The sequence below is a fragment of the Streptomyces sp. NPDC016469 genome (genome assembly GCF_040632905.1).
Taxonomy (GTDB): Bacteria; Actinomycetota; Actinomycetes; order Streptomycetales; family Streptomycetaceae; genus Streptomyces.
The window spans coordinates 227,334-285,004 of the sequence record NZ_JBEYCQ010000002.1 but is presented as its reverse complement, the minus strand read 5'-3'; the positions used below and the strand labels follow the sequence as shown (position 1 = coordinate 285,004).

Below are 57,671 nucleotides of genomic sequence, written 5' to 3'. Positions count from 1 at the left end.
TCGGCCAAGCTCACCGCGGCGATATGCGGACGTTACGACATCCCGGTGGACCGGGAGCACGTCATCGGGCACGTCGAGGTGCCGGGCGCCGACCACACCGACCCGGGCCGCGGCTGGGACTGGGACCGCTACATGGAGCTGGTCCGGCGCGCGGCCACCTCCGGCGAGCGCGCTAACTGAGCCCCGCCGACCGCGCCCGCTCGACCGCCGGGCCGATCGCCCGGGCCACGTCCTCGACGTCCTGCTTGGTGGAGGTGTGGCCGAGCGAGAAGCGCAGGGTGCCCCGGGCCAGGTCCGGGTCGGTGCCCGTGGCGAGCAGGACGTGACTGGGCTGGGCGATCCCGGCGGTGCAGGCGGAGCCGGTGGAGCACTCGATGCCCTGGGCGTCCAGCAGCAGCAGGAGCGAGTCGCCCTCGCAGCCGGGGAAGGTGAAGTGCGCGTTGGCCGGCAGCCGGCCGCCCGGTGCCGGGTCGCCGCCCAGGAGGGCGTCGGGGACCTCCGCCAGGACGGCGGCGGCCAGCTCGTCGCGGAGCGCGCCGGTCTCCCGGGCGAAGTCCTCGCGCCGGCCGGCGGCGAGCCGTCCGGCGACGGCGAACGAGGCGATGCCCGGCACGTCCAGGGTGCCCGAGCGCACATGGCGCTCCTGTCCGCCGCCGTGCAGCACGGGCACCGGCGTGTACTCGCGGCCGAGCAGCAGCGCGCCGACACCGGTGGGCCCGCCGATCTTGTGCGCGCTGACGGTCATCGCGGCGAGCCCGGACGCGGCGAAGTCCACGTCGAGCTGGCCGAACGCCTGGACCGCGTCGGCGTGCATCGGGATCCCGTACTCGCGGGCCACCTCGGCCAGTTCGCGTACCGGCAGGATCGTGCCGATCTCGTTGTTGGCCCACATCACGGTGATCAGCGCGATGTCGTCGGGGTCCCGCAGGACCGCCTCGCGCAGCGCCTCGGGGTGGACGCGCCCGTACCGGTCGACGGGGAGGTATTCGACGGTCGCGCCCTCGTGGGCGGCCAGCCAGTCGACGGCGTCGAGGACGGCGTGGTGCTCGACGGGGCTGGCGAGGACCCGGGTGCGGCGGGGGTCGGCGTCGCGGCGGGCCCAGTACAGGCCCTTCACCGCGAGGTTGTCCGACTCGGTGCCGCCGGAGGTGAAGACCACCTCGCTGGGGCGTGCGCCGAGGGCGTCGGCGAGGGATTCCCGGGACTCCTCGACGGTACGGCGGGCCCGGCGCCCGGCGGCGTGGAGTGAGGACGCGTTGCCCGTGACGGCGAGCTGCGCGGTCATCGCCGCGATCGCCTCGGGAAGCATCGGCGTGGTCGCGGCGTGGTCGAGGTAAGCCATGGTGGGCTCGATTCTACGAGCCCCGGCCGGGGCGTACGGCGGGCGCATGGGGTCCCGGGGCCCGCGCACCGCGTGCGGCGGTGCCGGTCAGCCGCCGAAGCCCCAGGAGACGGTGCCGTTTCCGGTGACCAGGAAGGCGAGGACCACCAGGTCGGCGACGCCGAGCGCGAGGCCGAGGAAGGCGCGGCCGCGCCGTTCGGTGGAGCGGGCCAGGGCCACGAGCGCCATGACGATGGCGGCGGGGCCCAGCAGGAGGTTCATCACCAGCAGCCCGACGAGCCCCAGCACGAACGAGGCGACGGCGAGGCCGTCGGCGTCCCGGCGGAGGCGCGGGGCGGCTTGACCCGGCGCGCTCATCGGGACCCCCGCGCCCGCTCGCGCACGGCGAAGACCAGCAGCCAGCAGCCGATGAGGGCGCCGAGGACGAGCGACAGCGGAAGGGGGATCTGGGCCACCGCTCCCAGCACGATCCCCAGCAGGAGCAGGGCGGCGACGAGGACGATCATGTTCGGCCTTTCCGTGCGCGGACGGATGTACGGGCGGAGCACTCAGAGAACGACTGTTCACTGACTCATGAGTCTAAACCCGTGCACCCCTTCCCCGGTCCGGAGAACAGTTGTTTACTGAATGGCATGAGTCACACCGCCGGCATCCGAGGGAACGGCATCCGCGAGAGCCAGAAACTGAAGACACGCCAGGCGCTGCTCGACGCCGCCCTGGGGCTGCTGGCCGAGCAGAGCCTGAGCAGCCTCGGGCTGCGCGAGGTGACCAGGGCGGCCGGCATCACGCCCACGGCCTTCTACCGGCACTTCGAGAGCGTGCCCGCCCTCGGGGTGGCCCTGGTCGAACAGACCCTGGGCAGCCTGCACGGCATGATCGGCGCGATACTCGCCGGGACGGGTGACAGCGAGGTCCGGCTCGACCGCAGCGTGGAGCTGATACGGCGTCACGTACGGGAGCAGCCCGCGCACTTCCGCTTCATCGCACGGGAGCAGCAGGGCGGGGTCGGCCCGGTCCGCGAGGCCATCGCGGCACAGCTGCGGCTGTTCGCCGAGGAGGTGGCGGCGGCCCTCGCGGCGGAACCGGAGTCGAAGGGCTGGGCCGAGGAGGACCTGCTGATGCTGGGCGGTCTCTATGTGGACCACATGGTGATCACCGCGTCGGCCCTGCTGGACGCGGGCCCGGCGGACGACGAGCGGGTGGCCCGGACGGCGGGGCGCCGGCTGCGGCTCATCGCACTGGGCGCCCTGCACTGGCTCGACGAGCCGGCACAGGGCGCCTGAGGAAGGGCAGGGGTTACGTCAGCCGCGCGGGGCGCGGGCCAGCTGGCGGGACTGGGCGACCAGGCGGTCGGCGCTGTCCCAGACGTCCGCGTCCTCCTCCAGGAAGCCGCCCGCCAGGTTGCGGGTGGTGATGGAGACGCGGAGCGGGCCCGGGGCCGGGCGGCAGCGGACGTGCGTGGTGAGCTCGATGGTGGGCGTCCAGCCCTTGAGCCCCAGCTCGAACGAGGTCGGCGGCAGCGCGTCCACGGTGAGCAGCAGGGAGAGCGGGTCGGCGTCGCGGCCGTCGGCAAGACCGAACCAGCCGCGCATCTCGCCCTTGCCGGAGGGCTGCCCGACCGCCCAGCCGATGGTCGCCGGGTCCAGCTTGATGTCGAGCCGGTCGGTGATCGCCGAGCTGCCCGGGATCGGCGCCGGGCCGTCGCTGGGGCCGAGGCAGTGTTCGCGCGGCGGGATGGCCGGCGGCTTCGCGGAGGTGCGGATGTCGTCGCTGAGCGCGTCGAGGTCGCCGTAGGTGGCGAGGACGCGGATCCGCTCGACCTCGGTGCCGTCCTCGGCGTACTGGAAGAGCGAGGCCTGACCGGTGGAGAGGGTGCGGCCGGTGCGGACGGTCTGGGTCCGGATCACCGCCGGGCCGGGTACCGACGCGGTGAGGTAGTGCGCGGAGACGGAGAACGGGTCGGAATGCGGCAGGGCCTCGCCGAGCGCGCGGCCCAGCATCGCCAGCAGGTAGCCGCCGTTGACGGCCTGGATGATCGTCCAGCCCGCCGAGAGCTCCGCGTCGTAGACGCCCTCTTCGCGCAGGGTGACCGCGGTGTCCCGGTCGAACTCGCTGTCCCCGATGGTTGCCTGTGCCATGGGGGCACCGTACACCGATTGTATTACTGAGCGGTAGCTTTTTGGGTCCCGGAGTAGGTCACGCCTCCTCCGCCCGCGCCGAGCGCCGGTTGTAGGCGCGCGGGGCCCGCCAGTGGAAGCGGAGCGCGAGGAGCCGCAGGACGAACGCGGTGATCACGGCCGCGCCGCTGGTCAGGGCGTTGAGCGCGTCGAAGCGGATGCAGAGCACGATCATGGTGGCGCCCACCATGGCGGGCACCGCGTACAGGTCGCGGTCCCAGCGCAGCAGCGACGGCACCTCGTTGGCCAGGACGTCCCGCAGCACCCCGCCGCCGACCGCCGTGGCCAGGCCCAGCGCCGCCGACGAGGTGAGGCCGAGCCCGTAGTCGTACGCCTTCACCGTGCCGGTGACGCAGAACAGCCCGAGACCGGCGGCGTCGAAGACGTTCACGCCGACCTGGATGCGCTCCACGTGCGGGTGGAGGAAGAAGACCAGAGCGGCGGCGAGCAGCGGGGTGGTGAAGTACCCCAGATCCGTGAAGGCCGCGGGTGGCACCGCGCCGATGATCAGGTCACGGAACAGCCCTCCGCCCAGCGCGGTCACCTCGGCGAGCACCGCGATGCCGAAGACATCGAAGTTCTTGCGTACGGCGAGCAGGGCGCCCGAGATCGCGAAGACGAAGATCCCCACGATGTCGAGCGCGTGCTGGACGGAGGGCGTGAACAGTTCGTTGAGCACCGGGCAATTGTGCCCGTCCTACTCCTTCGTACCGTCCGGGGCGGGCTCGGAGGGCTCGGCGGCCTTGGCGGGCTCCTCAGGCGCCTCAGTCGCGGGCTCCTCCGGCGCCTCGGCCACGGACTCCTCCGGCGCCTCGGCCACGGACTCCTCCGGCGCCTCGGCCACGGACTCCTCCGGCGCCTCGGCCACGGGCTCCTCAGGCGCCTCGGCCGCGGGCTCCTCCGGCGCCTCGGCCGAAGGCTCCTCCGCGGGCGCCGACCGGACCGTGATGACGTCCGCGACGAGCGGGGCGTCGCCCGGCACCTGGTCCTCGCCGTTCTCCGGGTGGTGGCAGGCCACCTGGTGCCCGGTCTTCAGCTGGAGCAGCGGCGGCTCGGTCGTCCCGCAGACCTTCGTCGCCTTCCAGCACCGGGTGTGGAACCGGCAGCCGGTGGGCGGTGAGATCGGCGACGGCACATCGCCCTTGAGCAGGATGCGGTCGCTCTTGGCACCGCGCCGGCGCGGGTCCGGCACGGGCACCGCGGACATCAGCGCCTTGGTGTACGGGTGCATCGGCGCCTCGTACAGCGACTTGCGGTCCGCCAGCTCGACGATCTTGCCGAGGTACATGACCGCGATCCGGTCCGAGACATGGCGGATCACCGACAGGTCGTGCGCGATGATCAGGTACGTGAGCCCGAGCTCGTCCTGGAGGTCGTCCAGCAGGTTCACCACCTGCGCCTGGATCGACACGTCCAGCGCGGAGACCGGCTCGTCCGCGACGACCAGCTTGGGCTTGAGCGCGAGCGCCCGGGCGATCCCGATGCGCTGGCGCTGGCCGCCGGAGAACTCGTGCGGGTAGCGGTTGTAGTGCTCGGGGTTGAGCCCGACCAGCTCCAGCAGCCGCTGGACCTCCGCCTTCACGCCGCCCTCGGGCTTGACGCCCTGGAGCCGGAAGGGGGTGGAGACGATCCCGCCGACCGTGTGGCGCGGGTTCAGCGAGCCGTACGGGTCCTGGAAGATCATCTGGATGTCGCGCCGCATCGGCCGCAGCCGTCCGGCGGACAGGTGGGTGATGTCGCGGCCCTGGAACTCGACCTTGCCGCCGGTCGGTTCCAGCAGCCGGGTCACCAGCCGGCCCATGGTCGACTTGCCGCAGCCGGACTCGCCGACGACGCCCAGGGTCTCCCCGGGGCGCACGTCGAAGGTGAGCCCGTCGACCGCCTGGACCGCGCCGACCTTGCGCTTCAGCACGCCCTTGGTGATCGGGAAGTGCTTGACCAGGCCGTCCACCTTGAGGAGCGGTTCGGGGCCGGACCCGTCCGACCCGGCCGCGGCCGGCGCGGGAGTCTTCTTGTTCAGCTCAGTCACAGCTTCGGCGCAATCTCTTCGGTCCAGATCCGTTCGCGCTGCTCACGCGACATGTGACACGCGGAGTAGTGCCCGTCGCCGACCTGTCGCAGCTCCGGACGCTCGGTGCGGGTGATGTTGTCGGGCGGGACGTCGGCGTACGGGCAGCGCGGGTGGAAGGCGCAGCCCGACGGGACGTTGATGAGACTGGGCGGCGAGCCCTTGACGGGGATCAGCCGCTCGGTCTGCTCCCGGTCGATCCGCGGCATCGAGCCGAGCAGGCCCCAGGTGTACGGATGCTGGGGCTCGTAGAACACCTTCTCGGCGGAGCCGCGCTCGACGCACCGGCCCGCGTACATCACGAGGATCTCGTCCGCGATCTCGGCGACGACACCGAGGTCGTGGGTGATCATGATGACCGCGGAGCCGAACTCCTTCTGCAGATCGCGGATCAGGTCGAGGATCTGCGCCTGGACGGTGACGTCGAGGGCGGTCGTCGGCTCGTCGGCGATGAGCAGCTGCGGGTTGTTGACCAGGGCCATCGCGATCATCGCGCGCTGGCGCATGCCGCCGGAGAACTGGTGCGGGTAGTCCTCGAACCGGCGGTGCGGCTCGGGGATGCCGACCCGGTCGAGCATCTCGACGGCGCGCTTCCTGGCGGTCTTCTTGTCGACCTTGTGGTGGACCCGGTGGGCCTCCACGATCTGCGCGCCGATCGTGTAGTACGGGTGCAGGGCGGACAGCGGGTCCTGGAAGATCATGGCCATCTTCTGGCCGCGCAGCCTGCGTACGCGCTCGGCGCCCGCGCCGATCAGCTCCTCGCCCTCGAGCCAGATCTCGCCGCCGATCCGGGCCCGCTCCGAGGTGTGCAGGCCCATGATCCCCAGCGAGGTCACGGACTTGCCGGAGCCGGACTCGCCGACGATGCCGAGGGTCTGGCCGGCCTCCAGGTCGAAGCTGACGCCGTCCACGGACTTGACCAGGCCGTCGTCGGTGTCGAAGTGGACGCTGAGGTCGCGTACGGAGAGGAACGGGTGGCCGTCGCCCTCGCGCGGGGCCGGCACGGTCCCGGCTGTCCGGGAGTCCTTCTCGGTCGAGTCCTTCTTGGTCGCGCCGCTCATGAGAGCCTCACCCGGGGGTCGATCGCGGCGTACACGAGGTCCACCAGCAGGTTGCAGATGACGATGAAGAAGGCCGCGACCAGGGTCACGCCCATCACCTTGGGCAGGTCGGCGGTGGTCACGCCCTGGATCGCGAAGGCGCCGAGCCCCTGGAAGGAGAAGACGCGTTCGGTGATGACCGCGCCGCCGAGGAGCAGCGCGAAGTCCATGCCGAAGATCGTGACCAGCGGGGTGAGCGCGGACCGCAGCCCGTGCTTGACGACCACCTTGCGTTCCTGGAGACCCTTGGCGCGCGCGGTCCGGATGTAGTCCTCGCTCATGGTCTCCAGCATCCCGGCCCGGGTGAGCCGGGCGTAGAGCGCGGAGTACAGCAGGGCGAGCGTGCACCAGGGCAGGACCAGGCTGCCCGCCCAGGCGACCGGGTCCTCGGTGATGGGCACGTACTCCCCGTTGCCGAAGAGCGCCAGGACCACCAGGCCGGTGAAGAACATCGGGAGGGAGACGCCGGCGAGGGCGACGCCCATGGAGAGGCGGTCGAAGAGCGAGCCCCGCTTCAGCGCGGAGACGACGCCGATGGCGACACCGGAGACGACCCAGATGACGGCGGCACCGACGGCCAGCGAGAGCGTGACCGGGACCCGGTCCACGAGCTGCGGCCAGATCTCGGTGTGCGTCTTGAACGAGTAGCCGAAGCACGGGGCGTTGCACGTGACGGGGTCGGGGCCGAACTGGTACTGGGCGCCGACCACGATGCCCTTGATGAAGTGCCAGTACTGGAGGTACAGGGGCTGGTCCAGCCCCAGGTTCTTCTTGACCGCGGCGATGACGTCGGGGTCGGGGCTCTTCCCCACGTACTGGGCGGCCATGGAGTCGAGGGTCTGCCCGCCGAGGCGGGGCACCAGGAAGAAGATCGCGAACGTGACTGCGCTGACCACCAGCAGCAGCAACACCGCGGCGAATACGCGTCGGATGATGTACGCAGCCACAGCCGTGCGGCGCCGGGCGGGTGGGGCGGGATACCCCGCCGCCCGGCGCCTTCACCTGCCTTTCAGGGGATGCTTTTGATGAACAGGCGCTACTTGGTGGACGTCATGAGCACGTAGTCGTACATGCCGAGGTACGCGTCGGTGACGGTGACGTTCGCCGCGGAGTCCGGGCGGTAGAGCAGGTTCTTGCGGTAGAAGAGGGGAACGACCGAGGCGTTCTCCATGACCTTCTGGTCGACCTCGCCCCACGTGGCGTTGCGCTCCGTGGTGTCGACGGTCCCGATGCCCTTGACGAGGAGGTCGTTGATCCCCTTGTCGTTCAGCTCCATCAGGTTGGTGCCGCCGGAGGGCTTGATGGCCGAACCGTTGACGATCTGGTCGAGGAAGCCGAAGCCGGTCGGCCAGTCGGCGCCCCAGGCCATCATCATCATGCCCGCGTTGTTCTTGTGGACCCAGGCCGGGACGCCCGCGAAGTCGGTGAAGTACTTGTCCGCCGGGAACTGCTTGATCTCGGCGGTGACCCCGATCGCCTTCAGGCTGTTCTGGAGCTGCGTGGCGGCGGTGACCTCGTCAGGACGGTCGGAGCGGGCCGTCAGCGTGGTCTTGAAGCCGTCCTTGTGACCGCACTTGGCCAGGTGCTCCTTGGCCTTGGCCACGTCGCCCTTGCTGCCCTCGGTCGGGTACAGGTCGAACTTCTTGTAGCCGGCGACGGTCGGGGGGATGACCGTGCTGGCCGGGTCGCCCTTGACCGGACCGCCGATCGAGTCGACCATGCTCTTCTTGTCGACGGCGTACTGGACGGCCTTGCGGCACTCGACGTTGTCGAACGGCTTCACGTTGACGTTCAGCGCGAGGTACTGCAGGGCGCCGGCGTACGGGTTGTCCGTCTTCGCCTTCTCCGCCGCCTTGACCAGGACCTTGGGCTGGGTCTTGGACTGCAGACCCGTGCCCGCGATGTCCGCGGTGGTCTCGTCGTTGAGCAGGTGCTCGTCGACCGTGGTGGGGTTGACGTTGAACTTGAGCTGGATCTTCTCCGGCAGCGCCTTGCGGATCGGGTCCGTCTTCGGGTCCCACTCCGGGTTGCGGACCAGGGTCGCGCCCTTGCTCTCGTCGTACGCCGAGAACTTGTACGGACCCGAGGAGACCATCTTCTGGACGTAGCTGGCGCCCGTGTCGGCCTTCTGCTGGATCGGCGCGGTCTGCGAGAACGCGGCCAGGTAGTCCATGTCCGCGAACGGCTTCTTCAGGTGGAAGACGATCGTGTACTTGTCCGGGGTCTCGATGGACTTCAGACCGTCGGAGGACTTGTCCTTGTACGGACCCTTGTACTTGTCGCCGCCTTCGAGGTACGCCTTGAAGTACGTCGGGCCGTTGGACAGGGCCTCCGGCGCGAAGTTGGAGCGCTCGACGGCGTACTTGACGTCCTGCGAGGTGATCTCGGAGCCGTCCTCGAACTTCACGCCCTTGCGGAGCGTGTACGTCCAGGTCTTCGCGTCCGCGCTGGCCTTGCCGAGACCGGTGGCGAGGTCCGGGACCACCTTCAGGCTGTCCTTGCCGGCGGCCGGCTGGAAGGTCACCAGCGAACGGGCGTACAGGCGGGAGAAGTTCTGCACCCAGCCGTAGTACGTGTTGCCGGGGTCGAGGGAGTCCGGGCCACTGGAGTGCTCGTAGGTGACCGTCCCGCCCTTCTTGGTGCTCGGGTTGACGATGCTCGTCAGGCCGGCGTCGGCCTTGGCGTTGCCACCGCCGCCGCCCTTGCCGCCGCCGCCGTCCGAGTCCTTGCTGCACCCTGTGGCGGCGAGCGACACCGCGATCGCGACGGCTATGAGCGCCGCTGTCTTCTTGTTCTGCATGCTGAGGAAAGCCCCCTCGCTAGTCCTGTGCGGCACTGCCGCGATTACTTGCCACGAGGGTCGAGTGCGTCACGCAGCCCGTCCCCCAGCAGGTTGAAGGCCAGCACGGTGATGAAGATCGCCATGCCGGGGATGACCATGAACATCGGGTCCACCTCGTAGAGGTCGACCGCCTGCGTGAGCATGCCGCCCCAGGAGGCCTGCGGCGGGGCGATGCCGACGCCCAGGAAGGACAGGGCCGCCTCGAAGAGGATGTTCGTGGGGATCAGCAGCGTCGCGTACACGAGGATCGGCGCCACCAGGTTGGGCAGCAGTTCCCGGAAGAGGATGAACGGGCCCCGGGCGCCCAGCGACCGGGCGGCCTCCACGAACTCGCGTTCGCGCAGCGACAGCGTCTGCGCGCGCACGATGCGGCCGATGTACGGCCAGCTGAAGAAGCCGATCACGAAGATCAGGACCGCGATCCGGAGCGTGAGCCCTTCCATTCCGAAGGCGTTGCCCTGGAGGGAGGCGGAGATGGAGATCGCGAAGAGCAGCAGCGGGAAGGCCAGGAAGGTGTCCATCAGCCGGCTGATCAGGCTGTCCACCCAGCCGCCGTAGAACCCGGCCACGACACCCATGACGACGCCGATGGCGACGGAGAGCAGGGTGGAGCCGACGGCGACCACGAGCGAGACCCAGGAGCCTTCGAGGATGCGCGCGAAGATGTCGCGTCCGGTCTGCGGTTCCACGCCGAACGGGTGGTCCCAGCTCATCCCGCCGAAGTCGCCCTTGGGCGCCAGCATGACGGGGTCGACCAGGCTCTGGTTGAACGCGTCGGGGTCGAGCCCCAGGAGGGACTGGAGGGGCTTGGACAGCACCGCGGTGAGGATCAGCAGGACGACAACGATGCCACCGGCCATCGCCGCCTTGTCCCGCTTGAAGCGGGTCCAGGCGATGCGGCCGAGCGAGCGGCCCTCGATCTCCTTGCGGCCCGCGCCTTCCAGCACCGCTTCGGGCCGCGTATCCGCCCTGGTGGTCTCGATAGGTGCCGTCATTGCGCTGGAGACCCCTCTCGGCCGGCGGTGGCCGGCCCGTGACCGCCGCGGTAGCGGCTCCTACATAGCCCGATTCGAGTGACGGCGCCCGTCGGCCCTGCCCGAAAAGGGGGGCGACTACGGGCACAGAGCACCTGTTGCGAGGGAGTCTTCAGCCACTTCGCGCACACCCGCCAGACCTGACGGGGAATGTTTGCTCAAACGTGATGACGCCAAAATGCTTCCGGTATCCGAACAGCCGGACTCGGCAATCGGGCCTCCCGGTCACAAAACAGCGATAACGAACACTTCGCGCACGAACGCCGAAGTGCCCGCAATGCCCCCGATTCGCCGGAGACCTGACGCGGGCTCAGTACGCGGGTGCCTGCGGGTAGCCGTAACCGGGCGCGGCGTGCGCCTCGCGGTCGTAGAAGGGGCGGGAGTTGGCGCGCAGCCACATCGCGACCGGGTCGTACTCGTCGGACATCGCCACCGTGGAGACCGGCAGCCCCTCGGGGACGGCCCCGATCGACTGGCGCATCATCCCGCGCACCGCGTCGACGGACGGCCTGCTCGTGTCGTACAGGTCGAGGCCGACGGCGAGGTACGGGACGCCGAGCGCGGGCTGCACCCAGGCGCGGCGCAGCGAGCGGATCGCCGGGGTGTGGTGGGCGTTCTGCGTGAGCTGGGCGTAGAACTGCGGGATCTCGATGGCGGGTTCGCTGATCCGCAGCGGCCCGGCGGGCATCCGGTCGAGGCCGGTCGCGATGCGGCGCAGGTCAAGCCAGGGAATGCCGACGCCGCCGCCCGGGGCGTGCGGATTGAGCCAGACGCCCCAGCGGTCGGGGTAGAGGGCGCGCGCGATGTCCAGTCCGGCGGCCACCTCGTGGTCCCGGCTCCAGCCGCTGGCGGTGAGCTCCTGGGGGGAGGTGACGCACGGGGCGTAGCCGAGGCCGTCGACCTCCATGTTCCCGTACTGGGCGTCGGGGGCGCCGGGGCGGCCGTGCCAGAGGAGCATCCAGACCCGGCCGGCCGCCAGGGCCTGGAGCAGCGCCTCGTACGCGTCGTAGCGCCCGGGCGCGACCTGTCGCAGCATGTGCTCGACCTGACCGGCCGCCGCGGTGCCTGACGCACTCACCCTGGGTCCCGCCCCTCGTAGATCCTCTGCTCCGGCCACCGGGCATCGGCCTTCGGCCATCAAACCAGCTTATGCGGCCCCGCCGTCACCGGCTTGACGCCACGGCCGCCCCCGTCACTCCGGGGCGCGCGTGTAGAAGGGCCGGACCCGCTCGCGCATCCAGTCGGCGACCGGGTCCTGCGCCACGTCGAGGAGGACGAGGTTGACCGGCCACGGCACCGCGACGCGGCCCAGCGCCCGGCCCAGGGCGTCCATCGGGGCGCTCTGTCCGGCGCCGTCCCAGGTGGAGAACTCGACGCCGACGAAGAGCACGGGGTCGTCGCCCTCGATGCTGGCCAGGACCCGGCGGGCGGTGCGGACGACGCCGCTCTCCTGGAACTCGCCGGCCGCGGCGGCCAGGAAGTCGACGGGCTCCTCCTTCCAGTCCGGCTCGTACAGCCGGACCCGGCCCCCGGTGGCGGGGCCGTCGAGCGGGGTGCGCCCGGCCCGGCACAGCTCGGCGACGGCGGGCGGGGGCAGCGGCAGGCCGACGGCGCCGCCCGGGTTCACGGCGATGCCGAGCTGCGGGGGCAGACCGCGGGCGAACTCGACGGCGGGGGCGACGGTGAAGGACATCTGCGCGCCGACGCAGGTGAGGAACTGGTGCTCGGAGCTGTAGACGGGGACGTACGCGGCGCCGTCGATCTCCATCGCGGGCAGATCGAGGTCCCGGGCGTCGGGCCCGCCGCCGCCCGGCAACGGCACCCAGACGTGGCTGCGGCCGAGCACCTCCAGCAGCCGGCCGCCCGCTTCCGGGGTGCCGAGCGAGGCGCCCAGCACCTCTTCGAGTTCATTGGCCGGCCAGCCGCCCTGCGGCAGGCTCCCGGCCTGTGCCGGAATGTCCACTGCTTCCCTCTCGCCCCGGTGCCGTGCAGCACGAGGGTACGGCCTCGCCCGGCTTCCGCCGGACCCCGGGGCTGGCCGGAAACCGCCCGTCCCCGGCTACTGTCCGGTCGTTGGACGGTCCGTTTTCAGCCGTCGGTCTGTGCGTTTGCGAACGTGATGCGGCTGAGCGCCCCGGCCGCCTCGCGGTCGAGCAGCACCGCCGAGGCGCAGCCGCGCGGGAGCAGCCCCGCCTCGGTGTCCCGCAGCAGCCGCCCCACGGCTCTGCGGTGCCGGGCGAAGGCGTACGCGGAGACGCCCCGGCCGCGTTCGCGCTGGCCCTCGCGCGCGGTCCGGGCGGAGACGTCGAGGAGGACCAGGTGCAGGCTGGTGCCCCGGCGCCGGGCGTGGCGGGCGAGCCGGGCGCGGACCCAGCTCTGCGTACCGCAGTCGTGGACGACGACGGAGGCGCCGGAGCGCAGCACCCGCCGCAGCCCCCGGTAGTGGGCGAGGCGGACGAGCGGGCGGTAGAGGACGTACGGGAGTAAACGGGGGAGCCGGCGGGCCCAGCGGTCCCGGGTGTCCTGGGAGTCGATCGCGTACGCCGGGGCGGTGCGGGAGATCAGGGTCGACTTGCCGCTGCCGGGGAGCCCGGAGACCACCACGACGTCCCCGGCGGCGAAGCGCAGGGCGCGCGGGCCGGGCCCCGCGCGGCCTCGCAGATCCCGGACGACGGGCGGATGCGTGCCGACCGCCTGCCGGGGCGGTGAGCCGGACTGCGCGGGCAGCGCGCTGCTCGTGATTCCCGCGGTCGTCGCGTAGCGCAACGTCATCGCCTCCCCCTGGCCGTACGGCCGACGCGTGCAGGACCGATACCTACCCCGGAAGTGTAAAGAAAAGGTAATGCGGCACAACCGTCCGACCCGCCGTGAAGGCGTGACCGGCCCCACCGGTCCCGGCCGCCCCACTCCCCCGTAATGCGTGCGATGATGACCCCGCCAACTGCATACAGGCCGCTTGAATCCGCGCGGGAGAGTCCCGGTCACCGTGCCGGGCGCCGAAGGAGCAAGATCCTCCCTTGAATCTCTCAGGCCCCGTACCGCGTGGATGAGGCAGATCTGAAAAGCGAGCCGCCCGGCGGCTCCACCCAAGGTGCAAGCCGACCCCCGCGGGGCCTCTCGGCGAACCTCTCAGGTTCCGATGACAGATGGGGAGGGATCGTCCTCGCCGTCGTCATGCCCTGGGAGCCCGTTTCATGAGCAGCACCCCCCGTCTCACCGCCCTCCCGTCACCCGCCGCCACCCTGTCTGACGGTGCTGCGCACCAAAGCCCTATTCAAGCCCTGCATCGTTCGCTGGGCGCCACGATGACCGACTTCGCGGGCTGGGACATGCCGCTGCGTTACGCCAGCGAGCGCGACGAGCACAACGCCGTCCGCGCGAAGGCCGGCCTCTTCGACCTGTCCCACATGGGCGAGATCACGGTCACCGGCCCGCAGGCCGTGGACCTGCTGAACTACGCGCTGGTCGGCAACATCGGCACGGTCTCGACCGGCCGGGCCCGCTACACGATGATCTGCGCCGAGGACGGCGGCATCCTGGACGACCTGATCGTCTACCGCCTCCAGGACGCGGAGTACATGGTCGTCGCCAACGCCGGCAACGCCCAGCTCGTCCTGGACACGCTCACCGGGCGCGCCGCCGGCTTCGACGCCGAGGTCCGCGACGACCGCGACGCCTACGCGCTGCTCGCCGTCCAGGGCCCCGAGTCCCCGGCGATCCTCGCGGCCGTGACCGACGCCGACCTGGACGGCCTGAAGTACTACGCCGGACTGCCCGGCACGGTCGCCGGGGTGCCCGCGCTGATCGCCCGTACCGGCTACACCGGCGAGGACGGCTTCGAGCTGTTCGTCGCGCCCGGCCACGCCGAGCGGCTGTGGCAGGCGCTCACCGATGCGGGCGCCGCGCACGGCCTGATCCCGTGCGGCCTCTCCTGCCGTGACACGCTGCGGCTGGAGGCGGGCATGCCGCTGTACGGGCACGAGCTGACGACCTCGCTGACCCCGTTCGACGCCGGGCTCGGCCGGGTCGTGAAGTTCGAGAAGGACGGCGACTTCGTCGGCCGCAAGGCGCTGGAGGCCGCCGCCGAGCGCGCCGAGACCGCCCCGCCGCGCAAGCTCGTCGGCCTGGTCGCCGAGGGCCGCCGGGTGCCGCGTGCCGGGTTCCCGGTCGTCGCGGACGGCCGGGTCATCGGCGAGGTCACCTCCGGGGCCCCCTCCCCCACCCTGGGGAAGCCGATCGCCATGGCGTACGTCGACGCGGCGCACGCCGAGCCGGGCACCGCCGGAGTCGCGGTGGAGATCCGAGGCAGCCACGAGCCGTACGAGGTCGTGGCGCTCCCCTTCTACAAGCGCAAGAAGTAGAACCGTAGGACCCGGCCGGTGCCGCCCACGTGACGCGGTCCCGTCTCACCCCGTAAGACCACCGTTCATCCGCACTCCCCGCGTACAGGAGAATTCAGACCATGAGCAACCCCCAGCAGCTGCGGTACAGCAAGGAGCACGAGTGGCTGTCGCCCGCCGAGGACGGTGTGGCCACGGTCGGCATCACCGAGCACGCGGCCAACGCGCTCGGTGACGTCGTCTTCGCGCAGCTCCCCGAGGTCGGTGACACGGTGACCGCGGGCGAGACCTGCGGCGAGCTGGAGTCGACCAAGTCGGTCAGCGACCTGTACTCGCCGGTGAGCGGTGAGATCACGGAGTCCAACCAGGCCGTCGTGGACGATCCGTCGCTGGTCAACTCCGCTCCGTTCGAAGGCGGCTGGCTGTTCAAGGTACGCGTCGCGGAGGAGCCGAAGGACCTGCTCTCCGCCGACGAGTACACCGCGTTCTCCGGCAACTGAGACCCCAAGGGACCACCTGATGTCGCTTCTCAACTCCTCCCTCCACGAGCTGGACCCGGACGTCGCCGCCGCCGTCGACGCCGAGCTCCTGCGCCAGCAGTCCACGCTCGAAATGATCGCCTCGGAGAACTTCGCTCCGGTCGCCGTCATGGAGGCGCAGGGCTCCGTCCTGACCAACAAGTACGCCGAGGGCTACCCCGGCCGCCGCTACTACGGCGGCTGTGAGCACGTCGACGTGGTCGAGCAGATCGCGATCGACCGGATCAAGGCGCTCTTCGGCGCCGAGGCCGCGAACGTCCAGCCGCACTCCGGTGCACAGGCGAACGCCGCCGCGATGTTCGCGCTGCTGAAGCCGGGCGACACGATCATGGGCCTGAACCTGGCGCACGGCGGTCACCTGACCCACGGCATGAAGATCAACTTCTCCGGCAAGCTCTACAACGTGGTCCCGTACCACGTGGACGACACCGGTGTCGTGGACATGGCCGAGGTGGAGCGCCTGGCCAAGGAGTCCAAGCCGCAGCTCATCGTCGCCGGCTGGTCGGCGTACCCGCGTCAGCTGGACTTCGCCGCCTTCCGCCGCATCGCGGACGAGGTCGGCGCGTACCTGATGGTCGACATGGCGCACTTCGCCGGTCTGGTCGCCGCGGGCCTGCACCCCAACCCGGTGCCGCACGCCCATGTCGTCACCACCACCACGCACAAGACCCTCGGCGGTCCGCGCGGCGGTGTGATCCTCTCCACCCAGGAGCTCGCCAAGAAGATCAACTCGGCGGTCTTCCCGGGTCAGCAGGGCGGCCCGCTGGAGCACGTGATCGCGGCCAAGGCGGTCTCCTTCAAGGTCGCGGCGGGCGAGGAGTTCAAGGAGCGCCAGCAGCGCACCCTGGAGGGCGCCCGCATCCTGGCCGAGCGCCTGGTCCGGCCCGACGTCACCGAGGCGGGCGTCTCCGTCCTGTCCGGCGGCACCGACGTGCACCTGGTCCTGGTGGACCTGCGCAACTCCGAGCTGGACGGGCAGCAGGCCGAGGACCGGCTCCACGAGATCGGCATCACGGTCAACCGGAACGCCATCCCCAACGACCCGCGCCCGCCGATGGTCACCTCCGGCCTCCGGATCGGCACCCCGGCCCTGGCCACCCGCGGTTTCGGCACCGAGGACTTCACCGAGGTCGCCGAGATCATCGCCTCGGCCCTCAAGCCGTCCTACGACGCGGACGACCTGAAGGCCCGGGTCGCGAAGCTGGCCGAGAAGTTCCCGCTGTACCCCGGCCTGAAGTAGCCGACCAGGCGCATTCGCGCCTCCGGGAGGGGCACCCGCACACTGAACAGTGGGCGCGGTGCCCCGTCCCTTGTCCCCCGCTTTGTCTCATGCACTCCGGGCCGCCCGCGCCCGTACCGCACCACCCGGCAGACAACGGCGTCTACCAACCCTTAGGAGTCACCCGTGGCCATCTCGGTCTTCGACCTGTTCTCGATCGGCATCGGCCCGTCCAGCTCCCATACGGTCGGCCCCATGCGCGCGGCCCGTATGTTCGCGCGCCGCCTGAAGAACGAGGGCCTGCTCGCCCACACCGCCTCGATCCGGGCGGAGCTGTACGGCTCGCTGGGCGCCACCGGCCATGGCCACGGCACCCCCAAGGCGGTCCTGCTCGGCCTGGAGGGCGAGTCCCCGCGCACCGTCGACGTCGAGACGGCCGACGAACGGGTCGAGGCGATCCGCGCCGGCGGCCGGATCAACCTGCTCGGGATGCACGAGATCCCCTTCGACGCGGACGAGCAGCTGATACTGCACCGCCGCAAGGCGCTCCCGTACCACGCCAACGGCATGACCGTCTTCGCGTACGACGCCGAGGGCGCCCCGCTCCTGGAGAAGACGTACTACTCGGTCGGCGGCGGCTTCGTCGTGGACGAGGACGCCGTGGGCGAGGACCGGATCGTGCTCGACGACACGGTCCTGAAGCACCCCTTCCGCACCGGCGACGAGCTGCTGCGGCTGGCCCGCGAGACCGGTCTGTCGATCTCCTCGCTGATGCTGGAGAACGAGCGCGCCTGGCGCACCGAGGAGGAGATCCGCTCCGGGCTCCTCTCCATCTGGCGGGCCATGCAGGCGTGCGTGACGCGCGGGATGTCCCGCGAGGGCGTCCTGCCCGGCGGCCTCCGGGTGCACCGCCGCGCCGCGAAGACCGCCCGGCAGCTGCGCGCGGAGGGCGACCCCCAGACGCACGCCATGGAGTGGATCACCCTCTACGCGATGGCGGTCAACGAGGAGAACGCGGCGGGCGGGCGCGTGGTCACCGCCCCGACGAACGGCGCGGCCGGCATCATCCCGGCCGTCCTGCACTACTACGTGAACTTCGCGGCGGGCGGCGCGACCGAGGCCGAGAAGGACGACAGCATCGTCCGCTTCCTGCTGGCGGCCGGCGCGATCGGCATGCTGTTCAAGGAGAACGCCTCCATCTCCGGCGCCGAGGTCGGCTGCCAGGGCGAGGTCGGCTCCGCCTGCTCCATGGCCGCCGGCGCCCTCGCCGAGGTCCTGGGCGGCACCCCTGAGCAGGTGGAGAACGCCGCCGAAATCGGCATGGAGCACAACCTGGGCCTCACCTGCGACCCGGTCGGCGGACTCGTCCAGATCCCGTGCATCGAGCGCAACGGCATGGCCGCGGTGAAGGCGGTCACGGCGGCGAAGATGGCCCTGCGCGGCGACGGCAGCCACAAGGTCTCCCTGGACAAGGTCATCAAGACGATGAAGGAGACCGGGGCGGACATGTCCGTCAAGTACAAGGAGACCGCCCGGGGCGGGCTCGCGGTGAACATCATCGAGTGCTGAGGGCACCGGAAATCCGGTAAAGGGGGGTGTCCCCCGTTCGATAGGATGCAAACGGCCTGCGACAGAGGCACCGGCACCGTAGAAATTGGGAGCATCCGACGATGACTCGACACCTGATCACCAGCGCGCTTCCCTATATCAACGGGATCAAGCACCTGGGGAACCTGGTCGGGTCGATGCTCCCGGCGGACGTCTACACGCGGTATCTCCGCCAGCGGGGCGAGGAGGCGCTGTACATCTGCGCCACCGACGAGCACGGCACCCCGGCGGAGCTGGCCGCGAAGGCGGCCGGGCTGCCGGTGGCCGAGTTCTGCGCGCAGCAGCACGACGCGCAGAAGGCGGTCTACGACGGGTTCGGGCTCGCGTTCGACTACTTCGGGCGCAGCTCCTCCGCCGAGAACCGCGAGATCACCCAGCACTTCGCTCGCAAGCTGCATGAGAACGGCTTCATCGAGGAACGGGCGATCCGCCAGGTCTTCTCGATCGCCGACGACCGCTTCCTGCCGGACCGCTACATCGTCGGTACGTGCCCGCACTGCGGGTACGACAAGGCGCGCGGCGACCAGTGCGAGAACTGCACCCGCGTCCTGGACCCGACGGACCTGATCGAGCCGCGCTCCGCGATCAGCGGCAGCAGCGAGCTGGAGGTCCGGGAGACCAAGCACCTCTTCCTCCTCCAGTCGAAGCTGTCCGGCGAGGTCGAGGCGTGGATCGACGAGACCAGCGACGAGTGGCCGCACCTGGCGTCCTCGATCGCCCGCAAGTGGCTCACCGAGGGCCTGCACGACCGGGCGATCACCCGTGACCTGGACTGGGGCGTGCCGGTCCCGGCCGACACCTGGCCGGAGCTGGCGGCCGAGGGCAAGGTCTTCTACGTCTGGTTCGACGCCCCCATCGAGTACCTCGGGGCGACGAAGGAGTGGGCGGACCAGGAGCCGGAGAGCCGGGACTGGAGGTCCTGGTGGTACGAGGCGTCCGACGTCCGGTACACGCAGTTCATGGCCAAGGACAACGTCCCGTTCCACACGGTGATGTTCCCGGCCATGCAGATCGGCACCCGGGAGCCGGTCAAGCGGGTCGACCACGTCAAGGCGTTCAACTGGCTGAACTACTACGGCGGCAAGTTCTCGACGTCGCAGCAGCGCGGCATCTTCTCGGACACCGCCCTCGAACTGCTGCCCGCCGACTACTGGCGCTACTTCCTGATGGCACAGGCTCCGGAGTCGGACGACACGTCCTTCACCTGGGAGCTGTTCGCCACCTCGGTGAACAAGGACCTGGCCGACACCCTCGGCAACTTCGTGAACCGGGTGCTGTCCTTCTCGCGCAAGCGGTTCGGCGACGACGTGCCGGCGGGCAAGGAGGCCGGGGAGGCCGAGCGGAAGCTGGGCGAGGAGATCGCGCGGCTGCTCGCGGAGTACGAGGGCCACATGGAGGCGCTCCAGTTCCGCAAGGCGGCCCAGGCCCTCCGGGCGCTGTGGAGCGCGGGCAACTCCTACCTGGAGGAGAAGGCCCCCTGGCTGGAGATCAAGACCGACCAGGAGGGCGCCGCGCTCACCCTGCGCACCGCGATGAACCTGATCCACCTGTACGCGGTCGTCTCGGAGCCGTTCATCCCGTCGTCCGCGCGGGCCATGCGCGAGGCGTTCGCCCTGGCGGACGACACGGCGACCTGGGTGAGCGCCGACGAGGCCCGCGCCCTGGCGTCCGTGCCGGCCGGGACCGCCTTCACGGTGCCGCCGGTGCTCTTCGCCAAGATCACCGACGAGGACCTGGAGGCGTGGCGCTCGCGCTTCGGCGCCCAGTAGTCCCCGCGTAGTCCTACGTCGTCGCCCGGCCGGGTCTTCCGGCCGGGCGACTTCGCGTGGGCCCCCACCCACGCAGCGTCGAAACATTTCGAACTGTTGACCGAAAGTTCCGGTGCCGCTAATCTGCCGCGTGCCCGGCCGGGGCACGCACGTGTGCATGGAGACCCCACCACGCAGAGGGAACACCGCCATGAACCGAAGAACGTCGCTCCTCAGCCTGATCACCGCGGGGGCGCTCTGCGCGTCCCTCGCCGTCGTCTCCCCGGCCCTCGGCGCCGGCGACGCGCACTCCGGCGGCGCACCCGGCCCCCGGGAACGCGGCGCGCACTGGGTCAGCACCTGGACGTCGATGCCCCAGCTGACGGAGCCGTCGAACATGCCCCCGGCGCCCTTCACGGGCGAGGACTCCGTGCTGACGGACACGACGCTGCGGCAGACCGTCCACGTCTCGGCGGGCGGTGACCACATCCGGCTGCGGTTCTCCAACGCGTTCGGCGGCGCGGTGCTGCCGATCACCGAGGTCTCCGTGGCCCTCCCGCTGGACGGGAAGGCGGGGACCGGGGCGATCCGCCCGGGGACCTCGCACAAGGTGACCTTCCGGGGGGCGGCGTCCATCGACGTACCGGCCGGGGCGCAGGCCGTCTCCGACCCCCTGGACTTCCGGGTCGCCCCGGGGTCCAACCTCACGGCGACGGTCTACCTGGCGACCGGGCAGGCGTCCACCGCGCTCACCTCGCACCCGGGCTCCCGCACGACCTCGTACCTGCTGCGCGGCGACCACGTACGGGACGGGGACCTGCCCGGCGCGACGACCACCGACCACTGGTACCTCCTCAGCGGCGTCGAGGTCTGGGCCCGGGGCACCACATCGGCGACGGCCGTGCTCGGGGACTCGCTGACGGACGGCCGGGGCTCCACGACCAACGGCAACGACCGCTGGCCGGACGTGCTCCAGCAGCGGCTGACGGCCCGCACGTCCGTGGTCAACCAGGCGGCGGGCGGCAACCGGCTGCTCGCCGACGGACTGGGCCCCAACGGGCTGGCCCGGCTCGACCGCGACGTCCTCGCGCAGAGCGGGACGGACCGGCTGATCGTCTTCGAGGGCGTCAACGACATCGGCACGGCGGCCGCCACCCCGGAGGCCCAGAAGCGCACGGCCGAGGCCGTCATCACCGCGTACGACCAGATCATCACTCGCGCCCACGCCCAGGGCATCCGGGTGTACGGGGCGACGCTGACGCCCTTCGGCGGCAACACCGGCTACGACGATCCGGACGGGTACCGCGAGGAGGCCCGGCGCACGGTCAACGCCTGGATACGCACCAGCGGCCGGTTCGACGCGGTGCTGGACTTCGACCGGGCGGCCCGCGACCCGCACCGGCCCGCCGCGCTCCGCGCCGCCCTGGACGTCGGCGACCACCTGCACCTGAACCCGGCCGGCTACCGGGCCCTCGCCGAGGCCGTCCCGGCCCGGCTGTTCGAGCCGTCGCCGCTCCCGGCGGGCTTCGGCTACAACTGACCGGCCCCTCAGGGCGGGTCCGCGCACCGGTGCCGGGTGCGCGGGCCCGCCCTTCGCGTGTCCGTCCGCCCCTCGCCGAATCAGCCATGCGGGCAACACCCGGTCACCCGTCCGGCGGTCCCAGGAGTACGCCAACTGCTCATAACCGCGCAGGAGTTCCGGTCGATCACACATTTTCGGTCACCGGTGCCTTCCCTCTCGTGCGTACGGGGAGTTCACTGGACGTGACGAGTGGTCACACGACCGCCGCGCACGTCAGGCGTCGCGCTGCCCCGGGCCGCGCTCCGGCCGGCCGGTCCGCGCGGAGGAAAGAGGACAGCCATGCCAGCCGCCCCCGGCCCGGCACGCCCCCGGCGTGATCCGGCCGCGCGGACCGGGCCACGCCCCGGCCGGGCGGCGGGTGACCGGCGGTGACCGCCCCTCGCGGCGGGCCCGGTCCGGTGGCGCGGCGGTCGTCGCACCGGCCGGTCCGGCGGCCTGCCGCACGGGCGCCGCACCGGTGTGAGCGGCCGGTGCCGGCGGTCCGTGCCCGCGTCCGCCTCTCGTCGCCGCGAATTCCGCGTGCGCGTATCCGTCTCGCGCATCCCCCTGCCCTGTTCTTATCGTCACGACGAGGTGCACCATGAGCAAGATCGCGCTTCCCGAATTCCACATGCCGTTCGAAAGCGCGGGATGTCATCCGGGAGTTGAGAAGACGAAGAAGGCCGCCTGGGAATGGGCGGAGGCCAGTGGTCTCGTCCTGTCACCCCTGGCCGTGAAGAAAATGATCAGAACGCGCCCGGAGCTCTGGATCTCCCTGATATTCCCCAGGGCCTCGCAGAAGCATCTGGACCTTTTCTGCCAGTGGCTCTTCTGGGCCTTCCTGGTGGACGACGAGTTCGACGACGGCCCGGCCGGGCGCGACCCCCGGCTGTGCGAGAGCGCGATCGGGCGTCTGGTGGACGTGCTGGACGGCGTGCGGGCGCCCGTCGGCCGCATGGAGCACGCGCTGGACGAACTGCTCGCCCGGACCTGCGTGGACCGCCCGGCGCACTGGGTGCGGCAGTTCCGGCGGGACACGGCCGCCTGGCTGTGGACGTACTACGCGGAGGCCGTGGACCGGGCGGCGGGACATGTGCCGAGCACCGCCGACTTCGTGAAGCACCGCCGTGATTCCGTGGCGATGCAGCCGTTCCTGGATCTGCACGAGATCACCGCCGGAATCGACCTCCCGGAATCCGCCCGCAGCCTGCCCGCCTATATCGCGCTGCGCAATGCGGTGACCGACCATTCCGGCCTCTGCAACGACATCTGCTCATTCGAGAAGGAAGCCGTGCTCGGATACGAGCACAACACCGTCCGGCTCCTCCAGCGCGACCGGGGCTGCTCACTCCAGGAGGCGGTGGAGGAAGCCGGAATTCTGCTGGGCCGTATCGCCGACCGGGTGCAGCGAGCGGAAAAGGAACTCGTGCAGGAGATCGAGGCGGCGGGAATCGAGGGCCCGGCCCGCATCGCCCTGGAGTGCTGCGTCCGGGACTACCGGGGGCTCGTACGGGGGGACTTCGACTACCACGCCCGGGCCGAGCGCTACACCCGGCCGGAGCTGACGGAGATCGACGAGGACGACTCGATGTCCCGCAACTTCGCCGCCTGAAGGGCGGGAGCGGGGGCGGGCGGGGCGGTGACCGGGACCGGCGCGCGGGGTCGCGTCAGCGATTTCCGGACATTTCTCGCCGCGCCGCCCCCGCGCCCCCCGACCGGGGGCCGGGGAGGCCGCCGGTGGCCGGAACAGGTGGCCCCGGCGCCTGCCCCGGATCAGCCCTTGTTCTGCGCGGCCCTGTTGCGATCGGCCTTTGCGATCAGCCCTTGTTCTGCGCGGCCCAGAACTCGTCGAACGTGAGGAGCCCGTCGCCGTTCGCGTCGTGGGAGTTGATCACGGCCTGCGCGACCGGCTCGGTGACGTACGGGTCACCCAGCTGAGCCATGACGCTCTTGTACTCGGCGGCCGAGATCAGCCCGTCGCCGTTCAGGTCGTACCGCTCGAACGCCTTGCGCGCCGACTCGATGTCCGCCACTGTTCCGCCCCTTCGTATGACTGTCTGACGGGGCTCAGATTATCGGGCGCCCCGGACGGCTCGTGACGCGGCCGGTGGTCGATCATGGACGGGCCGTCCGCCGCCCGGTGGCCGGTCACCCGAACAGGGAGGCGCGGAGCGCTATGGGACTGACCCGGATCCTGGCCGACGTGGCCGAGGGGCGGTTTCCGCCGCCGGACGGCACGACCACGGTGGTGCCGCAGCCGGGCGGCCGGGACGCGGGGGTGCTGGCGTTCACCGCGCACTCGGTGGTCTTCACGGACGAGGACCCGGACTGGGTGCTGGACACCCTGGCCGCCACACCCGGCGACCCCCTCTCCGCCACGATGACCCCGCACTTCCTGAACGCGCTGCTGGCCCGGACGGGCCGCCGCATGAACACGATCGACCTCCTCACGGTCGCCCCCGCGCTGCCCGGCGCGCCCGATCTCGCGCTGCGGGAGATCCACGACCCGGAGCACCCCCGGGTGGCGCGGGCCATGAAGTACCGGGACGAGGTACGGGTCTGGACGGCGGAGGGGGGCGTGCTGATCCTGGGCCGGGGCGTTGCGGGCCGCTGGGAGGCGGCGATCGAGGTGGCCGAGGAGGCGCGCGGGCAGGGGCTCGGCGGACAGCTGGCGCGGGCGGCCCGGCATCTGGTGGAGGGGCCCGCGGTGTGGGCCCAGCAGTCGCCCGGGAACGCGCGCAGCGTGCGGACGTTCCAGGCGGCCGGCTACCGGCCGGTGGGGGCGGAGGCCCTGCTGATCGCGGGCTGAGTACGCGTCGGCGTCACCGGCACACGCCGTCCACATCGTGGACGATCAATGGATTATGCGCGGGTACCTATGAATACTCATGGATTGCCAGGCAAGTGACTCAGCACACCTGCGTTTCCTCGTTAAAATGTCCGGAAATGCAACGCAATGCGATTCATGCGGCTTTGGCAAGGGAGTCTTCCGTCTGTCATAGTCGAGGGCACGACCCCCATTGACCCGGGCCAGGTCGTCATGAGCGGCCGTGAACACACCCCCCATTTCACGGTCCCCCCACAGAAGCCCCCGAGGCGCCGCACCACGGCCGACACGGGGGCTTCTGTCTGCCCGGGGCGGCCCGTGCGGAGGGCGTCAGCGGTCGGAGATGCGCATCTCGAACCAGGTGTTCTTGCCCCGGGGTAAGAGGTCCACGCCCCAGCGGTCGGAGAGCTTGTCCACGAGCATGAGACCCCGGCCGCTGATGTCCATCTCGCGGACCGGCATGAGGCACGGCAGCCCGCGCGAGGGGTCGCGCACCTCGATCCTGATCCAGCCGCGGCGGCGCAGCATGCGCAGACCGAAGACTCGGGCCCCGGTGTGCCGTACGGCGTTGCCGACGAGTTCGGAGACGAGCAGGACGGCGTGCTCGGCCGTCTGCGAGGAGAGCGCCCACTGATGCAGGACGACGCACGAGGTGAGCCGGCGCGCGGTGGCCGCCGACTCCGGGCGGGAGGGCAGCCGGACTTCTTCCTCCGTCGGGTTTCCGAACAACTCCAGCGCTTTGAACGCCTGTTCGTCCTCGACGGCCGGCAATCTCCGTGCCGCTGTCGCGCTGCTGCGCGGTCGCGGCTGCTCCACACCCTCCAGGCCCGCCATGCACACCATCATGGCCGCACGGCGGGCCTCCCGGGGCCGTTCCTGGGGAATACGCGACCCGTAATCAGTCGTTCACCGAGGGGCGTCCGGCATATGCCACAGGCACTACGCAGCCTAATACGGCCCGCCTGACCTGCGCAAACGATGCCTCCGGCCGGGTTCGCCGACGCTCCGGGCGCGGCCGCCCTCAAGGCTCCCTCAAGGTTCCGCCGATCCGCCCGCACGGATGAACGCGCCGGTTCGCGTTCTCCACCGGCGTTCGGTCCGGGCTTCAACCAGCCCCCGGTCAGAGGAATTTCGCCTTGCCCGGCCCCTCCTCCACGAAGCTGCGCATTCCTCGCTCCCGGTCCTCCGTGGCGAACAGACCCGCGAACCAGGTCCGTTCGATCGTGAGGCCCGTGTCGATGTCCGTCTCCAGCCCGGCGTCGACGGCCTCCTTGGCCGCGCGCAGCGCCAGCGCCGGTCCCTTCGCCAGCCCGGCCGCCCAGGCGTGCGCCTGCTCGTACACCTCGGCGGCGGGCACCACGCGGTCCACGAGCCCCATCGCCAGGGCCTCGTCCGCCCTCACGTGGCGGCCGGTGAAGATGAGGTCCTTGGCCTTGGCGGGGCCGACCAGACGGGCGAGCCGCTGGGTGCCGCCGGCGCCCGGGATGAGGCCGAGCAGGATCTCCGGCTGGCCGAGCTTGGCGTTGTCGCCGGCGATGCGGAAGTCCGCGCAGAGGGCCAGCTCGCAGCCGCCGCCCAGCGCGTAGCCGGTGACGGCCGCGACGACGGGCTTGGGAATGCGGGCGACGGCGGTGAAGGAGTCCTGGAGGGCCTTGGAGCGCAGCACCATGGCCGCGTGGTCCATCGCCTGCATCTCCTTGATGTCCGCGCCCGCCGCGAACACCTTCTCGCCGCCGTAGAGCACCACGGCGCGCACGTCGTCGCGCCGGGACGCCTCTTCGGCGAGCTCGCGCAGCCGGTCCTGGGTCGCCACGTCCAGGGCGTTCATCGGCGGGCGGTCCAGGCGGATGGTGCCGACGCCGTCGCTTACTTCGAGGGTTACGGTCATGGGGTGCAGGTTAACCAACGCTAACCGCCGTCGGCACCGGCCGGGGGCGATGCCGTGCGTCACGGCGGACGCGAACAGGCCCGGCACCGTGGATCTCGGTGCCGGGCCCGCCGGGGTGCGTGGGACGCGGACCTACTTGGTCCACTCCGACCAGCTCATGTTCCAGCCGTTGAGGCCGTTGTCCGGGCTGATCGTCTTGTCGTGCGAGTTCTTCACGACGACGACGTCGCCGATGAGCGAGTTGTCGAAGAACCAGGACGCCGGCATGGAGGAGTTGCCGCCGCCGCGCACGTCCTGGAGGCCGACGCAGCCGTGGCTGGTGTTGGCGTTGCCGAACACCCCGGGTCCGCCCCAGTAGTTGCCGTGGATGAAGGTGCCCGAGGTGGACAGGCGCATGGCGTGCGGCACGTCCTTGATGTCGTACTCGCCGCCGAAGCCGACGGTGTCGCCGTTCATCCGGGTCACCCGCAGCTTCTCGCTGATGACCATCTGGCCGTTGTACGTGGTGGTGGCCGGGGCGCCCGCCGAGATCGGGATGTCCTTGATCTGCTTGCCGTCGCGGACGACCTTCATCCGGTGCGACTTCGCGTCCACGGTGCTGACCTGGCTGCGGCCGATGGTGAACGAGATGGTCTTGGCCTGCTTTCCGTAGACCCCGGGCCGGCCCTCGACGCCGTCGAGATTGAGCTTCACGGTCACCTTGGTACCGGCGGCCCAGTACTGCTCGGGCCGGAAGTCCAGGCGGTCGTTGCCGAACCAGTGGCCCTCGACGGGTACGGCGGGCTCGGCGGTCACCTTGATGGCCTTCTCGACGGCCTCCGGGTCGGTGATGCCGCGCGTGAAGTGGATGGAGACCGGCATGCCGACGCCGACCGTCGAGCCGTTCTCCGGGGTGTACTGGCCGATGAAGGTGTTCTTGGGGACCAGCGTGGTGAAGGAGGTGTCCTTCGCGGACTCACGCCCCTTGGCGTCCTTGGCCACCGCGTGGACCTTGTACTTGGTCGCCGATGCCAGGTGCTGGTCGGGCACCCAGCTCGCGCCGTCCGCCGCGATCTTCCCCTCGACCTCGCCGCCCTTGGGGTCCGAGACCTTGACCGTGGTCAGCTTCCCGCGCTCGGCGGTGATCTTCAGCGCGCCGTTCGTCGCGACGTCGTCGGTCCCGTCCTCGGGCGCGACGGTCACCACGGCCTGCGAGGCGCTGGTGTCCTGGTTCTTGACCCCGCCCGCCTTGGCGTCCGCGCTCCCGTCGGCGTCCCCCCCGCCGCACGCCGTCACCAGAAGCAACAGCGCACCCACCGCCAGGGCCGGCAGACCGGTGGCTCCCCGCAGCCGCCGCCTGCCGCCCGTTCCTGCCGATGTCCCCGATATCGGCTGCCCGTTCAATGTGGTCGTCTCCCCTCACACGGCCTGGCCCCGCCAAGGCCCCGGGAACCCTCGGGTTCCCACCCCCGCGCGCTGCACATGCACGCTCAGCAAAGAGATAATCACACCGACTGCGGGCAGATCCCCCCGGAATTGTCACTGTTCCGTCCCAAGTGGCCGCGGGGTTTCCGCCGCCCGGCCCGGGGGTGCCGTGGCGACCGCTACCGGAGCGCGGAGCCCGCCCGCCACTGGGCCCAGCCCAGGTTCCAGCCGCCGAGTCCGTTGTCCGGTGCGACCGTCTTGTCGGCCGAGTTGACGACCTCGACGACGTCCCCGATCAGGGTGCGGTCGAAGAACCAGCCGGCCGGGGTCGAACCGCTGCCGCCCTGGACGTCACGCAGCCCGATGCAGCCGTGGCTGACGTTGGTGGAGCCGAAGACGTCCTCGTCGGACCAGTAGTTGCCGTGGAGGAAGGTGCCCGACTTCGTCAGCCGGATGGCATGCGGCACGTCCTTGATGTCGTACTCGCCGCCGAAGCCGACGGTCCGCCCGTCCATCCGCGTCACCTCGTGCATCTCGCTCACCACCATCTTCCCGTTGTACGTGGTGGTCGTCGCGGAGCCCGCGGTGACCGGGACCGTGGAGACCAGCTCCCCGTCCCGGCGCACCTCCATCGTGTGCGCGGCGGCGTCCACCCGGGAGACCTGCTCCCGGCCCACCGTGAAGCGCACGGTCTTGCGCTGGCTGCCGTACACCCCCGGCGCGCCCTCCACGTCGGCCAGCCCGATGTCCACGGTGACCTCGGTGCCGGGCTGCCAGTACTCCTGGGGGCGGAAGTCCAGGCGGCTCTTCCCGAACCAGTGCCCCGCCACGGCCACCGGCGGATCGGCCGTCACCCTGATGGCCCGCTCCACCGCCGCGCGCCGGGTGACGGGGCGGTTGAACTCGAAGGAGACGATCATGCCGGTGCCGACGGTCGAGCGGTTCTCCGGCTTGAAGTAGCCGATGAACCGGTCCTTGGGGACCGCGGTGGTGAAGGTCGTGTGCCGGGCCGCGCGATGGCCGCCGCCGTCCACCGCGACCGCGTCGACGCTGTACTTGGCGGCAAGACCGAGCCGCGCCCCCTTCTCCGGCGCCCAGGAATGGCCGTCCTCGGAGATCCGGCCCGGCACCTCCTGCTCCCGCGCGTCCTCGATCCGCCGCACCCGCACGCTCTCCAGCCGGCCGTCGGGGACCTCCACCCCGACCCGGCCGTCCGCCCGGACGTCCTCGGCCCGGTCGGCGGGCGTGACCCGGATGGCCTCCTGTGGCTTCCCCTTCCCGCCGATGAACGAACCGGTGCCCGAACAGCCCGTCAGCACGGCCAGCAGTGCCGCTACGACGAGCAGGCACCGCCCGAGCGGAGGGGTGACCGGGCGCGTCCCTGCCTTCTTCGCTACGTCATTCATGTCCCCCCAACGACGGGGGCCGGTCGTGGGAAACGTGAGTGCGGGCCGCCCGGTGGGCAGAACACAGGGGACGGCCGCACTCGGGGAGCCGCGGCCGGGACGCCGCACACCCCCTTCCGGTGCCGGTCCCACGAGCCGCGGGAGGCGAGCAGGTGTCGAGCGCAGCCGAGCAGGAGGCAGTACCGGAGGCGGACGCGGGGACGGCCGGGGCGGTCGCGGAACGGGTCGCCGCCGCGGCGCCCGGCCGGCGCCCGCCGGCGGTGTGGCCGGGGGCGCCCATGCCGCTCGGTGCCCGCTTCAGGACCGGCCCCGACGGGGTGGCGGGCACCAATTTCGCGCTCTGGGCGGGCGGCGCCGAGGCCGTCGAGCTGTGCCTCTTCGACGAGGACGGCACGGAGGCCCGGCTCCCCCTGACCGAGCTGACCCACGAGGTCTGGCACGGCTTCGTGCCCGGGGTGCGGCCGGGCCGGCGGTACGGATACCGGGTGCACGGCCGGTGGGACCCGTGGACGGGCGCCCGGTGGAACCCGGCGAAGCTGCTGCTCGATCCGTACGCCCGGGCCGTGGACGGCGAATTCACCCTTCCGGCCGAGGTGTACGGCCATGTGAGGGACTGGCCCGACCAGCGGTTCGCGGACACCGTACGGGACGAGCGGGACTCCGCCCCGTACGTACCGAAGGGGATCGTCGTCCACGATGACGACGACTGGGCCGACGACCGCAGGCCGAAGACGCCGTGGGCGGACTCCGTCATCTACGAGCTGCACGTGAAGGGCTTCACCCGGCTCCACCCCGGCATCCCCGAGGAACTGCGCGGCACCTACGCGGGGCTGGCGCACCCGGCGGCGATCGGGCATCTGAAGCACCTCGGGGTGACGGCGGTGGAGCTGCTGCCGGTGCACCAGTTCGCGCACGAGGACCATCTGCTGCGGCGCGGGCTGAGCAACTACTGGGGCTACAACTCCATCGGCTACTTCGCCCCGCATGCCGGCTACTCGGCGAGCGGCACGGCGGGCGGCCAGGTCGGCGAGTTCAAGCGGATGGTGCGCGCGCTGCACGACGCGGGCATCGAGGTCATCCTCGACGTCGTCTACAACCACACCGCGGAGGCGGGCGAGCTGGGCCCGATGCTGTCGCTGCGCGGCATCGACAACCGGGGCTACTACCGCCTCCAGGCCGACGCCCGCCGGTACGCGGACTACACCGGCTGCGGCAACACCCTGCACGTCGTCCAGCCGAACGTGCTGCGGCTCATCACGGACTCGCTGCGGTACTGGGTGACCGAGATGGGCGTGGACGGCTTCCGCTTCGACCTGGCGGCGGCGCTCGCCCGCTCCATGCACGACGTGGACATGCTCTCGCCGTTCCTCGCGGTGATCGCCCAGGACCCGGTGCTGCGCCGGGTCAAGCTCATCGCCGAGCCCTGGGACGTCGGCAACGGCGGCTACCAGGTGGGCGCGTTCCCGCCCCTGTGGACGGAGTGGAACGACCACTACCGGGACACCGTGCGGGACTTCTGGCGCGGCGCGCTGCCCGACGTACGGGACCTCGGCTACCGGCTGACCGGGTCGAGCGACCTGTACGCGTGGGGCGGGCGCCGCCCGTACGCCTCGGTCAACTTCGTCACCGCGCACGACGGGTTCACCCTGCGCGACCTGGTGAGCTACCAGGAGAAGCACAACGAGGCCAACGGCGAGGAGAACCGGGACGGCACCTCCGACAACCGGGCGTGGAACTGCGGCGCCGAGGGCGAGACCGACGACGCGGGCGTCAACGCGCTGCGCCGCCGACAGCTGCGCAACCTGCTCACCACGCTGCTCCTGTCGACCGGCGTGCCGATGCTGGTCGCGGGCGACGAGATGGGGCGTACGCAGGGCGGCAACAACAACGCGTACTGCCAGGACAACGAGACCGGCTGGGTGGACTGGTCGCTGCTGGAACAACCCGAGTGGCGGGAGCTGGCCGCGCTGACCGCGCGGGTCCTCGCGCTGCGCCACCGCCATCCGGTGCTGCGCCGCCGGGCCTTCTTCTCCGGCCGGTCCCAGGCCCCGGACGGGCTGCGGGACCTGGCGTGGTTCACGAGCGCGGGCGCGGAGATGACCGAGTCCGACTGGTACGCGCCCGCCGCGACCGTCGGCCTCTACCTCTCCGGCCGGGACATCCCGGGGCGGGACGCGCGCGGTGAGCAGGTGACCGACGACAGCTTCCTGGCCGTCCTGCACGCGGGCCACGAACCGGCGGACTTCCTGCTGCCGGGTCCGCCGTGGGCGCAGGCGTACGAACTGGTCCTGGACACCTCCCGGGAGGACCAGGCCGAGCCCCCGGGCACGGTGCACCGGGGCGGCGGACGGCTGACGGTGCCGGAGCGGTCGGTGCTGCTGCTGCGCGTACGGGAGTGAGCCGCGCGGTCAGCCGAGGATGCGCCGGTCGTAGCCGGCGGCGACGGCGGCGGCGCGGTCCTTGACGCCGAGCTTGGCGAAGAGGTGGGTGAGGTGGGTCTTCACGGTGGCCTCGCTGATGAACAGCTCGGCGGCGATCTCCCGGTTGGAGGTCCCCCGGGCGACGAGCGTCAGCACCTCGCGCTCGCGGGCCGACAGCTTCTCGTTGCCGGGGGCCGCCGGGGCGCGGACCGCCGAGACGAGGCGCGACGCGACGGCCGGTGAGAGGACGGTCCGGCCCTCGGCGGCGGCCCGGACGGCGGTGAACAGCTCCTCGCGGGGCGCGTCCTTGAGGAGGTAGCCGGTCGCGCCCGCCTCGATCGCGGGCAGGGTGTCGGAGTCGGTGTCGTACGTGGTGAGGACGAGGACCTTGGAGCGGGCGCCGCGCCGGGTCAGCTCGGTGATCGCGGCGACCCCGCCGCCGCCCGGCATCCGCAGGTCCATGAGCACCACGTCGGGGTCGAGCCGGGCGGCCATCTCGACGCCCTCGACCCCGTCGGCCGCCTCCCCGAGCACCCGGAACTCCGGTGCGGCGGCGAACATCCCGCGCAGCCCGTCCCGTACGACGGGGTGGTCGTCGACGACGATCAGGGTGATGACGCGCGCGGGTTCCCGGTCCATGCCTGACACCGTACGGGACGGTGTCAGGCGTGCGGCACCATCGGGACGCGGGCGCTGACCGCCGTGCCGAGGCCGGGTCCGGTCTCCACCTCGACGGTGCCCGCGATGCGTTCGGCGCGCGAGCGCATGCCGCCGAGGCCGAATCCGCCGGCCCCCCGGTACGGGGGCAGCGCGGCCGGGTCGAAGCCGCGGCCGTCGTCGCGGACGTCGAGCGTGATCTCGTCGCCCATGTACGACAGGGTGACCCCGGCCCGGGACGCCTCCGCGTGCCGGCCGGCGTTGGCCAGGGCCTCCTCGGCTATCCGGAGCAGGGTCGCGCCGACCTCGTCGTGCAGGGGTGCGACGGTGCCGGTGACGGTGAACTCGGCGCGCACCCCGGTGCGCCGGGACCAGGTGGCGACGGTCTTCCCGAGCGCGCCGGGCAGGTCGTCGTGCTCCAGGGCCGCGGGGAGCAGGTTGTGCACCGAGCGGCGGGCCTCGCCGAGGCTGTGCCGGGCGAGGGCGGCGGCCCGTACGAGGTGTTCGCGGGCGAGGTCCGGGTCGGTGCCGGCGGTGGAGGTGGCGGCCTGGAGCTGGGCGATGATCCCGGTGAGGCCCTGGGCGATGGTGTCGTGGATCTCGGCGGCGAGCCGGCTCCGCTCGTCGGCCACCCCGGCCTCGCGGGCCTGGACGAGGAGCTGGGCGTGCAGCCCGGCGTTCTCCGTGAGGGCCTGTTCCAGGCGGGCGTTGGCGGTCTCCAGGGCGGTGATGGTGGCGGTCCTGGCCCGTTCCTGATCGGCCTCCTGGTCGCCGATCTGCGCGAAGACCATCGTGAGGGTCGCGTGCACGGCGAGCACGACGCCGAAGACGACCCAGTTCATCAGGGTGGCGGGCGGCAGGGGGCTGCCGCTCTGCGCGCCCGCCATGATGACGGCGACGGCGAGCAGGCCGGGCCGCATGGCTCGCGGCGGGAGGATCCGGCCGGCGTCGAAGTAGCCGAGCACCGCGTAGATGGAGAAGAAGGGGTTGCACCAGGTGAGCCCGAGGGCCAGCAGGGTGCGGGCGGTGAAGTAGCAGACCCCGGCCCTCGGGCCGGCGCCTGGCGCGGTGCGGGACCACCACAGCTGGAGGACGAACGCCGCCGGGAGGAGCACCATGGCGGCACGCTCGTCGGCCGGGGACATGACGAGGTTCCGGGAGACGGCCGAGACGACGGTGGCCAGGCCGAGCAGCCCGTACGGGCCGTACCGGAAGAACCGCCCCCACCACTGCTCGGCCGTCGTCACCTGTGCGCTCATGGCCGCCAGTCTCCCCCGCGCCCCGGGCGCCGTTCTACTGCCACCGGAACGTGCGGATCGCGGTCCACCCCGCCGCGAGGGCCCAGGCGGCGACCGCGCCGAGGTAGGCCCAGCTCGGCCAGTCGCCCCGGGCGGCCTGGTCCAGGGCCTGGGACGCGGCGCCGAAGGGGGTGGCCTGGACGATGCGGCGCAGCGCGTCGGGCATGGCCTGGACGGGGACCCAGACGCCCGCCGTGAACATCATGGAGAAGTAGACGAGCGAGCCCGCGGTGGCGGCGATCTTCGTCGTACGGGAGAGGGCGCAGATCAGCGAGCCGATGGCGAGGACGCAGACGACCGCGAGCAGCAGCGCCAGCAGATAGCCGAACGGCTGGTCCGGCAGCCGCACCCCGTAAGCGATCCGGCCGACGGCCACCACCAGCAGGGCGGAGACGAGCGCGGCGGCGCCGTGCAGCGCGATCTGGGCGCCGAGCAGTGCGGAGGGCCGCACCGGTGTGGTGGACATGCGGCGCAGGATGCCGCGTTCGCGGTAGCCGGTGAGGACGGGCGGCATCGCCTGGAGCCCGGACATGATCAGGGCGAGCAGCACCGCGACGGGCGCGTACAGATCGATGACGCGCCGGCCGCCGAGTCCGTCGTCGTGCTCCCGGAAGGACGGGACGAAGCCGAGGATCGCCAGGAGCACGGTCGGGAAGACGACGATCCAGAACAGGCTGCCGGGTTCGCGCAGGAAGAGCCGGGTCTCCGCCTTGAGGACGGCGGGCGTCGCGCCCGGCACGGCGGCGCGGGGCGCGGCGGCGGGGGCGGTGGGTGCGGTGGCCATCTCAGGCTGCCCGTTCTGTGCGGCCGGGCCCGTCCGCGGGGCTGGTGAGGTCGAGGAAGGCGTCGTCCAGGGTGACCTCGGAGACGCGCAGGCGGTGGGCGGTGACGTGGAGCCGGGCCAGCAGCGAGATCACGGCGTTGACGGTCTCGTCGGTGCCGTTGATGACGACCCGGCCGTCCTCGGTCTCGTACGACACCGCGCCGGGCAGTCCCGCGAGTTCGGCCTCGGGCAGCGGTTCGGAGGGCGTGAACGAGATGATGGTGGCGCCGTCGGCGCCGGCGACGAGACCGGCCGGGGTGTCGAGCGCGACGACGCGCCCCTTGTCGATGACGGCGATGCGGTCGCAGAGGCGCTGCGCCTCCTCCATGAAGTGGGTGACGAGCACGACGGTGACGCCGCCCTCGCGCACGTCCTGGATCAGCTGCCAGGTGTCACGCCGGGCCCGCGGGTCGAGGCCGGTGGTCAGCTCGTCGAGGATGACGACGCGGGGCCGGCCGACGAGGGCGAGCGCGATGGACAGGCGCTGCTTCTGACCGCCGGAGAGCCGGTGGAAGCGGGTGTCCAGCTTGGCGTGCAGGCCGAGCCGTTCGGCGAGCGGGCGCCAGTCGGCGGGCCGGGGGTAGAAGGCGCTGTACAGGTCCAGGGCCTCGCGCACGGTGATCTTGGTCTGGAGTTCGCTCTCCTGGAGCTGGGCGCCGAGCAGCCCGGTCACCCGGTCGCGGTCGGCGACCGGGTCGAGCCCGGCGACCCGGACGGTGCCCGCGTCGGGGACCCGGAGGCCCGCGACACACTCGACGGTGGTGGTCTTGCCCGCGCCGTTGGGGCCGAGAATCCCGAAGATCTCCCCCTCGTCGACGGAGAGGGTGATCCCGTCGACCACGGGGCGGCCGGCGTAGGACTTGCGCACCCCGTTCGCTTCGATGATTGCCATGGCGTCGAGCATCCGCCCGGCGGACCCGCCCCGGTATCGGCCATCGCGCTCGAACCGGCATCGGCCGATCGGTTGATACCCCTTACGACCCTGAGGGCCTGTCCGGCGGTGCGCCCGGTGGCGGGATAAAACCGCAGGACCGATATCCGGACGGACCGTAGGCTCCTCCCTGATGCGCCAGGAACATGTAGAACCCAAGGACCGGTCGGCCGTACGCTCGCTGCTGCGGCTGTGGCCGTACGTGAAGCCGGTACGGGCGCGGCTCTTCGGGGCCGCCCTGGTGGCCGTCGTCGCCTCCTGTCTGAGCCTGGTGATCCCGCTCGTCCTGAAGTGGATCGTGGACGGCCCGGTCGCGGACTCGGACCCGGGCGGGGTCTGGCTCGGCGCGCTGTACCTGCTGCTCCTGGGCGTCGCCGAGGCGGTGCTGTTCGGGGTGCGGCGGTGGATGGTGGCGCGTCCGCTGGCCGGGGTCGAGGCGTCGATGCGGGCGGACCTCTACCGGCACCTCCAGCGGCTGCCCGTGGCCTTCCACGACCGCTGGCCCTCGGGGCAGTTGCTCTCGCGCGGGACGACGGATCTGATGATGGTCCGGCTGTTCCTGGCCTTCCCGCTGACCTTCCTCCTGGTCAACGCGACCACGATCCTCGTCGGCTTCGTGGTGCTGCTCTTCCAGGAGTGGACGCTCGGCCTGATGCTGCTCGCCCCCGTCGTCCCGCTCGTGATCCTCTGCTCGGCCTTCGAGGTGAAGTACGCCGAGGTCGCGCGCCGCGCCCGGGACCAGGTCGGCGACCTGACCACCGTCGTCGAGGAGAGCGTGCTCGGCATCCGCATCATCAAGGGCTTCGGCCGCCACCGCAGCCAGTCCGACGCCTTCCGGGCGCTCGCCGGGAACCTGCGCACCACGGAGCTGGGCAAGGCCCGGCTGCTCGCGCGGATCTGGACCCTCATCACCACGCTCCCCGAACTCGCCATCGGGGCCGCCCTGGTGTTCGGCACGATCGAGATCGCCGACGGCGGTCTGTCGGCGGGCACCCTGGTCGCCTTCCTCTCCACGGCGCTCGCGCTGCGCTGGCCCGTCGAATCGATCGGCTTCCTGCTGGCGATGAGCCAGGATGCGGCGACGGCGACCGAACGGTACTTCGAGGTGATGGACGCCGCCGAGGAGGAGGACACCGGCCGCGCGGCCGCGACCGGGGAACCCGGGGCGGGCGGCATGGTCTTCGAGGGCGTCGGATTCCGCTATCCCGACGCGGAGGAGGGCTCGGCGCCCGTCCTGGACCGCATCGACCTGCACGTCCGGCCGGGCGAGACGATGGCGCTGGTCGGCGCGACGGGATCCGGCAAGACCACGCTCACCTCGCTGGTGCCCCGGCTGTACGAGGCGACGGCCGGGCGGATCACCCTGGACGGCGAGGACATCACCGCCATGCCGCGCGCCCGGCTGCGGGAGCTGGTATCGGTGGCGTTCGAGGAGCCGACGCTCTTCTCCGCGAGCGTCGGGGAGAACGTGCTGATGGGCGCCGAGGGGGCCGGCGAGGAGGAGCTGCTGCGGGCGCTCTCGGTCGCCCAGGCCGGGTTCGTCCACGAGTTGCCGCACGGCGTGGACACGGAGGTCGGCGAGCAGGGCCTGAGCCTGTCCGGCGGCCAGCGCCAGCGCCTCGCCCTGGCCCGGGCGGTGGTGGGCCGGCCGCGCTTCCTGGTCCTCGACGACCCGCTCTCCGCGCTCGACGTGCACACGGAGGCCCTGGTGGAGGCGGCGCTCCGGCAGGTCCTCGCGGAGACCACGGCGGTGGTGGTCGCGCACCGGCCGTCGACCGTGATGCTCGCGGACCGGGTGGCGCTGCTGTCCGGGGGCCGGATCAGCGCGGTCGGTACCCATCAGGAACTCCTGCGCACCAACGCCGAGTACGCCTGGCTGATGTCCGGCGCGGAGGCATCGGGCGGCGCGGACATGGAGGGCGGCGCGCAGGCGCAGCCCACAGCGCAGACGCAGCCCGTACCGGGGGCGCAGCCCGTACCGGGGGCGCAGGCGCAGCCCGTACCGCAGGCGGAGCCCGTGTCCGGCTCCGACCCCACCGAACCCCTGGGCGCGAAGGCCCCTGCCGAGAAGGGCAGCACCCGATGACCAGCACGACGACCGGACGCCCCGCCGAGCCCGGCGGCGAGGAGGACGCGCGGGGGCCCGCCCCGGACGCGCCGTCCGCGAAGGCGGCCGGGGACCCCTTCGACCGCGACGACCTGCCCACGCCGCGCGGTGCCACCCGGCAGCTGCTCGCCTCGTTGCTGCGGCCGATGCGGGGCCGGGTGGCAGCGGCCGCCCTGGCCATCCTGTTGCAGCAGGCCGCGGTGCAGGCGGGGCCGCTGCTGGTCGCCTACGCCATCGACAGCGGGGTGCCCGCCTTCCGCGACGACGACTACGGGCCGCTGATCGCCGTGGCGCTGGGCTACGCCCTCTGCTCGGTGGTCTCGGGCGCCTTGCAGTACGCGTTCATCCAGCTGTCCGCGCGGGTCAGCCAGAATGTCCTGCTCGACCTGCGCGGCCGGATCTTCCGCCACGCGCAGGCGCTGAGCGTGGACTTCCACGAGCGCTACACCTCGGGCCGGCTGATCTCGCGGTCCACGACCGACCTGGAGTCGCTGCGGGAGCTGCTGGAGGAGGGGCTCCAGGAGCTGATCCACATCGTCCTGTCGTTCGCGTCCATCGCCGTGGTGCTGCTCTGGCTGGACCTGGCGACGGGCGCGGCTGCGGTGGCCTCCTTCCTGCCGCTGTACCTGCTGGTGCGGCTGTACCGGAAGCGCTCTTCGGTGATCTTCGCGGGCCGTTCGACGGCGATCGCGTCGGTCGTCGTGAAGTTCGCGGAGACCATGAACGGCATCCGGCCCGTCCAGGCGTTCCGCCGTGAGCGGGCCAACGACGCGGCGTTCCTGGAACTGAACACGCGTCACCGGTCCGCCAACGGCGACGCGATGCTGGAGAACGCGCGCTACGTCGTCGGTTCGCGGCTCGTCGCCAACACCGCGGTGGCCGGAATCGTGCTGTGGGGCGCCTACCGGGTGGCGGACGGCGGCCTCGCGCTGGGGGTGCTGGCCGCGGTGGTGCTCTATCTGCGGCGGCTGTACGACCCGATCGACCGGCTCAGCATGTTCCTCAACTCCTTCGAGTCCGCGGCCGCCTCGATGACGAAGATCGCCGGGCTCCTCGCGCAGGTGCCGACGGTCCCGGAGGCACTGGAGCCCCGTGAGCTGCCGGCCGGGTCGGGGGAGCAGCCGGGCCGCGAAGTGGTCTTCCACGGGGTGAGCTTCGGATACCGGACGGGCGGCGAGGTGCTGCCCCGGTTCGACCTGACGATCCCGGCGGGCCAGACGGTGGCCGTGGTCGGCTCGACCGGGGCCGGCAAGTCGACGCTCGCCAAGCTGCTGGCCCGGTTCTACGACCCGAGCGCGGGCCGGGTCCTGCTGGACGGCACCGACCTGCGCGACCTGGCCACGCCCGAGCTGCGGCGCGGGGTGGTGATGGTGACCCAGGAGGCGTTCCTGTTCTCCGGGACGGTCGCGGAGAACATCGCGATCGGCCGCCCGGAGGCGGACCGGGAGGAGATCGAGCGGGCCGCGAAGGCGATCGGCGCCCATGACTTCATCACCGGTCTGCCCGACGGCTACGACACCGATGTACGCAAGCGGGGCGGCCGGATCTCGGCGGGGCAGCGGCAGTTGGTGGCGTTCGCCCGGGCGCTGCTGGCCGACCCGGCGGTGCTGATCCTCGACGAGGCGACCAGTTCGCTGGACATCCCCGGTGAGCGCGCGGTGCAGCGGGCGATGGACACGGTGCTGCACGGCCGCACCGCGGTGGTGATCGCGCACCGGCTGTCGACCGTGGAGGTCGCGGACCGGGTGCTCGTGATGGAGCGGGGGCGGATCGTGGAGGACGGCACGCCGTCCGAGCTCATCGCGGGCACGGGCCGGTTCGCCGGTCTGCACCGCGCGTGGCGGGAGAGCCTGGCCTGACTCCCCGGCTGTCCGCCCGATATCGCACGAAGGCGGACAGCCAGATCGCGCCACGCCTCGTTACCGTCTCGTCAGGTGGGAACTTTCCGCTTGTTCACATTCGCGTCGCACTCCGCCCTTCCGCCCGCAACCCCGACGCGCCCTGCGGTTTCGGCCCCCGAGGGGGCTCGACGGGCCCCCTGGAACCGCCGCGCGAAGTTCCGCGAAACGTCCGCTTAACGAACACGCATCTTCCGGCAACGAACGAATTCCGGCCAAGTTGTTGACGCGGTCCTGACAGAGATGGCCGACTCCTGACACTCTTCACCCCGTTCCGCGCTCTGCTTGCTCTGCCCGGACGGCTCACCCAGCCGCCGGTACCCCCCTCGCAGAAGGAGTCCGCGTGAGATCCACGCACAGCCGTCGTGCCACCGCGACCGGCGCTCTCATAGCCGCAGCCGCCCTCCTCGCCGTAGGCGTCCAGACCGGATCGGCCTCCGCCGCCCCGGACAACGGCACCGCCAGGACCGCCGGCGCCACCAAGGCGAACCCCGGCGCCCTGCCCAAGCAGCTCTCGCCCTCGCAGCGCGCCGAGCTGATCCGCGAGGCCACCGCGAGCCGGGCTGCCACGGCGAAGAAGCTCGGCCTCGGGTCCCAGGAGAAGCTCGTCGTCCGCGACGTCATCCAGGACAACGACGGCACCACGCACACCCGTTACGAGCGCACCTTCGCCGGCCTCCCGGTCCTCGGCGGCGACCTGGTCGTCCAGGAGACCGGGGCCGGCGCGACGGAGAGCGTCGTCAAGGCGTCCCGCGCCACCGCCGCCCAGCTGAAGGCCGTCGACACGGTCGCGGACATCACCCCTGCGGCGGCCTCCAAGCAGGCGCTCGGCGCGGCCAAGGCGGCCGGTTCGGACCGGGCCGAGGCCGACAAGGCGCCCCGCAAGGTCGTCTGGATGGCCTCCGGCACGCCGCAGCTGGCGTACGAGACCGTGGTCGGCGGCCTCCAGGAGGACGGCACCCCGAACGCGCTGCACGTCATCACGGACGCCTCCACCGGAGCGAAGCTCTACGAGTGGCAGGCGATCGAGAACGGCGTCGGCAACACCGAGTACAGCGGCCAGGTCACCCTGGGGACCTCCGGGTCCTCCGGCGCGTACAACCTGACGGACACCGCGCGCGGCAGCCACAAGACGTACAACCTGAACCACGGCACGTCCGGCAAGGGCACCCTCTTCTCCGGCTCCGACGACGTCTGGGGCAACGGCAGCGCCTCGAACGCGGAGACCGCGGCGGCGGACGCCCACTACGGCGCGGCCGAGACCTGGGACTACTACAAGAACGTCCACGGCCGCACCGGTATCAAGGGCGACGGCGTCGGGGCGTACTCCCGCGTCCACTACGGCAACAACTACGTGAACGCGTTCTGGGACGACAGCTGCTTCTGCATGACGTACGGCGACGGCAGCGGCAACGCCAACCCGCTGACCGCGCTGGACGTGGCGGCCCACGAGATGAGCCACGGCGTCACCTCGAACACGGCCGGCCTCAACTACAGCGGCGAGTCCGGCGGCCTCAACGAGGCGACCAGCGACATCTTCGCCACCGCCGTCGAGTTCTACTCCAACACCGCCGCCGACCCGGGTGACTACCTGATCGGCGAGAAGATCGACATCAACGGCGACGGCACGCCGCTGCGCTACCAGGACAAGCCGAGCAAGGACGGGGCGTCCAAGGATGCCTGGTACTCGGGCCTCGGCAACCTCGACGTGCACTACTCGTCGGGCCCGGCCAACCACTTCTTCTACCTCCTGTCGGAGGGCAGTGGCGCCAAGACCATCAACGGCGTCAGCTACAACTCCCCGACCTCGGACGGCCTGCCGGTGACCGGCATCGGCCGCGCGAAGGCGGAGCAGATCTGGTTCAAGGCGCTCACCACCAAGTTCACCTCGACCACCAACTACGCGGGCGCCCGCACCGGCACGCTCGCGGCGGCCGGTGAGCTGTACGGCACCACCAGCGCCGAGTACAAGGCCGTCCAGGACGCGTGGGCCGGGATCAACGTCGGTGCGCGCTCCGGCGGCACCGACCCCGGCACCGGCACCGTCTTCGAGAACTCCACCGCGGTCTCCATCCCGGACGCCGGCTCCGCCGTCACCAGCTCGGTCACCGTCACCGGCCGCACCGGCAACGCCCCGAGCACCCTCAAGGTCGGCGTGGACATCACCCACACCTACCGCGGTGACCTGGTCATCGACCTGGTCGCGCCGGACGGCAGCACCTACCGCCTGAAGAACTCCTCCTCCAGCGACTCGGCGGACAACGTCAAGACGACCTACACGGTCAACGCCTCGTCGGAGGTCGCGAACGGCACCTGGAAGCTCAAGGTCCAGGACGTCTACAGCGGGGACACCGGGAAGATCAACAGCTTCAAGCTGACCTTCTGAGCCCCCTCGGCGCCACCCCCCACCACGCGGGTCACCGCATGACCCGTCGCTGACACGGAACCGCCCGGGAGGAGCCTCTCCCCCGGGCGGTTCCGCCATGCCGGACGCGCCTCAGCGCAGCAGTACGCCGCCGCCCTCACGGGTGGCCCCGGTCGGCTGTGCGACCAGGCCGAGTTCGGCGCCGCCGGCCAGCAGCCGGTGGGCGGGCAGCACGCGCACGGTGTAGCCGTACGGGCCCGTGCGGTCCAGGGCCAGCGGGCCCTCGTACAGCCAGTGGCCCTCCAGGTCCTGGCCGCCCGCCGGCTTCAGCGGGAAGACCTGGGCCTCGGAGATCGCGTCGGACGAGTCGACCCGCCCGGCCACCGCCTGCACCTCCACGTCGTCCGGCGCCAGCGCGCCCAGTGAGACCCGGACCCGCAGCGCCAGCGTGGACCCCAGCTCCGCCGTCGTACCGGAGGCGGTCGGCGTCACCGCCTCCACATGGTCGACGGCCACCCTCGGCCAGGCGGCCCGGACCTTCGCCTTCCAGCCCGCCAGCTCCCGTGCCCGGGGCACGTCCAGCGAGCGCTGGGCGAGCGCGGCGGGGGCGTACAGCCGCTCGACGTACTCCGCGACCATGCGGTCGGCGAGCACCTTGGGGCCCAGGGTGCCCATGGTGCGGCGGACCATCTCGATCCAGCGGCCGGGCAGCCCCTCGTCCCCGCGCTCGTAGAAGTGCGGGGCGACCCGGTCCTCGATCAGCTCGTACAGGGCATTGGCCTCCAGGTCGTCGCGCCGGTCCTCGTCCAGCGCGCCGCCCTCGGCCGTGGGGATCGCCCAGCCGAAGTCCGGCTCGAACCACTCGTCCCACCAGCCGTCCAGCACGGACAGGTTGAGACAGCCGTTGAGCGCGGCCTTCATCCCGCTCGTGCCGCACGCCTCCAGCGGGCGCAGCGGGTTGTTCAGCCAGACGTCGCAGCCCGGGTAGAGCTTCTGGGCCATCGCCATCCCGTAGTCGGGCAGGAAGACGATGCGGTGCCGGACCCGGGGGTCGTCGGCGAACCTGACCAGCTCCTGGACCAGCCGCTTCCCGCCGTCGTCGGCCGGGTGCGCCTTGCCCGCCACGACGATCTGGACCGGCCGCTCCGGGTCCAGCAGCAGCGCCCGCAGCCGGTCCCGGTCGCGCAGCATCAGCGTCAGCCGCTTGTACGAGGGGACGCGGCGGGCGAAGCCGATGGTGAGGACGTCCGGGTCGAGCACCCCGTCGATCCAGCCGAGTTCGGCGGGCTGGGCGCCCCGGTGGCGCCAGGAGGCGTACAGCCGCTTCCGGACCTCGGTCACCAGCTGTTCGCGCAGGGTGCGGCGCAGCTCCCAGAGCCGGCGGGCGGGGATGTCCGCGACGGAGTCCCAGCGGCCGGGGGCGGAGCCCGACTCGGCGCGCAGCCGGAGGACCTCGGGGGCCACCCAGGTCGGTGCGTGGACGCCGTTGGTGACGGAGGTGATCGGGACCTCCGGCGCGTCGAAGCCCGGCCAGAGCCCGGCGAACATCTCCCGGCTGACCGCGCCGTGCAGCGTGGAGACGCCGTTGGCGCGCTGGGCGAGCCGCAGCCCCATGACCGCCATGTTGAAGACGCCCGGGTCGCCGCCGGTGTAGGTCTCGGTGCCGAGTTCGAGGACCCGTTCGGCGGGGACCCCGGGCAGTTCGCCGTCCTCGCCGAAGTGGCGGGCGACGAGATCGCGGTCGAAACGGTCGATTCCGGCCGGGACCGGGGTGTGGGTGGTGAAGACGGTGCCGGCCCGTACGGACTCCACCGAGGCGTCGAAGTCCAGCCCGGTCGTGGCGAGTTCGCGGATGCGCTCCAGGCCGAGGAAACCGGCGTGGCCCTCGTTGGTGTGGAAGACCTCGGGGGCGGCGTGGCCGGTCAGCCGGCAGTACGCGCGCACGGCGCGGACGCCGCCGATGCCCAGCAGCATCTCCTGGAGCAGCCGGTGCTCGCTGCCGCCGCCGTAGAGCCGGTCGGTGACCTCGCGCTCGCCGGGGAGGTTCTCCTCGACGTCGGAGTCGAGCATGAGCAGGGGGACCCGGCCGACGTGGGCCTGCCAGATCTGGGCGTGCAGGGACCGGCCGCCGGGCAGGTCCAGGACGACCTGGCTCGGGGTGCCGTCGGCCTCGCGGATCAGGGTGAGCGGCAGTTCGTTGGGGTCGAGGACGGGGTAGTGCTCCTGCTGCCAGCCGTCCCGGGACAGGGTCTGCCGGAAGTAGCCGTGGCGGTAGAGCAGCCCGACGCCGATGAGGGGCACGCCCAGGTCGCTGGCGGCCTTGAGGTGGTCCCCGGCGAGGATGCCGAGCCCGCCGGAGTACTGGGGCAGGGCGGCGGTCACCCCGAATTCGGGTGAGAAGTAGGCGATGGCGGCGGGGAGCGCGTCGTCATGGCGGCGCTGCTCCTGGTACCAGCGGGGGCCCTGGAGGTACGCGCGGAGGTCGGCGGACGCCTCGGCGAGCCGGCGCAGGAACGCTTCGTCCCGGGCCAGCTCGGCGAGCCGCCCCGCGGACACGGAGCCGAGCAGGCGTACGGGGTCGCACTCCGCGCCGGAGCCGGCCGCCGGGTCGACGGCGCGGAAGAGCTCGCGGGTCTCGGTGTGCCAGGACCAGCGCAGGTTCCGCGCCAGGTCGCTGAGGGGTTGGAGGGAGTCCGGAAGGACGGGACGCACGGTGAATCGACGAATGGCCTTCACGTATTCCACCTTTACAGGGGACGTACGAATCCGAGCGGGTCGCACCTCCATGTGCGCCGCTCCGTCACCCTCGACGGTAGCCGTGTCCCCGGGGCTCCCGACACGGCGCGCGGCTTTCCCGTACCCCTCCCCTGTCCCGTAAGGCGTCACCGGGCCCGTACGTCACAGGCGTTATGGCCGATTCCTTCCCCTCATTCGGTCTTGTGGGCCTTCGCGGCACAGGGAAAGCTGCCGGGTGGCGCCCATTCCCACGTCCCCCGTACGCCCGAGCAGATGACATATCACCGGATTGGCCCACCACGATGCGGGGGAAGGCTTCTCCGGTACCCGGAACGAATGCATTCGGATGACAGCCGATGACGGTTCATCTCCGGCACGCACGTGATTCATTCCCTGGCCGCCGGTGATCGGTCCCCGGTTCGTATACGACCTGTTTGGACTGCCATTCGAGTGAACGCGGACAGGAGCGGCCATGCCCACACCCCGCCAGTCATCCACGAAGCGGCTAGAAAGGACGCAACCCCATCCTCGCGGCGCGCGCGTTCAGCCTTCGGCGCACGCTGCCCACTCTGCCGAGTCCGAGATCCAGCCCCCAGGTGATTCCATGATCGGTCGCATTCCCGTTCTCGACGTCCATCCGCTCGTCGACTGCGGCAGAAGGCCCGCCAAGGCCGTTGCGGGTGAGACCTTCCAGGTCACCGCGACCGTCTTCCGCGAGGGCCACGACGCGGTGGCCGCCAATGTGGTGCTGCGCAGCCCGAGCGGGCGCCCGGGCCCCTGGACGCCGATGCGCGAGCTGGCGCCGGGCACCGACCGCTGGGGCGCCGAGGTCACCCCGGACTCCGAGGGCCGCTGGACGTACACGGTCGAGGCGTGGAGCGACCCGGTCGCCACCTGGCGCCACGCGGCGGGGATCAAGATCCCGGCGGGCATCGACACCGCGCTGGTCCTCGCCGAGGGCGCCGAGCTGTACGAGCGCGCCGCCGAGGGCGTCCCGAAGCGCGACGGCCGGGAGGCGGTACTGGCGGCGGTGGACGCGCTGCGCGACGAGTCCCGGCCGGCCGAGGCACGCCTCGCGGCGGCCCTGGCGCCCGAGGCCCGGGAGGCGCTGGACCGCCACCCGCTGCGTGAACTGGTCACCGCGTCCCGCCCGCACCCGCTGGTGGTCGAGCGGCGGCGCGCGCTGTACGGCTCCTGGTACGAGATGTTCCCGCGCTCGGAGGGGGCCAGGTACGAGGCCGCGAAGCCGCGCAGGGGCCGGGGCGCCGAGGCGGCGGAGCCGCGGCCGCCCCGGATCGTCAGCGGCACCTTCCGGACGGCGGCCGAGCGGCTTCCGGCGGTCGCCGCGATGGGCTTCGACGTGGTCTATCTGCCGCCGATCCACCCCATCGGCACGACGCACCGCAAGGGCCCGAACAACTCGCTGACCCCCGCCCCGCACGATGTGGGAGTGCCCTGGGCGATCGGTTCGGCGGAGGGCGGGCACGACGCGGTCCACCCGGACCTGGGCACGCTGGAGGACTTCGTCCATTTCGTGGAGACGGCCCGCAACCTGCGTCTCGAAGTGGCCCTGGATTTCGCCCTCCAGTGCTCGCCGGACCATCCGTGGGTGGAGAAGCACCCCGAGTGGTTCCAGCACCGGGCCGACGGTTCGATCGCGTACGCGGAGAATCCGCCGAAGAAATACCAGGACATCTACCCGATCGCCTTCGACAAGGATCTTCCGGGCATCGTCGCGGAGAGCGTGCGCATCCTGCGGTTCTGGATGGACCGGGGTGTGCGGATCTTCCGCGTCGACAATCCGCACACCAAGCCGGTGATCTTCTGGGAGAAGGTCATCGCGGAGATCAACCGCACCGATCCCGATGTGATCTTCCTGGCCGAGGCATTCACCCGGCCGGCGATGATGCGCACCCTCGCCGCCATCGGGTTCCAGCAGTCGTACACGTATTTCACCTGGCGGAACACCCGCCAGGAACTCACGGATTACGTGACCGAACTGGCCGGTGAGACCGCCGCGTTCATGCGGCCGAATTTCTTCGTGAACACCCCCGACATCCTTCCGGGATACCTTCAGGAAGGCGGCAGGCCCGCCTTCGAGGCCAGGGCGGTGCTCGCGGCGACCCTCTCCCCCTCCTGGGGGGTGTACGCGGGGTACGAGCTGTGCGAGAACACCCCGATCCACCACGGCAGTGAGGAGTACCTCGACTCGGAGAAGTACGAGATCCGGCCCAGGGACTGGGAAGCCGCAGAGCGCGAGGGCCGTTCGCTCGCCCCGCTCATCACCTCGCTCAACCGGATCAGGCGCCGCCACCCGGCCCTGCAGCAGCTGCGTGACGTGCACTTCCACGCGTCGGACAACGACGCGGTGATCGCGTACAGCAAGCGTTCCGGTTCGAACATCCTTCTGGTGGTCGTCAACCTCGACCCGCACCACACCCAGGAGGCGACCGTCTCGTTGGACATGCCGCAACTCGGCCTCGACCGGCACGAGAGCGTGCCGGTGCGCGACGAGCTCACCGGCACTTCCTATCACTGGGGCAGGACGTTCTATGTGCGCCTTGAGCCGGGCGTGACGCCCGCGCACATCGCCGTCCTGCGACCGTCCCCGCCGACCGGAGGGTCACCCACACCATGATCGTCAATGAGCCCGTCCACGACACGTTCGAGGACACCCCGGCCAAGGACCGCGATCCCGACTGGTTCAAGCGTGCCGTCTTCTACGAGGTGCTCGTCCGGTCCTTCCAGGACTCCAACGGAGACGGCGTCGGAGACCTGAAGGGGCTCACCGCCAAGCTCGACTACCTCCAGTGGCTGGGGGTCGACTGCCTCTGGCTGCCGCCCTTCTTCAAGTCACCTCTGCGCGACGGCGGTTACGACGTCTCCGACTACACCGCCGTGCTGCCGGAGTTCGGCGACCTGGCCGACTTCGTGGAGTTCGTGGACGCCGCGCACCAGCGCGGCATGCGCGTGATCATCGACTTCGTCATGAACCACACGAGCGACCAGCACGAGTGGTTCCAGCAGTCCCGGACCGACCCCGACGGGCCGTACGGCGACTACTACGTCTGGGCCGACGACGACAAGCAGTTCCAGGACGCCCGGATCATCTTCGTGGACACCGAGACGTCCAACTGGACCTTCGACCCGGTGCGCAAGCAGTACTACTGGCACCGGTTCTTCTCGCACCAGCCCGACCTCAACTACGAGAACCCGGCGGTGCAGGAGGAGATCATCTCCGCCCTCCGCTTCTGGCTGGACCTGGGCATCGACGGCTTCCGGGTCGACGCGGTGCCGTACCTCTACCAGCGCGAGGGCACCAACTGCGAGAACCTGCCGGAGACCCACAACTTCCTCAAGCGGGTCCGCAAGGAGATCGACGCCAACTACCCGGACACGGTGCTGCTCGCCGAGGCCAACCAGTGGCCCGAGGACGTCGTGGACTACTTCGGCGACTACGGCTCCGGCGGGGACGAGTGCCACATGGCGTTCCACTTCCCCGTGATGCCGCGCATCTTCATGGCCGTACGGCGCGAGAGCCGCTACCCGGTCTCCGAAATCCTGGCGAAGACCCCGGCGATCCCGGACAACTGCCAGTGGGGCATCTTCCTGCGCAACCACGACGAGCTGACGCTCGAAATGGTGACGGACGAAGAACGCGACTACATGTACGCGGAGTACGCCAAGGACCCGAGGATGCGGGCCAACATCGGCATCCGCCGCCGGCTGGCGCCGCTGCTGGACAACGACCGCAATCAGATCGAGCTGTTCACCGCCCTGCTGCTGTCGCTGCCGGGCTCCCCGATCCTCTACTACGGGGACGAGATCGGGATGGGCGACAACATCTGGCTGGGCGACCGGGACGCCGTACGCACCCCGATGCAGTGGACGCCCGACCGCAACGCCGGGTTCTCCTCCAGCGATCCGGGGCGGCTCTACCTCCCCACGATCATGGACCCGGTCTACGGCTACCAGGTCACCAACGTCGAGGCTTCGATGGCCTCCCCGTCCTCGCTGCTGCACTGGACCCGGCGGATGATCGAAATCCGCAAGCAGAACCCGGCGTTCGGCCTCGGCACCTACAACGAACTGCCGTCCTCGAACCCGGCCGTGCTCGCCTTCACCCGTGAGCACGGCGACGACCTCGTGCTGTGCGTCCACAACTTCTCCCGGTTCGCACAGCCGACGGAGCTCGACCTCAGGTCCTTCAACGGGCGTCATCCGGTGGAGCTGATCGGCGGGGTGCGCTTCCCCGCCATCGGTCAGTGGCCCTACCTGCTGACACTCGCGGGACACGGCTTCTACTGGTTCCGGCTGCGCAAGGACGCGCCGCCGAGCTGACCCGCGAGGCCACCGGCGGGGCGGTTTCCACCGCCCCGCACGGGGCACTCGCACCCATACCGGGTGGTTCAGGAATCTTCCTGGATCCTCCTGGCGTTTCTATCCCCTCATGTCGAGTCCGTACGGACCATCCTGACCCGACACGTCCCGCACAGCCGGACAGCCAATGCCGCAATCCGGGACACTCTTCGCATCCTGTGGTGTGCCCGGGGAAAGGACGCGATGCCATGTCGGAGGCTGCATCCGCTCAGGTCACCCTGGCGAACAGCACAGCCCTGCTTCCGTCTCTCGGACCGCTGCTCCACGAATGGCTGCCCCGGCAGCGGTGGTTCGCGGGCAAGGGACGGTCCATCACCGCCTTCTCGCTCGTCTCGGCCACCGAGATACTGCCGGTGGACGGTGGCGACGGCTCCGCCCCGGGGCTCCTGCACCTGCTGGTGCGGGTCCACCAGCCCACGATGCCCGCCCAGCCCCCCGTGGACTGCTACCAGTTGCTCCTCGGCGTCCGCTCCGCGCTGCCCCAGCACCTGGCCCCCGCCGCCATCGGCCGGGTGCCCGACGGACCGCTGGCCGGGCTCGCGGTCTACGACGGGCTGCACGACGCGCGCCTCGCCTCGCTGCTGCTGGAACGATTGCGCACCCCCGGCCGGCTCGGCGCGGTCCGCTTCGACCGGGGCCCGGAGCCGATCCCGGAGGACCTGCCGCCCCGGGTGCTGGACACCGAGCAGTCCAACTCCTCGCTGGTGTACGGCAACGCGTACATCCTGAAGATCTTCCGCAGGGTCTTCCCGGGCACCAACCCCGACCTCGAACTGCCCCTCGCGCTCTCCCGCGAGGGGTGCGGGCGGGTCCCGGCGCCGGTCGCCTGGTTCGAGGCGGCGACCCCGGAGCGGCTGACGCTCGGGGTGCTCCAGCCCTTCCTGCGCGGCGCCCAGGACGGCTGGCAGCTGGCCCTGCGTGCCCTCGCCACCGGGCACGACTTCCTCGCCGAGGCGAAGGCGCTCGGCCGGGCGACGGCCGAGGTGCACACCGCGCTCGCCGCCGCACTGCCGACCCCCGTGCTCCGCCGTGCCCAGACCGACGAACTGGCCGCCGCCATGGTGGAGCGCCTGGAGGCCGCCGCCCACGCGGTGCCGGAGCTGGTCCCGTACGTCCCCGGACTGCGCACCGCGTTCGACGCGTTCGCCGCGCTCGGGCACCGGGGGCGCAGCTGGGCCGCCCAGCGGGTGCACGGCGACCTCCACCTCGGCCAGACCCTGCGCGGCGCCGACGGTTTCTGGTCACTGATCGACTTCGAGGGCGAGCCGGCCCGGCCGCTCCCGGAGCGCCGCAGCCCGCAGCCCCCGGTGCGCGATGTGGCCGGGATGCTGCGCTCCTTCGACTACGCGGCCCGCTCGCACCGGCCCTGGAAGCCCGAGTGGGCCGCCCGCTGCCGGGACGCCTATTGCGACGGCTACGCCGAGGCGGCGGGCTCCGACCCGCGCGCCGAGCCGGAGCTGCTGCGCGCCCACGAGACCGACAAAGCGGTGTACGAGGTGCTGTACGAGGCCCGGCACCGGCCCGACTGGCTGCCGGTCCCGATGGCCGCGATCCACCGCCTGGCCTCGGTGTCCGCCGGCTGAGGCCGCCGCGCTCCCCCGTACCGCCCGATCCGTCCCACCCCGACACCCTCCGAGGAGGCAGTCCCCGTGACCGCCCGCAAGCCGTCCCGCAAGTCCGAGCCCGCCGTCCCCGCCGCGCCCGCCGCCGAGCTCCCGCTCGCCGAGGAACCGATCGCCGCCACCCTCTCCTCGCCGCCGGCCGGGCCGCCCGCGAAGAAGCGTGCCCCGAAGAAGACCCCCGCGACGGGGGCCGCCGCCGCCCCGGCGAAGCGCGCGAAGAAGGCCGCCGCGCCGCCCAAGCCCCGCAGCGCCGGCAGCCAGGAGCTGCGTCCGGCCGCCCCGCTGCACGAGGCCGACCGGGGCAGGCTGCTGGCCGGCGAGCACCACGCCCCGCACGACCTGCTGGGCGCGCACCAGGTGGGCGACGGGGTGGAGATCCGGGTGCTGCGCCCGTTCGCCCGGTCGGTCACCGTGCTCGCGAAGGGGCTGCGGGCGCCGCTGCACAGCGACGGGGACGGGCTCTTCTCCGGGGTGCTGCCGCTGCCCTCGGTGCCGGAGTACCGGCTGCTGGTGGCGTACGACGACAACGAGACCGAGGTCCACGACCCGTACCGCTTCCTGCCCGCGCTCGGGGAGCTGGATCTGCACCTGATCCGGGAGGGCCGGCACGAGGAGCTGTGGACCGCGCTCGGGGCGCGGCCGATGGAGCACCAGGGGGTCACCGGGACGCGGTTCACGGTGTGGGCGCCGAATGCCCGGGGCGTGCGGGTGTGCGGTGACTTCAACTACTGGGACGGCACGGGCTTCCCGATGCGGTCGCTGGGCTCGTCCGGGGTGTGGGAGCTGTTCCTGCCGGGGACCGGGGAGGGCGCGCTGTACAAGTTCGACATCTGCCGCCCCGACGGTTCGCACACGATGCGCTCGGACCCGATGGCCCGGCACACCGAGGTGCCGCCCGCCACCGCCTCGGTGGTGACGGCCGCGCACCATGTGTGGCAGGACCAGGAGTGGATGGCGAACCGGGGGAGCGTGCCGGTGCACGAGGCGCCGTTCTCGGTGTACGAGGTGCACCTGCCGTCCTGGCGGCCGGGGCTCTCGTACCGGCAGCTGGCCGAGCAGCTGCCCGCGTACGTCAAGGACCTGGGCTTCACGCACGTCGAGCTGATGCCGGTCTCCGAGCACCCCTTCGGCGGCTCCTGGGGCTACCAGGTCACCGGCTTCTACGCCCCGACCTCCCGGATGGGCTCGCCGGACGACTTCCGCTTCCTGGTGGACGCGCTGCACCGGGCCGGGATCGGCGTGATCATGGACTGGGTGCCGGCGCACTTCCCGCGCGACGACTGGGCGCTCGCGGAGTTCGACGGCCGGCCGCTGTACGAGCACTCCGACCCGAGGCGGGCCGCGCACCCGGACTGGGGGACGCTGGAGTTCGACTACGGGCGGACCGAGGTGCGCAACTTCCTGGTCGCCAATGCCACGTACTGGTGCGAGCAGTTCCACATCGACGGGCTGCGGGTGGACGCGGTCGCCTCGATGCTCTACCTGGACTACTCCCGCGAGGACGGCCAGTGGTCGCCGAACGAGTTCGGCGGGCGGGAGAACCTGGACGCGGTCTCCTTCCTCCAGGAGATGAACGCCACGGTCTACCGGCGCAATCCGGGCGTGGTCACCATCGCCGAGGAGTCCACCGCCTGGGAGGGCGTGACCCGCGCCACCGACCACGGCGGGCTCGGCTTCGGGCTGAAGTGGAACATGGGCTGGATGCACGACTCGCTGGTGTACGTCTCCAAGGAGCCGGTGCACCGCAAGTACCACCACAACGAGATGACGTTCTCGATGGTGTACGCGTACAGCGAGAACTACGTGCTGCCGATCTCGCACGACGAGGTGGTGCACGGCAAGCAGGCCCTGGTCAGCAAGATGCCCGGTGACTGGTGGCAGCAGCGCGCCAACCACCGCGCGTACCTGGGCTTCATGTGGGCCCATCCGGGCAAGCAACTGCTGTTCATGGGGCAGGAGTTCGCGCAGGGCGCGGAGTGGTCGGAGGGCCACGGCCCGGACTGGTGGCTGCTGGACCCGTCGTACGAGGCGGCGGGCGACCACCGCGGGGTGCGGGACCTCGTGGGCGACCTGAACAGGGTGTACGGGGCGACGCCCGCGCTCTGGCAGCGCGACACCCGTCCGGAGGGCTTCGCCTGGGTGGACGGGGGCGCGGCGGAGGACAACGTGTTCGCGTTCCTGCGCCACGACGCGAAGGGCGCGCCGCTGCTGGCGGTCTCCAACTTCTCGCCGGTGGTCCGGCACGACTACCGGCTCGGGGTGCCGGAGGGGCCCCGGCTGTGGGCGGAGGTCCTGAACACGGACGCGGCCCGGTACGGGGGCAGCGGTGTGGTCAACGAGGAGCCGTTGAAGCCGGAGGACGTGTCGTCCCACGGCCGGCCGTCGAGCGTGTCGCTGACGCTGCCGCCGCTGGCCACGGTGTGGTTCAAGCCGGCGTGACGCGGTGAGGGGGCGGGGCGGTGGCCCCGCCCCCTCGGGCGGTCAGAGCACGTCCTCCAGCTCCTGGAGGAGCCGCCGCTTCGGGCGGGCGCCGACCATGGACTTCACCGGTTCGCCGTCCCGGAACACCATCAGCGTCGGCATCGAGAGGACGCCGTAGCGGGTGCTGATGCCCGGGTTGCGGTCGACGTCGATCTGGACGACGCGGAGCCGTTCGCGCTCCTCCTCGGCGATGGCGCCCAGGACCGGGGCGAGCTGGCGGCAGGGGCCGCACCAGTCGGCGGTGAACTCCACCAGGACCGGCCGGGTCTCCCCCAGCACCTCGGTGTCGAAGGTCTCGTCGGTGAGCTCGTCGACGCCCGTTACGTGGATCATCTGTCATCCTCCCAGTTCGCAGCGTGGTTCGGGGCCGCCGGGCAGCCCGGCGGACGCCTCCAGCTCGGCGCGGGCCAGCTGGGCGCCCACCTCCGCGCGGACGGCTCGCAACTGCTCGATGAGCCGGTCGAGCTCGCCGAGCTTGCGCCGGTAGACGGCGAGCGAGGCGGGGCAGGCGTCCCCGGCGGGGTGCCCGGCGCGCAGGCACTCCACGAAGGGCCGGGTCTCCTCCAGGTCGAACCCGAAGTCCTGGAGGGTCCGGATCTGCTGGATCAGCCTGAGGTCGCTCTCGTCGTACGTGCGGTAGCCGTTCACCGCGCGCCGTGCGGGCAGCAGCCCGCGCGACTCGTAGTAGCGCAGCGTCCGCGTCGTCGTCCCGGCCCGTTCGGCCAGCTCCCCGATTCGCATACCGCGACCGTAATCCTTGACGCCGACGTCAAGGCAAGGACGTGTCAGACCTTGGCGGGCTCGGGCGTCTGCTCGTGGCCGCCCTCGCGGGCCTCGGGGACGTGCGGCTCGGCGGGGCCCTCGTCGCTGAGCATCTTCTCGTCGAAGGGAATCGCGCCGGAGAGCACCTGGCCGACCCGTTCGCGGTCGATCTCCTTGGTCCAGGTGCCGACGAGGACCGTGGCGACCGCGTTGCCCGCGAAGTTGGTCAGGGCCCGGGCCTCGCTCATGAAGCGGTCGATGCCGACGATCAGGCCGACGCCGTCGACCAGCTCGGGGCGGTGCGACTGGAGGCCGCCGGCGAGGGTGGCGAGGCCGGCGCCGGTGACGCCCGCCGCGCCCTTGGAGGCGATGACCATGAAGACCAGCAGGGAGATCTGCTCACCGATGCTCAGCGGGTCGCCCGTCGCGTTGGCGATGAACAGCGAGGCCATCGTGAGGTAGATCGCGGTGCCGTCCAGGTTGAAGGAGTAGCCGGTCGGCACGGTGATGCCGACGACGGGCTTGCTGACGCCCATGTGCTCCATCTTCGCGATCAGCCGGGGCAGCGCCGACTCCGAGGAGGAGGTGGACAGGATCAGCAGGAACTCCCGGCCGAGGTACTTCAGCAGCTTGAAGATGTTGAGCCCCGCGACCAGGCGCAGGATCGCGCCGAGCACCACGAAGACGAAGAGCGCGCAGGTGATGTAGAAGCCGATCATGATGACCGCGAGGGACTTCAGCGCGTCGACGCCTGTCTCGCCGACCACCGCGGCCATCGCGCCGAACGCGCCGATGGGCGCCGCCCACATGATCATGGCGAGGATGCGGAAGACGAGGCGCTGGATGTGCCCGATGCCGCGCAGCACCGGCTCGCCGGCCGGGCCCAGGGCCTGGAGCGCGAAGCCCGCGAGCAGGGCGATCAGCAGGGTCTGGAGGACCTCGCCCTCGGTGAAGGCGGAGACCAGGGTGGTCGGGATGATGCCGAGCAGGAAGTCCGTGGTGGACTCGCCGGCCCCCTCCGCCTGCTTCTCCCCGGCGGCGCGGACCGCCTCGGTGATGTGGAGGCCGGAACCGGGCTCCAGGATGTTGCCGACGACCAGGCCGATGGCCAGGGCGACCGTCGACATGACCAGGAAGTAGCCGAGGGCGAGCCCGCCGACGGCCCCGACCTTGGCGGCCTTGCGGACCGAGCCGACGCCCAGGACGATCGTGCAGAAGATGATCGGCGAGATCATCATCTTGATCAGGTTCACGAACCCGGTGCCGATGGGCTTGAGCTCGACGGCGGCGTCCGGGGCGACGAAGCCCACGAGGATGCCGAGGCCCACGGCCACGATCACGGCGAGATACAGGTACTTCGTACGGTCCGGCTCGGTGCGTTCCGCTTCGGCGGCGCTCACTGCCACGGGAGTCTCCTCGGGTCGTCGTCGTCCCACCCCCGTGCCGGGGGTCCCGGCGACTATCCCGTCCGCTGTGACCCCGGTCTCCGTTGCGTGCATTTCGTTCATATGTTTTCGGCCAGGCACACTTATGGCCATGCGCTTCCCCCGTACCCGACCACGCAGCCTGGCCGGCCAGCTGTTCGCGTGGCAGGTGGTGCTGGTGGCGGCCGTCGTGGCGGGGTGCGCGTTCTTCGCGTACGTCTCCGGGCGCGGCCAGGCCGAGGAGACGGCGGAACGGCAGGCGCGGGCGGTGGCCCTCTCGGTGGCCGGATCGCCGTCGGTCCGGGAGGCGATCCGCAGCGACGACCCGTCCGCCGCGCTCCAGCCGTACGCGGAGCGGGTGCGGAAGGACACCGGGGTCGCCTTCATCACGATCATGAGCCCGGCCCGGGTCCGCTGGACGCACCCGCACACGGACCAGATCGGCGCGACCTTCCTCGGGCACACCGCCCGGGCACTGCGCGGGGAGACCTTCTCGGAGACGTACACCGGCACGCTCGGGCCCTCGATCCGGGTCGTCACCCCGGTCCGCGACGGCGGCCGGATCACCGGCCTGGTCAGCGCGGGCATCACCGTGGACCGGGTCTCCTCGCAGGTGCGGGCCCAGCTGGGCGCCCTGGCGCTGGCGGCCGGCGCGGCGCTGGTGCTCGGCGGGCTCGGCACGTACGTGATCAACGCCCGGCTGCGGCGGCACACGCACGGGATGAACGCGACGGAGCTGAGCCGGATGCACGACTACCACGAGGCGACCCTGCACGCGGTGCGCGAGGGGCTGCTGATGCTGGACGGGCAGCGCCGGATCGCCCTGGTCAACGACGCGGGCCGGGAACTGCTCGGCCTGGCCCCGGGCATCGTCGGCCGCCGGGTCGCCGATCTCGATCTGCCGGCCCCGCTGACCGGGGCGCTGCTCGCCTCCGAGGAGCGGGTCGACGAAGTGCACCTGACGGCGGACCGGGTCATCGTCGTCAACACCCGTCCGGTGGTCGGCGGCGAGCGGCGCGGGACCGTGGTGACCCTGCGCGACCACACCGAGCTCCAGGCGCTGTCCGGAGAGCTGGACTCGGAGCGCGGCTTCACCCGGGCGCTGCGCTCCCAGGCGCACGAGGCGGCGAACCGGCTGCACACCGTGGTCTCGCTGATCGAGCTGGGCCGGGCGGACGAGGCGGTGGGCTTCGCCACGGCCGAGCTGGAGCTGGCCCAGGCGCTCACCGACCGGGTGGTGGGCGCGGTCGCCGAACCGGTGCTCGCCGCCCTGCTCCTCGGCAAGGCGGCCCAGGCGAACGAGCGGGGCGTGGAGCTGGTGCTCGCCGAGGACAGCCTCATCGACGACGGCGCCCTGCCCGCGTCGCTGCCCGCCCGGGACCTGGTGACCATCCTCGGCAACCTGATCGACAACGCGGTGGACGCGGTGACGGGCGCCCAGGAGGCGGGGATGCCCGCCCGGCGCGGCCGGGCCACGGTCACCGCGCTCGCCGAAGGGGGCGAACTGCTGCTGCGGGTCGCGGACAACGGGGCCGGGATCGACCCGGCGGACGCGGCCGAGGTGTTCCGGGCCGGCTGGTCGACGCACGGCGCGGGGCGCGGCCTCGGCCTGGCCCTGGTCCGTCAGGCGGCGCACCGGGGCGGCGGGACGGTGGCGCTGGAGCGGAGTCCGGACGGGGGCGCGGAGTTCACCGTACGGCTGCCGCTGGTCCGCGAGGGCGGGGCGCTCGCGGCGGCGGCGAAGGAGGGCGTCTCGTGATCCGGGTCCTGGTGGTCGAGGACGACCCCGTGGCGGCCGATGCCCATCAGCTGTACGTGGGCAGGGTGCCGGGCTTCGCCGTGGCCGCCGTGGCGCACTCGCGCGCCGAGGCCGTACGGGCCCTGGAGCGCACCCCGGTCGACCTGCTGCTCCTCGACCTCTATCTGCCCGACGGGCACGGGCTCCAGCTGCTGCGCTCGCTGCGGGCGGCCGGGCACTCGGCGGACGTGATCGCGGTGACCTCCGCCCGCGACCTGGGCGTGGTCCGGGAGGGCGTCTCGCTGGGCGTCGTGCAGTACGTCCTGAAGCCGTTCACCTTCGCCACCCTGCGGGACCGGCTCGTGCGGTACGCGGAGTTCCGGGCGGCGGCCGGTGAGGCGAGCGGGCAGGACGAGGTGGACCGGGCGCTCGCCGCGCTCCGCGCCCCGGAGCCGGCCCGGCTGCCCAAAGGCCTGAGCGGTCCGACGCTGGAGGCGGTGACCGGGGCGCTGCGGGCGGCCCCGGACGGTCTGACGGCCGCGGCCGCCGGCCAGGAGCTGGGGATCTCGCGCATCACCGCGCGGCGCTATCTGGAACACCTGGTGACGGTGGGGCGGGCGGTGCGCAGTCCGCAGTACGGGCAGGTGGGGCGGCCCGAACTGCACTACCGGTGGCGGCCGGAGGGACGCTGAGCCGGGCGACCGGTCCCGTGGTGCGGCTTTTGCGCCTAGGACCTTCCTATGAGCCGTGTTCTCGGGTGAACACACCGTAGTCAGCGGGGCCTCCGCCTCCTTACGGTGTCCCCGTGCACCTCTCCCCGCCTTTCAATGCCCCCGCCGCGCGAAGACTCCGCGAGGCCCTGGGTATGGCTCCCGGCCATGTCGCCTACGGTCTCGGCGCTCAGTACGGACTGCGGATCACCGCCG

47 protein-coding genes and 1 riboswitch (2 of these 48 cut by a window edge) are annotated in these 57,671 nt (G+C 71.6%); of the genes, 21 read left to right on the top strand and 26 right to left on the bottom strand.

The genetic code is table 11. From position 1 onward, the window contains the following. A protein-coding gene (locus ABZ565_RS03210) for an N-acetylmuramoyl-L-alanine amidase (protein ID WP_361019886.1) crosses the window boundary here: on the top strand, window positions 1-180 show its final stretch. It extends 498 nt beyond the left edge of the window; 180 of the gene's 678 nt are visible here — the last part of the coding sequence; the start codon falls outside the window, past its left edge; it ends in the stop codon at window positions 178-180. Here the strand turns inward: ABZ565_RS03210 and ABZ565_RS03205 are convergent. The 3 genes from ABZ565_RS03205 to ABZ565_RS03195 form a co-directional block, all read right to left on the bottom strand. Next, window positions 173-1,342 carry a cysteine desulfurase family protein gene (locus ABZ565_RS03205; RefSeq protein WP_361019883.1) on the bottom strand — a complete coding sequence of 390 codons (1,170 nt, stop codon included), beginning with the start codon at window positions 1,340-1,342 and terminating at the stop codon, window positions 173-175. The two genes, ABZ565_RS03210 and ABZ565_RS03205, sit on opposite strands and share 8 nt — an antisense overlap. Window positions 1,343-1,429: 87 nt before the next feature. Further along, entirely contained in the window at window positions 1,430-1,699 is a 270-nt protein-coding gene (locus ABZ565_RS03200; protein ID WP_361019880.1) for a DUF4190 domain-containing protein, read from the bottom strand. Further along, window positions 1,696-1,848, bottom strand: coding sequence for a hypothetical protein (locus ABZ565_RS03195; protein WP_361019877.1), 153 nt, complete (start codon window positions 1,846-1,848; stop codon window positions 1,696-1,698). Before ABZ565_RS03195 ends, ABZ565_RS03200 begins: the two co-directional genes overlap by 4 nt. A gap of 126 nt (window positions 1,849-1,974) precedes the next feature. Between ABZ565_RS03195 and ABZ565_RS03190 the strand changes: the two genes are divergently transcribed. After that, window positions 1,975-2,625 carry a TetR family transcriptional regulator gene (locus ABZ565_RS03190; RefSeq protein WP_361019875.1) on the top strand — a complete coding sequence of 217 codons (651 nt, stop codon included), beginning with the start codon at window positions 1,975-1,977 and terminating at the stop codon, window positions 2,623-2,625. Between the two features lie 18 nt (window positions 2,626-2,643). Here ABZ565_RS03190 and ABZ565_RS03185 read toward each other — a convergent pair whose 3' ends face one another. The 10 genes from ABZ565_RS03185 to ABZ565_RS03140 all read right to left on the bottom strand — a co-directional run bounded on the left by ABZ565_RS03185 (window position 2,644) and on the right by ABZ565_RS03140 (window position 13,335). Then, window positions 2,644-3,480, bottom strand: coding sequence for a thioesterase family protein (locus tag ABZ565_RS03185; RefSeq protein ID WP_361019872.1), 837 nt, complete (start codon window positions 3,478-3,480; stop codon window positions 2,644-2,646). A gap of 58 nt (window positions 3,481-3,538) precedes the next feature. Beyond that, entirely contained in the window at window positions 3,539-4,198 is a 660-nt protein-coding gene (locus ABZ565_RS03180) for a trimeric intracellular cation channel family protein (RefSeq protein WP_361019870.1), read from the bottom strand. A gap of 18 nt (window positions 4,199-4,216) precedes the next feature. Continuing rightward, on the bottom strand, window positions 4,217-5,548 hold the full coding sequence (locus ABZ565_RS03175) for a dipeptide ABC transporter ATP-binding protein (protein WP_361019867.1): 1,332 nt from the start codon (window positions 5,546-5,548) through the stop codon (window positions 4,217-4,219). After that, entirely contained in the window at window positions 5,545-6,648 is a 1,104-nt protein-coding gene (locus ABZ565_RS03170; protein WP_361019864.1) for an ABC transporter ATP-binding protein, read from the bottom strand. Before ABZ565_RS03170 ends, ABZ565_RS03175 begins: the two co-directional genes overlap by 4 nt. Continuing rightward, window positions 6,645-7,634, bottom strand: a complete 990-nt coding sequence (locus ABZ565_RS03165) for an ABC transporter permease (RefSeq protein WP_073963840.1) — start codon at window positions 7,632-7,634, stop codon at window positions 6,645-6,647. The genes ABZ565_RS03170 and ABZ565_RS03165 overlap by 4 nt, the downstream gene beginning before the upstream one ends. Window positions 7,635-7,723: 89 nt before the next feature. Continuing rightward, window positions 7,724-9,487 carry an ABC transporter substrate-binding protein gene (locus ABZ565_RS03160; protein ID WP_361019861.1) on the bottom strand — a complete coding sequence of 588 codons (1,764 nt, stop codon included), beginning with the start codon at window positions 9,485-9,487 and terminating at the stop codon, window positions 7,724-7,726. A gap of 44 nt (window positions 9,488-9,531) precedes the next feature. Then, entirely contained in the window at window positions 9,532-10,524 is a 993-nt protein-coding gene (locus ABZ565_RS03155; RefSeq protein ID WP_361019858.1) for an ABC transporter permease, read from the bottom strand. Window positions 10,525-10,873: 349 nt separating this feature from the next. Then, window positions 10,874-11,641 carry an enhanced serine sensitivity protein SseB C-terminal domain-containing protein gene (locus ABZ565_RS03150; RefSeq protein WP_361019855.1) on the bottom strand — a complete coding sequence of 256 codons (768 nt, stop codon included), beginning with the start codon at window positions 11,639-11,641 and terminating at the stop codon, window positions 10,874-10,876. A gap of 114 nt (window positions 11,642-11,755) precedes the next feature. Then, window positions 11,756-12,526, bottom strand: coding sequence for an enhanced serine sensitivity protein SseB (locus ABZ565_RS03145; RefSeq protein WP_361019853.1), 771 nt, complete (start codon window positions 12,524-12,526; stop codon window positions 11,756-11,758). 125 nt (window positions 12,527-12,651) lie between these two features. Further along, entirely contained in the window at window positions 12,652-13,335 is a 684-nt protein-coding gene (locus ABZ565_RS03140; RefSeq protein WP_361019850.1) for an AAA family ATPase, read from the bottom strand. Between the two features lie 185 nt (window positions 13,336-13,520). After that, a riboswitch (glycine riboswitch) is annotated at window positions 13,521-13,614 on the top strand. A gap of 143 nt (window positions 13,615-13,757) precedes the next feature. Between ABZ565_RS03140 and gcvT the strand changes: the two genes are divergently transcribed. From gcvT to ABZ565_RS03105, 7 genes are all read left to right on the top strand, one after another. Beyond that, window positions 13,758-14,924: a glycine cleavage system aminomethyltransferase GcvT gene (gcvT, locus tag ABZ565_RS03135; RefSeq protein WP_361019847.1), complete on the top strand. Its 1,167-nt coding sequence runs from the start codon at window positions 13,758-13,760 to the stop codon at window positions 14,922-14,924. A 101-nt stretch (window positions 14,925-15,025) separates the two neighbouring features. Beyond that, a complete protein-coding gene (gene gcvH / locus ABZ565_RS03130) occupies window positions 15,026-15,403 on the top strand; it encodes a glycine cleavage system protein GcvH (protein WP_361019845.1) in 378 nt (125 codons plus the stop codon). Window positions 15,404-15,422: 19 nt separating this feature from the next. After that, entirely contained in the window at window positions 15,423-16,682 is a 1,260-nt protein-coding gene (gene glyA, locus ABZ565_RS03125; protein ID WP_361019843.1) for a serine hydroxymethyltransferase, read from the top strand. Window positions 16,683-16,847: 165 nt separating this feature from the next. Beyond that, window positions 16,848-18,230 carry an L-serine ammonia-lyase gene (locus ABZ565_RS03120; protein WP_361019840.1) on the top strand — a complete coding sequence of 461 codons (1,383 nt, stop codon included), beginning with the start codon at window positions 16,848-16,850 and terminating at the stop codon, window positions 18,228-18,230. A 101-nt stretch (window positions 18,231-18,331) separates the two neighbouring features. Continuing rightward, a complete protein-coding gene (metG, locus tag ABZ565_RS03115) occupies window positions 18,332-20,038 on the top strand; it encodes a methionine--tRNA ligase (protein WP_361019837.1) in 1,707 nt (568 codons plus the stop codon). Between the two features lie 190 nt (window positions 20,039-20,228). Next, window positions 20,229-21,557 carry an SGNH/GDSL hydrolase family protein gene (locus tag ABZ565_RS03110; RefSeq protein ID WP_361019834.1) on the top strand — a complete coding sequence of 443 codons (1,329 nt, stop codon included), beginning with the start codon at window positions 20,229-20,231 and terminating at the stop codon, window positions 21,555-21,557. Between the two features lie 652 nt (window positions 21,558-22,209). Next, window positions 22,210-23,190 carry a terpene synthase family protein gene (locus tag ABZ565_RS03105; RefSeq protein ID WP_361020033.1) on the top strand — a complete coding sequence of 327 codons (981 nt, stop codon included), beginning with the start codon at window positions 22,210-22,212 and terminating at the stop codon, window positions 23,188-23,190. A 205-nt stretch (window positions 23,191-23,395) separates the two neighbouring features. Here the strand turns inward: ABZ565_RS03105 and ABZ565_RS03100 are convergent, their stop codons facing one another. Next, window positions 23,396-23,611, bottom strand: a complete 216-nt coding sequence (locus ABZ565_RS03100) for an EF-hand domain-containing protein (protein ID WP_018102550.1) — start codon at window positions 23,609-23,611, stop codon at window positions 23,396-23,398. Between the two features lie 143 nt (window positions 23,612-23,754). Here ABZ565_RS03100 and ABZ565_RS03095 point away from each other — a divergent pair, with 143 nt between their 5' ends. Further along, a complete protein-coding gene (locus tag ABZ565_RS03095; protein WP_361019831.1) occupies window positions 23,755-24,387 on the top strand; it encodes a GNAT family N-acetyltransferase in 633 nt (210 codons plus the stop codon). A 348-nt stretch (window positions 24,388-24,735) separates the two neighbouring features. Here the strand turns inward: ABZ565_RS03095 and ABZ565_RS03090 are convergent, their stop codons facing one another. The 4 genes from ABZ565_RS03090 to ABZ565_RS03075 form a co-directional block, all read right to left on the bottom strand. Further along, the gene (locus tag ABZ565_RS03090) at window positions 24,736-25,251 is read right to left on the bottom strand and encodes an ATP-binding protein (protein ID WP_361019828.1); all 516 of its coding nucleotides are present in this window, start codon (window positions 25,249-25,251) and stop codon (window positions 24,736-24,738) included. A gap of 274 nt (window positions 25,252-25,525) precedes the next feature. Then, complete coding sequence (locus ABZ565_RS03085) at window positions 25,526-26,293, bottom strand: enoyl-CoA hydratase-related protein (protein ID WP_361019826.1); 768 nt, start codon at window positions 26,291-26,293, stop codon at window positions 25,526-25,528. Window positions 26,294-26,425: 132 nt separating this feature from the next. After that, window positions 26,426-27,676, bottom strand: coding sequence for an Ig-like domain-containing protein (locus ABZ565_RS03080; protein WP_361019824.1), 1,251 nt, complete (start codon window positions 27,674-27,676; stop codon window positions 26,426-26,428). Window positions 27,677-27,876: 200 nt separating this feature from the next. After that, window positions 27,877-29,103, bottom strand: coding sequence for an Ig-like domain-containing protein (locus tag ABZ565_RS03075; protein ID WP_361019821.1), 1,227 nt, complete (start codon window positions 29,101-29,103; stop codon window positions 27,877-27,879). A 152-nt stretch (window positions 29,104-29,255) separates the two neighbouring features. On the opposite strand from ABZ565_RS03075, the gene glgX reads away from it, so the two are divergent. Next, entirely contained in the window at window positions 29,256-31,502 is a 2,247-nt protein-coding gene (gene glgX / locus ABZ565_RS03070) for a glycogen debranching protein GlgX (RefSeq protein WP_361019818.1), read from the top strand. 9 nt (window positions 31,503-31,511) lie between these two features. Here glgX and ABZ565_RS03065 read toward each other — a convergent pair whose 3' ends face one another. The 4 genes from ABZ565_RS03065 to ABZ565_RS03050 are packed head-to-tail and all read right to left on the bottom strand — an operon-like array spanning window position 31,512 to window position 35,193. Further along, window positions 31,512-32,162 (bottom strand): response regulator transcription factor, encoded by a 651-nt coding sequence (locus tag ABZ565_RS03065; RefSeq protein WP_361019815.1) that lies wholly within the window; start codon window positions 32,160-32,162, stop codon window positions 31,512-31,514. A 23-nt stretch (window positions 32,163-32,185) separates the two neighbouring features. Then, window positions 32,186-33,439, bottom strand: coding sequence for a sensor histidine kinase (locus ABZ565_RS03060; protein WP_361019812.1), 1,254 nt, complete (start codon window positions 33,437-33,439; stop codon window positions 32,186-32,188). 34 nt (window positions 33,440-33,473) lie between these two features. Further along, complete coding sequence (locus ABZ565_RS03055) at window positions 33,474-34,262, bottom strand: ABC transporter permease (RefSeq protein ID WP_361019809.1); 789 nt, start codon at window positions 34,260-34,262, stop codon at window positions 33,474-33,476. Window position 34,263: 1 nt separating this feature from the next. Then, window positions 34,264-35,193: an ABC transporter ATP-binding protein gene (locus ABZ565_RS03050; RefSeq protein WP_361019806.1), complete on the bottom strand. Its 930-nt coding sequence runs from the start codon at window positions 35,191-35,193 to the stop codon at window positions 34,264-34,266. A gap of 172 nt (window positions 35,194-35,365) precedes the next feature. On the opposite strand from ABZ565_RS03050, the gene ABZ565_RS03045 reads away from it, so the two are divergent. The 3 genes from ABZ565_RS03045 (at window position 35,366) to ABZ565_RS03035 (ending at window position 41,623) form a co-directional block, all read left to right on the top strand. Next, window positions 35,366-37,318, top strand: a complete 1,953-nt coding sequence (locus ABZ565_RS03045) for an ABC transporter ATP-binding protein (RefSeq protein WP_361019803.1) — start codon at window positions 35,366-35,368, stop codon at window positions 37,316-37,318. Then, window positions 37,315-39,198: an ABC transporter ATP-binding protein gene (locus tag ABZ565_RS03040; RefSeq protein ID WP_361019800.1), complete on the top strand. Its 1,884-nt coding sequence runs from the start codon at window positions 37,315-37,317 to the stop codon at window positions 39,196-39,198. Before ABZ565_RS03045 ends, ABZ565_RS03040 begins: the two co-directional genes overlap by 4 nt. Before the next feature lie 382 nt (window positions 39,199-39,580). After that, entirely contained in the window at window positions 39,581-41,623 is a 2,043-nt protein-coding gene (locus ABZ565_RS03035; RefSeq protein WP_361019798.1) for a M4 family metallopeptidase, read from the top strand. A gap of 111 nt (window positions 41,624-41,734) precedes the next feature. Here ABZ565_RS03035 and glgP read toward each other — a convergent pair whose 3' ends face one another. Then, complete coding sequence (gene glgP / locus ABZ565_RS03030) at window positions 41,735-44,338, bottom strand: alpha-glucan family phosphorylase (RefSeq protein ID WP_361019795.1); 2,604 nt, start codon at window positions 44,336-44,338, stop codon at window positions 41,735-41,737. A 604-nt stretch (window positions 44,339-44,942) separates the two neighbouring features. On the opposite strand from glgP, the gene ABZ565_RS03025 reads away from it, so the two are divergent. The 4 genes from ABZ565_RS03025 (at window position 44,943) to glgB (ending at window position 52,779) form a co-directional block, all read left to right on the top strand. Then, window positions 44,943-46,976, top strand: a complete 2,034-nt coding sequence (locus ABZ565_RS03025; protein ID WP_361019792.1) for an alpha-1,4-glucan--maltose-1-phosphate maltosyltransferase — start codon at window positions 44,943-44,945, stop codon at window positions 46,974-46,976. Then, the gene (gene treS / locus ABZ565_RS03020) at window positions 46,973-48,679 is read left to right on the top strand and encodes a maltose alpha-D-glucosyltransferase (protein ID WP_361019789.1); all 1,707 of its coding nucleotides are present in this window, start codon (window positions 46,973-46,975) and stop codon (window positions 48,677-48,679) included. Before ABZ565_RS03025 ends, treS begins: the two co-directional genes overlap by 4 nt. A gap of 227 nt (window positions 48,680-48,906) precedes the next feature. Next, a complete protein-coding gene (locus ABZ565_RS03015) occupies window positions 48,907-50,301 on the top strand; it encodes a maltokinase (protein WP_361019786.1) in 1,395 nt (464 codons plus the stop codon). A 66-nt stretch (window positions 50,302-50,367) separates the two neighbouring features. Further along, window positions 50,368-52,779 carry a 1,4-alpha-glucan branching enzyme gene (gene glgB, locus ABZ565_RS03010; protein ID WP_361019783.1) on the top strand — a complete coding sequence of 804 codons (2,412 nt, stop codon included), beginning with the start codon at window positions 50,368-50,370 and terminating at the stop codon, window positions 52,777-52,779. A gap of 42 nt (window positions 52,780-52,821) precedes the next feature. Here glgB and trxA read toward each other — a convergent pair whose 3' ends face one another. From trxA to ABZ565_RS02995, 3 genes are read right to left on the bottom strand one after another with little or no spacing between them, the layout of a single operon-like run. Then, window positions 52,822-53,154: a thioredoxin gene (gene trxA, locus ABZ565_RS03005; RefSeq protein ID WP_361019780.1), complete on the bottom strand. Its 333-nt coding sequence runs from the start codon at window positions 53,152-53,154 to the stop codon at window positions 52,822-52,824. 3 nt (window positions 53,155-53,157) lie between these two features. Continuing rightward, window positions 53,158-53,562 (bottom strand): MerR family transcriptional regulator, encoded by a 405-nt coding sequence (locus ABZ565_RS03000; RefSeq protein ID WP_361019777.1) that lies wholly within the window; start codon window positions 53,560-53,562, stop codon window positions 53,158-53,160. 44 nt (window positions 53,563-53,606) lie between these two features. Then, entirely contained in the window at window positions 53,607-54,983 is a 1,377-nt protein-coding gene (locus ABZ565_RS02995; protein WP_361020031.1) for a cation:dicarboxylase symporter family transporter, read from the bottom strand. A 136-nt stretch (window positions 54,984-55,119) separates the two neighbouring features. On the opposite strand from ABZ565_RS02995, the gene ABZ565_RS02990 reads away from it, so the two are divergent. From ABZ565_RS02990 to ABZ565_RS02980, 3 genes are all read left to right on the top strand, one after another. Continuing rightward, the gene (locus tag ABZ565_RS02990; RefSeq protein WP_361019774.1) at window positions 55,120-56,766 is read left to right on the top strand and encodes an ATP-binding protein; all 1,647 of its coding nucleotides are present in this window, start codon (window positions 55,120-55,122) and stop codon (window positions 56,764-56,766) included. Further along, entirely contained in the window at window positions 56,763-57,437 is a 675-nt protein-coding gene (locus ABZ565_RS02985) for a response regulator (protein ID WP_361019771.1), read from the top strand. The genes ABZ565_RS02990 and ABZ565_RS02985 overlap by 4 nt, the downstream gene beginning before the upstream one ends. A gap of 173 nt (window positions 57,438-57,610) precedes the next feature. Continuing rightward, on the top strand, window positions 57,611-57,671 hold the 5' portion of the coding sequence (locus tag ABZ565_RS02980; RefSeq protein ID WP_361019769.1) for a helix-turn-helix transcriptional regulator. The gene runs 569 nt beyond the window's last position; only the first 61 of its 630 coding nucleotides appear in the window; the start codon lies at window positions 57,611-57,613; the stop codon falls past the right edge of the window.

Coding starts and splice junctions, on each gene's coding strand:
- ABZ565_RS03205 (WP_361019883.1), bottom strand. CDS start 1,342: ATGGCTTACCTCGACCACGCCGCGACCACGCCGATGCTTCCCGAGGCG.
- ABZ565_RS03200 (WP_361019880.1), bottom strand. CDS start 1,699: ATGAGCGCGCCGGGTCAAGCCGCCCCGCGCCTCCGCCGGGACGCCGAC.
- ABZ565_RS03195 (WP_361019877.1), bottom strand. CDS start 1,848: ATGATCGTCCTCGTCGCCGCCCTGCTCCTGCTGGGGATCGTGCTGGGA.
- ABZ565_RS03190 (WP_361019875.1), top strand. CDS start 1,975: ATGAGTCACACCGCCGGCATCCGAGGGAACGGCATCCGCGAGAGCCAG.
- ABZ565_RS03185 (WP_361019872.1), bottom strand. CDS start 3,480: ATGGCACAGGCAACCATCGGGGACAGCGAGTTCGACCGGGACACCGCG.
- ABZ565_RS03170 (WP_361019864.1), bottom strand. CDS start 6,648: ATGAGCGGCGCGACCAAGAAGGACTCGACCGAGAAGGACTCCCGGACA.
- ABZ565_RS03160 (WP_361019861.1), bottom strand. CDS start 9,487: ATGCAGAACAAGAAGACAGCGGCGCTCATAGCCGTCGCGATCGCGGTG.
- ABZ565_RS03155 (WP_361019858.1), bottom strand. CDS start 10,524: ATGACGGCACCTATCGAGACCACCAGGGCGGATACGCGGCCCGAAGCG.
- ABZ565_RS03140 (WP_361019850.1), bottom strand. CDS start 13,335: ATGACGTTGCGCTACGCGACGACCGCGGGAATCACGAGCAGCGCGCTG.
- gcvT (WP_361019847.1), top strand. CDS start 13,758: ATGAGCAGCACCCCCCGTCTCACCGCCCTCCCGTCACCCGCCGCCACC.
- gcvH (WP_361019845.1), top strand. CDS start 15,026: ATGAGCAACCCCCAGCAGCTGCGGTACAGCAAGGAGCACGAGTGGCTG.
- glyA (WP_361019843.1), top strand. CDS start 15,423: ATGTCGCTTCTCAACTCCTCCCTCCACGAGCTGGACCCGGACGTCGCC.
- metG (WP_361019837.1), top strand. CDS start 18,332: ATGACTCGACACCTGATCACCAGCGCGCTTCCCTATATCAACGGGATC.
- ABZ565_RS03110 (WP_361019834.1), top strand. CDS start 20,229: ATGAACCGAAGAACGTCGCTCCTCAGCCTGATCACCGCGGGGGCGCTC.
- ABZ565_RS03105 (WP_361020033.1), top strand. CDS start 22,210: ATGCCGTTCGAAAGCGCGGGATGTCATCCGGGAGTTGAGAAGACGAAG.
- ABZ565_RS03095 (WP_361019831.1), top strand. CDS start 23,755: ATGGGACTGACCCGGATCCTGGCCGACGTGGCCGAGGGGCGGTTTCCG.
- ABZ565_RS03090 (WP_361019828.1), bottom strand. CDS start 25,251: ATGATGGTGTGCATGGCGGGCCTGGAGGGTGTGGAGCAGCCGCGACCG.
- ABZ565_RS03085 (WP_361019826.1), bottom strand. CDS start 26,293: ATGACCGTAACCCTCGAAGTAAGCGACGGCGTCGGCACCATCCGCCTG.
- ABZ565_RS03075 (WP_361019821.1), bottom strand. CDS start 29,103: ATGAATGACGTAGCGAAGAAGGCAGGGACGCGCCCGGTCACCCCTCCG.
- ABZ565_RS03065 (WP_361019815.1), bottom strand. CDS start 32,162: ATGGACCGGGAACCCGCGCGCGTCATCACCCTGATCGTCGTCGACGAC.
- ABZ565_RS03060 (WP_361019812.1), bottom strand. CDS start 33,439: ATGAGCGCACAGGTGACGACGGCCGAGCAGTGGTGGGGGCGGTTCTTC.
- ABZ565_RS03055 (WP_361019809.1), bottom strand. CDS start 34,262: ATGGCCACCGCACCCACCGCCCCCGCCGCCGCGCCCCGCGCCGCCGTG.
- ABZ565_RS03050 (WP_361019806.1), bottom strand. CDS start 35,193: ATGGCAATCATCGAAGCGAACGGGGTGCGCAAGTCCTACGCCGGCCGC.
- ABZ565_RS03045 (WP_361019803.1), top strand. CDS start 35,366: ATGCGCCAGGAACATGTAGAACCCAAGGACCGGTCGGCCGTACGCTCG.
- ABZ565_RS03040 (WP_361019800.1), top strand. CDS start 37,315: ATGACCAGCACGACGACCGGACGCCCCGCCGAGCCCGGCGGCGAGGAG.
- ABZ565_RS03025 (WP_361019792.1), top strand. CDS start 44,943: ATGATCGGTCGCATTCCCGTTCTCGACGTCCATCCGCTCGTCGACTGC.
- treS (WP_361019789.1), top strand. CDS start 46,973: ATGATCGTCAATGAGCCCGTCCACGACACGTTCGAGGACACCCCGGCC.
- ABZ565_RS03015 (WP_361019786.1), top strand. CDS start 48,907: ATGTCGGAGGCTGCATCCGCTCAGGTCACCCTGGCGAACAGCACAGCC.
- trxA (WP_361019780.1), bottom strand. CDS start 53,154: ATGATCCACGTAACGGGCGTCGACGAGCTCACCGACGAGACCTTCGAC.
- ABZ565_RS03000 (WP_361019777.1), bottom strand. CDS start 53,562: ATGCGAATCGGGGAGCTGGCCGAACGGGCCGGGACGACGACGCGGACG.
- ABZ565_RS02990 (WP_361019774.1), top strand. CDS start 55,120: ATGCGCTTCCCCCGTACCCGACCACGCAGCCTGGCCGGCCAGCTGTTC.